The sequence below is a fragment of the Streptomyces sp. NPDC021356 genome (genome assembly GCF_040641015.1).
Taxonomy (GTDB): Bacteria; Actinomycetota; Actinomycetes; order Streptomycetales; family Streptomycetaceae; genus Streptomyces.
The window spans coordinates 1-56,450 of the sequence record NZ_JBFACU010000042.1 but is presented as its reverse complement, the minus strand read 5'-3'; the positions used below and the strand labels follow the sequence as shown (position 1 = coordinate 56,450).

General features: G+C 69.5%; 41 protein-coding genes and 5 pseudogenes. 27 read left to right on the top strand and 19 right to left on the bottom strand.

What is annotated here, in order from left to right:
- Window positions 1–92: 92 nt before the first annotated feature.
- Window positions 93–689 (bottom strand): hypothetical protein, encoded by a 597-nt coding sequence (locus AB0G56_RS36330; protein ID WP_360978647.1) that lies wholly within the window; start codon window positions 687–689, stop codon window positions 93–95.
- Window positions 690–1,002: 313 nt separating this feature from the next.
- Between AB0G56_RS36330 and AB0G56_RS36325 the strand changes: the two are divergent.
- The 14 genes and pseudogenes from AB0G56_RS36325 to AB0G56_RS36260 form a co-directional block, all read left to right on the top strand.
- A pseudogene (locus AB0G56_RS36325) lies at window positions 1,003–1,104 on the top strand (IS5/IS1182 family transposase); the annotation flags it as partial.
- A 613-nt stretch (window positions 1,105–1,717) separates the two neighbouring features.
- Window positions 1,718–2,155, top strand: coding sequence for a hypothetical protein (locus AB0G56_RS36320; protein WP_360978644.1), 438 nt, complete (start codon window positions 1,718–1,720; stop codon window positions 2,153–2,155).
- Window positions 2,156–2,604: 449 nt separating this feature from the next.
- The gene (locus AB0G56_RS36315; RefSeq protein WP_360978641.1) at window positions 2,605–3,894 is read left to right on the top strand and encodes an NUDIX domain-containing protein; all 1,290 of its coding nucleotides are present in this window, start codon (window positions 2,605–2,607) and stop codon (window positions 3,892–3,894) included.
- A complete protein-coding gene (locus tag AB0G56_RS36310) occupies window positions 3,789–4,073 on the top strand; it encodes an NUDIX domain-containing protein (RefSeq protein ID WP_360978650.1) in 285 nt (94 codons plus the stop codon). The genes AB0G56_RS36315 and AB0G56_RS36310 overlap by 106 nt, the downstream gene beginning before the upstream one ends.
- Before the next feature lie 279 nt (window positions 4,074–4,352).
- Entirely contained in the window at window positions 4,353–6,131 is a 1,779-nt protein-coding gene (locus AB0G56_RS36305) for a hypothetical protein (protein ID WP_360978638.1), read from the top strand.
- Window positions 6,128–7,507 (top strand): phosphotransferase, encoded by a 1,380-nt coding sequence (locus AB0G56_RS36300; RefSeq protein WP_360978635.1) that lies wholly within the window; start codon window positions 6,128–6,130, stop codon window positions 7,505–7,507. Before AB0G56_RS36305 ends, AB0G56_RS36300 begins: the two co-directional genes overlap by 4 nt.
- Window positions 7,508–7,537: 30 nt before the next feature.
- Window positions 7,538–9,904, top strand: coding sequence for a methyltransferase, FxLD system (gene fxlM / locus AB0G56_RS36295; protein ID WP_360978633.1), 2,367 nt, complete (start codon window positions 7,538–7,540; stop codon window positions 9,902–9,904).
- Window positions 9,901–10,767, top strand: a complete 867-nt coding sequence (locus tag AB0G56_RS36290) for a hypothetical protein (protein ID WP_360978630.1) — start codon at window positions 9,901–9,903, stop codon at window positions 10,765–10,767. The genes fxlM and AB0G56_RS36290 overlap by 4 nt, the downstream gene beginning before the upstream one ends.
- Window positions 10,768–10,793: 26 nt before the next feature.
- The gene (locus AB0G56_RS36285) at window positions 10,794–11,678 is read left to right on the top strand and encodes a glycosyltransferase family 2 protein (protein WP_360978627.1); all 885 of its coding nucleotides are present in this window, start codon (window positions 10,794–10,796) and stop codon (window positions 11,676–11,678) included.
- Window positions 11,679–11,719: 41 nt separating this feature from the next.
- Window positions 11,720–12,496, top strand: a complete 777-nt coding sequence (locus tag AB0G56_RS36280) for a PIG-L family deacetylase (protein WP_360978624.1) — start codon at window positions 11,720–11,722, stop codon at window positions 12,494–12,496.
- Window positions 12,497–12,540: 44 nt separating this feature from the next.
- Window positions 12,541–12,987: an NUDIX domain-containing protein gene (locus AB0G56_RS36275; RefSeq protein ID WP_360978621.1), complete on the top strand. Its 447-nt coding sequence runs from the start codon at window positions 12,541–12,543 to the stop codon at window positions 12,985–12,987.
- Window positions 12,987–13,508: a hypothetical protein gene (locus tag AB0G56_RS36270; RefSeq protein ID WP_360978618.1), complete on the top strand. Its 522-nt coding sequence runs from the start codon at window positions 12,987–12,989 to the stop codon at window positions 13,506–13,508. The genes AB0G56_RS36275 and AB0G56_RS36270 overlap by 1 nt, the downstream gene beginning before the upstream one ends.
- A 17-nt stretch (window positions 13,509–13,525) precedes the next feature.
- A complete protein-coding gene (locus AB0G56_RS36265; protein WP_360978616.1) occupies window positions 13,526–14,374 on the top strand; it encodes an IS5 family transposase in 849 nt (282 codons plus the stop codon).
- The gene (locus AB0G56_RS36260) at window positions 14,371–14,769 is read left to right on the top strand and encodes a hypothetical protein (protein WP_360978614.1); all 399 of its coding nucleotides are present in this window, start codon (window positions 14,371–14,373) and stop codon (window positions 14,767–14,769) included. The genes AB0G56_RS36265 and AB0G56_RS36260 overlap by 4 nt, the downstream gene beginning before the upstream one ends.
- 8 nt (window positions 14,770–14,777) lie before the next feature.
- On the opposite strand, the gene AB0G56_RS36255 is transcribed toward AB0G56_RS36260, so the two are convergent.
- Window positions 14,778–15,185, bottom strand: a complete 408-nt coding sequence (locus AB0G56_RS36255) for a hypothetical protein (RefSeq protein WP_360978611.1) — start codon at window positions 15,183–15,185, stop codon at window positions 14,778–14,780.
- A 329-nt stretch (window positions 15,186–15,514) separates the two neighbouring features.
- Between AB0G56_RS36255 and AB0G56_RS36250 the strand changes: the two are divergent.
- From AB0G56_RS36250 to AB0G56_RS36235, 4 genes and pseudogenes are all read left to right on the top strand, one after another.
- Window positions 15,515–16,355, top strand: a pseudogene (locus AB0G56_RS36250) (IS5 family transposase).
- Window positions 16,356–16,932: 577 nt separating this feature from the next.
- Entirely contained in the window at window positions 16,933–18,633 is a 1,701-nt protein-coding gene (locus AB0G56_RS36245; RefSeq protein WP_360978608.1) for an AAA family ATPase, read from the top strand.
- Window positions 18,634–18,790: 157 nt separating this feature from the next.
- Window positions 18,791–19,030: a hypothetical protein gene (locus tag AB0G56_RS36240; protein ID WP_360978606.1), complete on the top strand. Its 240-nt coding sequence runs from the start codon at window positions 18,791–18,793 to the stop codon at window positions 19,028–19,030.
- Window positions 19,031–19,055: 25 nt separating this feature from the next.
- A complete protein-coding gene (locus AB0G56_RS36235) occupies window positions 19,056–19,367 on the top strand; it encodes a hypothetical protein (RefSeq protein WP_360978603.1) in 312 nt (103 codons plus the stop codon).
- 235 nt (window positions 19,368–19,602) lie between these two features.
- Here the strand turns inward: AB0G56_RS36235 and AB0G56_RS36230 are convergent, their stop codons facing one another.
- From AB0G56_RS36230 to AB0G56_RS36170, 13 genes are all read right to left on the bottom strand, one after another.
- Window positions 19,603–20,088, bottom strand: coding sequence for a DUF6415 family natural product biosynthesis protein (locus AB0G56_RS36230; protein WP_360978600.1), 486 nt, complete (start codon window positions 20,086–20,088; stop codon window positions 19,603–19,605).
- Window positions 20,089–20,092: 4 nt separating this feature from the next.
- Window positions 20,093–20,296 (bottom strand): hypothetical protein, encoded by a 204-nt coding sequence (locus AB0G56_RS36225; RefSeq protein ID WP_360978597.1) that lies wholly within the window; start codon window positions 20,294–20,296, stop codon window positions 20,093–20,095.
- 80 nt (window positions 20,297–20,376) lie between these two features.
- Window positions 20,377–20,574: a hypothetical protein gene (locus AB0G56_RS36220; RefSeq protein WP_360978594.1), complete on the bottom strand. Its 198-nt coding sequence runs from the start codon at window positions 20,572–20,574 to the stop codon at window positions 20,377–20,379.
- Between the two features lie 98 nt (window positions 20,575–20,672).
- Window positions 20,673–21,860, bottom strand: coding sequence for a helix-turn-helix transcriptional regulator (locus AB0G56_RS36215; protein WP_360978591.1), 1,188 nt, complete (start codon window positions 21,858–21,860; stop codon window positions 20,673–20,675).
- A 103-nt stretch (window positions 21,861–21,963) separates the two neighbouring features.
- Window positions 21,964–22,605 carry an HAD family hydrolase gene (locus AB0G56_RS36210; RefSeq protein ID WP_360978588.1) on the bottom strand — a complete coding sequence of 214 codons (642 nt, stop codon included), beginning with the start codon at window positions 22,603–22,605 and terminating at the stop codon, window positions 21,964–21,966.
- Between the two features lie 504 nt (window positions 22,606–23,109).
- The gene (locus AB0G56_RS36205; RefSeq protein WP_360978585.1) at window positions 23,110–25,410 is read right to left on the bottom strand and encodes a UvrD-helicase domain-containing protein; all 2,301 of its coding nucleotides are present in this window, start codon (window positions 25,408–25,410) and stop codon (window positions 23,110–23,112) included.
- Window positions 25,411–25,414: 4 nt separating this feature from the next.
- Complete coding sequence (locus AB0G56_RS36200) at window positions 25,415–32,269, bottom strand: DEAD/DEAH box helicase (RefSeq protein WP_360978582.1); 6,855 nt, start codon at window positions 32,267–32,269, stop codon at window positions 25,415–25,417.
- Complete coding sequence (locus AB0G56_RS36195) at window positions 32,266–37,779, bottom strand: hypothetical protein (protein ID WP_360978579.1); 5,514 nt, start codon at window positions 37,777–37,779, stop codon at window positions 32,266–32,268. Before AB0G56_RS36195 ends, AB0G56_RS36200 begins: the two co-directional genes overlap by 4 nt.
- Entirely contained in the window at window positions 37,776–40,898 is a 3,123-nt protein-coding gene (locus tag AB0G56_RS36190) for a DEAD/DEAH box helicase (RefSeq protein WP_360978576.1), read from the bottom strand. Before AB0G56_RS36190 ends, AB0G56_RS36195 begins: the two co-directional genes overlap by 4 nt.
- 116 nt (window positions 40,899–41,014) lie before the next feature.
- Complete coding sequence (locus tag AB0G56_RS36185; protein WP_360978573.1) at window positions 41,015–42,199, bottom strand: serine/threonine-protein kinase; 1,185 nt, start codon at window positions 42,197–42,199, stop codon at window positions 41,015–41,017.
- A gap of 353 nt (window positions 42,200–42,552) precedes the next feature.
- On the bottom strand, window positions 42,553–45,135 hold the full coding sequence (locus tag AB0G56_RS36180; RefSeq protein ID WP_360978570.1) for a DUF262 domain-containing protein: 2,583 nt from the start codon (window positions 45,133–45,135) through the stop codon (window positions 42,553–42,555).
- 163 nt (window positions 45,136–45,298) lie between these two features.
- Window positions 45,299–45,460, bottom strand: coding sequence for a hypothetical protein (locus AB0G56_RS36175; protein ID WP_360978568.1), 162 nt, complete (start codon window positions 45,458–45,460; stop codon window positions 45,299–45,301).
- A gap of 825 nt (window positions 45,461–46,285) precedes the next feature.
- Window positions 46,286–47,476: a hypothetical protein gene (locus AB0G56_RS36170; RefSeq protein ID WP_360978565.1), complete on the bottom strand. Its 1,191-nt coding sequence runs from the start codon at window positions 47,474–47,476 to the stop codon at window positions 46,286–46,288.
- Window positions 47,477–47,617: 141 nt separating this feature from the next.
- Between AB0G56_RS36170 and AB0G56_RS36165 the strand changes: the two are divergent.
- Window positions 47,618–48,620, top strand: a pseudogene (locus tag AB0G56_RS36165) (IS630 family transposase).
- A gap of 107 nt (window positions 48,621–48,727) precedes the next feature.
- Window positions 48,728–49,252: a hypothetical protein gene (locus tag AB0G56_RS36160; protein ID WP_360978562.1), complete on the top strand. Its 525-nt coding sequence runs from the start codon at window positions 48,728–48,730 to the stop codon at window positions 49,250–49,252.
- Window positions 49,253–49,299: 47 nt separating this feature from the next.
- Here AB0G56_RS36160 and AB0G56_RS36155 read toward each other — a convergent pair.
- Window positions 49,300–49,449 (bottom strand): annotated as a pseudogene (locus tag AB0G56_RS36155) (IS110 family transposase); the annotation flags it as partial.
- 16 nt (window positions 49,450–49,465) lie between these two features.
- On the opposite strand from AB0G56_RS36155, the gene AB0G56_RS36150 reads away from it, so the two are divergent.
- Window positions 49,466–49,675, top strand: a complete 210-nt coding sequence (locus AB0G56_RS36150) for a hypothetical protein (protein ID WP_360978559.1) — start codon at window positions 49,466–49,468, stop codon at window positions 49,673–49,675.
- An 18-nt stretch (window positions 49,676–49,693) separates the two neighbouring features.
- Window positions 49,694–50,266 (top strand): hypothetical protein, encoded by a 573-nt coding sequence (locus AB0G56_RS36145; protein ID WP_360978556.1) that lies wholly within the window; start codon window positions 49,694–49,696, stop codon window positions 50,264–50,266.
- Between the two features lie 32 nt (window positions 50,267–50,298).
- Here AB0G56_RS36145 and AB0G56_RS36140 read toward each other — a convergent pair whose 3' ends face one another.
- Window positions 50,299–50,526: a hypothetical protein gene (locus AB0G56_RS36140; RefSeq protein WP_360978553.1), complete on the bottom strand. Its 228-nt coding sequence runs from the start codon at window positions 50,524–50,526 to the stop codon at window positions 50,299–50,301.
- A gap of 113 nt (window positions 50,527–50,639) precedes the next feature.
- Here AB0G56_RS36140 and AB0G56_RS36135 point away from each other — a divergent pair.
- Both AB0G56_RS36135 and AB0G56_RS36130 read left to right on the top strand, forming a co-directional pair.
- Window positions 50,640–51,122 (top strand): annotated as a pseudogene (locus AB0G56_RS36135) (transposase); the annotation flags it as partial.
- A gap of 298 nt (window positions 51,123–51,420) precedes the next feature.
- Entirely contained in the window at window positions 51,421–51,972 is a 552-nt protein-coding gene (locus tag AB0G56_RS36130) for a hypothetical protein (RefSeq protein ID WP_360978550.1), read from the top strand.
- A 124-nt stretch (window positions 51,973–52,096) separates the two neighbouring features.
- Here AB0G56_RS36130 and AB0G56_RS36125 read toward each other — a convergent pair whose 3' ends face one another.
- On the bottom strand, window positions 52,097–52,624 hold the full coding sequence (locus AB0G56_RS36125) for a GIY-YIG nuclease family protein (protein WP_360978548.1): 528 nt from the start codon (window positions 52,622–52,624) through the stop codon (window positions 52,097–52,099).
- Window positions 52,625–52,951: 327 nt separating this feature from the next.
- On the opposite strand from AB0G56_RS36125, the gene AB0G56_RS36120 reads away from it, so the two are divergent.
- Window positions 52,952–53,323 carry a hypothetical protein gene (locus AB0G56_RS36120; protein WP_360978545.1) on the top strand — a complete coding sequence of 124 codons (372 nt, stop codon included), beginning with the start codon at window positions 52,952–52,954 and terminating at the stop codon, window positions 53,321–53,323.
- 358 nt (window positions 53,324–53,681) lie between these two features.
- Here AB0G56_RS36120 and AB0G56_RS36115 read toward each other — a convergent pair whose 3' ends face one another.
- Entirely contained in the window at window positions 53,682–54,308 is a 627-nt protein-coding gene (locus AB0G56_RS36115; protein ID WP_360978542.1) for a hypothetical protein, read from the bottom strand.
- Between the two features lie 244 nt (window positions 54,309–54,552).
- Here AB0G56_RS36115 and AB0G56_RS36110 point away from each other — a divergent pair, with 244 nt between their 5' ends.
- Window positions 54,553–55,143 (top strand): helix-turn-helix domain-containing protein, encoded by a 591-nt coding sequence (locus AB0G56_RS36110; RefSeq protein WP_360978540.1) that lies wholly within the window; start codon window positions 54,553–54,555, stop codon window positions 55,141–55,143.
- A 33-nt stretch (window positions 55,144–55,176) separates the two neighbouring features.
- A complete protein-coding gene (locus AB0G56_RS36105; protein WP_360978537.1) occupies window positions 55,177–56,448 on the top strand; it encodes an MFS transporter in 1,272 nt (423 codons plus the stop codon).
- Window positions 56,449–56,450 lie beyond the last annotated feature (2 nt).

Below are 56,450 nucleotides of genomic sequence, written 5' to 3'. Positions count from 1 at the left end.
TCTGACTCCAGAACCGATCGACAATCGCTGTTCCTGGAGATGAACGAAGCCAGTGATTATCTGCGCCAGTGAGAGGTCTAGGACAGTCGACGTCAGCTCGTGGGCATGGTGGTGGCAGGAAGATGAACCTCCAGCACGACTGCGGTGCCGGACACGGTCCGGTCCTCATGCATGCTGATCTCTTGACCGGTTTCGACGTGCTTCCAGTGAGACGGCGTGAGAGGCACGAGACGAACAGTGGCCCGGCCACCGGGCTCCAGAACGGGCCCGTCCTCGACCCAAAGCCCGGCAATACTCACCGAAGCACCCCCAGCGGGTGAGAGGTTCCCGATGTCCCACATGGGCCGCAAAACACCGTGGCCAGCGATCGGTGTCCTGCGTCGGGCTTCTGCGCCTGGACGAAGTGTCAGATCCGCCCGGACCATCCCGTTTCGAATCTCAGAACACCGCCAGTGGCACCAAGCTGCGCTCCGCTCGAGACGGAGTTGCTCAGCTGCCTTAGCCATCTGTTCCCAGAACGACAGGGGCAGTGGATGCCCGTCCCCGAGCTCCTCCAGCAGGCTCAGAGCGATCTGCCATTCGTCGTGGGCGAGGTAGTCCCAGACGTCTCGCACTGTGACGTCGTTTTTGGTAGCGATCTCTTCCGGGACCAGAAGGGAAGCCGATTCGAGCAACTCGGTGACATCCATGGGGTGATTGTCGACGACGTTGTCAGGCTGCGTCGCCCAGGGCCTCACGGGCCACCGTCGCGCGTTCAAGTCGCGGGGCGCCGGGACTCCGGCAGCAGCCGAAGCGGTGGCCTCTTCCGGCGCAGCCGTCTCTCTCTCGTCGTTCCCGTCTCTGCGTCAGGTGTGACGGCGGTTGCCGCTGCGTCCCCGGCGGAGAGAGAAGACAGAGATAGAGGTCGCGCGGATAGGCGCGGTTGGGGGACACCGGCAGCAGGACGGGCACAGCTCCGGTTAATCAGGGAGTTGCGACGCTCTGTGATCACTGGGGAGACCTGTGCCCGCGCTGCCGTCGTGGCCGGGTGAACCGCTCTGGGGCCAATTCGCGGGCCTGCCGCCCGGGTGGCCGGAGTGGCACCCGGGCCATCCTTTCGGCTGCACCACCGGCGCATCGGTGACCGGCCGCCGCGCTCAGGTGTGCCGTTGACCCACGGGCCGGACAGGCAGGCGCTTTGTTCGCGAAGAGGTGCAGGTCTCGCTGGCGGCGGGTGGCCCCGGTTCGGTTGCTGTCGCCGGCTGTGGCGCGCTGTTCGAATAGGGTGGCAGTGCGGCTCAGGATGACTCAGTCCTCTGAGCAGCTGTCCCTGCTCGCCACCGACGCGCCCGCCCACCAGCCGGCCACCGACGCCGTGCGGCTGCTGCTGTTCAACGCCCAGTACGCCTCTGCTGAACGCTCGCGCCGCCAGGCCGAATGGATCGCCGGCCAGGAAGGCGCCGATATCGCCGTCCTCACAGAGGTGTCTTCCACTCAGAGCGGCGACGCCCTCGTCGCCGCGCTCACCGAGCGCGGGTACGCCACCGTGGTCGCCCCCAGCCGTCCACGCCCGACTACCGCACGGTTATCGCCTGCCGCATCAGTACCGTCCGGCCCGTCCTCAGCCCGGTCACCGTCACACCCCATCGCGCCCCGGCGGCCCGCGTCACCGTCGGCGGCCACGACATCGGAGTGCTGGGCCTGTACGTGCCCTCCCGCGGCCCGAAGGACCAGCGCAATGTCACCAAGCGTGCCTTCCCTCCAGGATTCGGTCACCGAGAGCCTGCCACGGCTGCTCGCCGCCTTCCCGGACATGCCCGTCATCGTGGCCGGATACCTCAACGTCATCGAGCGCGGCCACCAGCCCCCGCACAAGGTGTTCGGCAACTGGGAGTACGACTTCTGCGACTCGTTCCAGGCCGCCCGCCTCACCGACGCCTTCCGCCACCTCCACTCCGGCGAGGTCGGCCACTCATGGTTCGGGCGCAGCGGCAACGGCTTCCGCTTCGACCACCTCTTCGTCTCCACACCCCACGCCGAACGCGTCCTGAGCTGCGACTACCACCTGGAAGCCCGCGATGGGGGGCTGACCGACCACGCGGTCATGACGCTGCGTCTGGGCCTGCCGTCCACCCCGGGCGAACAGGGCGAAGCCTCAGTGACGGGGGCCGGCTGACAGCCGACCGCCGCAGCGACCGAACGTCGGCGTTTCGGCCAACCTCCCCCGAGCCGCAGGCCCTTGCGCGGCAAGGGTCAATGCATTGCGCGCCCTCGGAAAACCGCTGAATTGCAGGGCGCACCACGCGTCCGAAAGGAACAGTTGCTCGAAATCGTGTGGCGTCGTTGAACACGGCGACGCCACCGCCACGTCCACGAGAGGGGAACGCGTTGACGCCAGCCGAACCAGGCGGCGACAAGACCCACGAGGACCTGATCTCCCATAAGCGTGGCCTGTTCCCAGGGCACCTTCACCGCCGAGGCCCCCAGTACGGAATCGCTCCGTCGACCGGCGGCGTACCAGGTCCCCGAAGCGCCAAGCCGTCCGGCCACGGAACGGCCAGCTGAACCACCAGAGCCTCTTTGCCCCGCCTGCCCGCCCCTGACATCGAAGGCGAGACGACGCCCATGCCACCCATCTCCACCGCGATCCGCAGGACCGTCGAGGCGTACCTCGGCCGGCACCCCGGCGAGCGTGACGCCCTGGCCGAGCTTCTCGCCGCGCTCGACCGGCCCGGCGACGCGACCGCCCGAACGACGCTGCCCGGGCACATCACGTGCAGCGCCGTCATCATCGACCGGCAGGGCCGGGTCCTGCACATCCGGCACCGGGCCACCGGCGGCCTCATGCTCGCCCCCGGCGGCCACATCGAGCCCAGGGACCGCACACTGCTCGCCGCGGCGCTGCGCGAGGTGACGGAAGAAGCCGGTATCCCGCCAGGCGCCCTGTGCCTGACCCGGCAACTGCTCGGCTCTCCGATCGACATCGACGTCCACGACATCGACGCCAGCCCCTCCAAAGGGGAACCGGCCCACCGCCACTACGACGTCCGCTACGTCTTCTACCTCTCCGGCGAGGAGCCGCCCGAGGTCGCGCTGCAGGACGAGGAGGTCTCCGGCGCCCAGTGGCTCCCGCAGCCGGAGGTCACCTCGCCGACACTGCGCGCGAAGCTCCTCGCGGCGGACCTTGACGGCCTGCCGGAGCCGGTGAACGCTTCCGCGCTGATCCACGACGGGGCCGGCCGGTACCTGCTTCATCTGCGCGACCACAAGCCCGGCGTCATCTGGGAGTCGGGGGCGTTCTCACTTCTCGGCGGCGGTCGCACGCACGACGACCAGAGCCTTGAGGGCACCCTGCTGCGGGAGCTGTCCGAGGAGGTGCCCGACCTACGCCTCGAGGACGTGAAGCCCTACGCCGTGGAGGCCGCGACCAGCATCGACGGCCTCAGCGTCCCGGTCCAGGTCTTCGTCGGCCGGTGGCGCGGCAATCCCGACCGTCTCGCGCTGCACGAGGGTGTGCTGCTGCGCTGGTTCGCGCCCGATGAACTGGATCGGCTGCGCCTGAGTCCCGCTACCCGGGACCTGATTTGCCGGCATGCGGCCGAGAACCCCCCGGACAACACGTTGGCCGCGGCTCCGCCCGTGTGGGACGGGGGCAGCCGGGTGGTGCTGAACGGCGTCGGAGTCCACCTCCACCTCGAAGACTCTGCAGGCCGGGTGCTTCTCGGCCTGCGTCACCCCGACTCGAAATACGCGGGGACACCTGGCACTACCTCGCCGGGCGGTGCGAGCAGGAGTCCGCCCTCGCGTGCCTGGTCCGCGAGGCGTGGGAGGAAGCAGGGCTGGTCATCGACCCCGCCGACGTGGAGCTCGTGCACGTCGTCCACGTCGTCGACACCCCGGGCAGCCTGCCCCTGATGCAGCTCGTTTTCCGAGCTCGCCGGTGGGAGGGCACCCCCGAGGTGCGCGAGTCCGACAAGTGCCTGACCTGGCAGTGGTGGCCGCGGGACGAGCTGCCGGACCCGATCGTCTCCTACACCCGCACGGCCATCACCGCGATCGCCGAAGGCCGCCCCTACTCTCAGCTGGGCTGGTGAGCAGGGTGAGCACACCCGCCGGTAGCGGCCCCGGGCGGCGGCCCCAGGCCGAGTCCAGGTACGTGCTGCGGGGGCTCCTGGCGGGGCGCCAGCGCCGTCGTCTCCTCCGTACAGGCCGCGCTGATCGCCGGGACGGTGTCTGCCTCGTGCCGGCTGGACTGTCGTGGCCCTCTCCGGTCCGCCGCCTGACCAACATGCCCTCTGCTACTTCCACTCCCGCGAAGGCCCCCGTTCATGCCTCTTGACCTCCACGAAGCGACAAGCCGCCGGCGAGCCGGCATGGTCGACCGGCTCACGGCCGAAGGTGTCCTGACCGACTCGCTGCTGCGCGACGCGCTGCTTCGCCTGCCGCGCGAGGTTCTGCTCCCGCACGCGTACGTCCGGGTCAGCGGCCCGGGCGCGGCCCCGATCGACTGGCGCCTCCTTGATGGCTCCCACCCCGACGACCGCCAGGAATGGCTCGACCTGATCCACAGCGACGAGTCGATCCTGCTCCAGCGCGACGGCGAACCCCTCGACGCACTCCCGCGCGGGCCGGTCACAGGCGGACACATGACGTCCATGTCCACCTACACCCCCGCCACCATCGAAGTCCTCCAAGCCATGGAACTCGGCTCCGGGCAGCGGTATCTGGAGCTCGGGCCGGGCCCCGGCGTCTCCCTCGCACTCGCCGCCGCCATCACCGGCCCCGGACTCGCCACCGGCGTGGAGCGGGACGGGCACATGGCGGCCTTCGCCCAGCGGAACCTGGACCGTCTCGGTGTCGGTGCGGAGGTAATCGAGGGTGACGCGCTCGAAGGGCACGAGGCGAGGGCGCCGTACGACCGGATCCACTCCGGCATCGGCGTGCCGTGTGTCCCGGCGCCGTGGGTGGAACAGCTCGCGCCGGGCGGCCAGCTGCTCACGACGCTCGCGACCCGTACGCCGAGCTGGCCGGGACAACTCCTCGTCACCCGCACCGCGGACAGCACGGTCGAGGCGCTCCTGCGGGGCCGGCCGCGCGGGTACCGGCCCTTGCTCGGCTATCGGTGGCTCAACGCTGTGGACCACCGCGCCCCCATCAAATACGACCCGGGTACGGCACGGTCCACGCGGCTCACGCCGCCGCCGGACGAGGCGTACGGATTCTGGCTCGCCGCCGCCTACCTCGCCCCCGGTCTGGTCCGGGATTTCCAGGCCGAGACGATGACCATCGTCGCGCCCGAGGACGACTCCTGGCCGTGGCTGGCCCTGGCGACGGCACCGTCCGAGTCCATGGGCCGCGTGACGTCTGGGCTGAACTTGAGAACCTCCACGCGCGCTGGGAGCAGGCCGGACGGCCCGAGCAGTACCGGGTCGACCTACGTGACAGCGTCAAGGCCCAGCACGTCACCTCCGGCGCGGGCCCGAAGGCCCTGGCCTGGACGCTTCCTCCTCTCGCCGCCGTGCCCCGGCAGGTGCCATGACCGCGCCTCCTCGGATCGCCGTCGAACTGCATGCCCCGGACTCCATAGACCGGGCGGGGGCGGCCAACCTGCTCAGGCCCTGACCCTCCCATTGGCACAGCAGCCGCACAGCAATAAGGAGTTACGGATGCCCCAGCCACCAAACCCTCTTCACCCCCAAGCCGTCAGCCCTGCCGTGCAGATGGCCGACCGCGTCACCGCTTGCGGGGCCACCGTAGGGATCACCGGTGACGGCAGCCTGTGGACCTACCGGGCGGACTGGACGGCCGCGCTCAAGCAGCTGATCCAGTCCTACCTGGGCGAGGAGCGCCGCGCGGGCACGGGCGGCGTGTATGCCGGGCCGGGCCGCCGGTACGAGGACGACCTGGCCGACTCCGCGTTCAGCGAGGTGACCGAGCACAGCTTCCCCCTCTCCCGCCTCTGGGCGCCCGGGAACGTCATCGGCTACCTGCGCACCACCAGCTTCGCCCGCCCTGCCCAGTTCGCGGGCCGCCTCGGCGAGTTCGAGGCCGCCGCTCTGCGCCTGCTCCAGGACCATGCCGACGGCGGCGTCCTGAAGCAGGACGCGGTGTTCACCGTGCTGCTCGCGTGCCGCCCCGGCGGCGCTGCGTGAGCGGCACCCAGCGGCACACCGAGCCGCTCGACGTCCACCTGATTGCCGTGCGCGAGGGCGCGGCGGGGCTTGAGGTGTTGCTGTCCCGGCGGGCCGGTGACGTGTACGCGGCTGGCTGCTGGCATCTCGTGTCCGGGCATTTGGACGGCCCGTGGGAGGACATGGTCGCTGCCCTGGTGCGTGAGGCCCGGGAGGAGGCCGACATCGTCGTCGATCCGGCCGACGTCCGCGCGGCCGTCACCGTGCACCACCGCTCCCCGGCCGACGGCGCGCGCATCGGCGTGTTCTTCGAGGTAAGGCGCTGGCAGGGCATCCCGCAGGTCAGGGAACATCAGGTCTGCGACGCCATGGAGTGGTTCGCGTTCGACAAGCTTCCGGAGCCGATGGTCGCGTACTGCCGGGCAGGGCTGGACGCCTACCGGGCCGGTGCGCGGATGGCCGTGCACTTCCAGGAGCCCGGCGACCCGATCGCCTACACCTCGGCCGCCGACCGGCTGGTCCTGGTCCCCGAACCCGGCGGCCCCGGCACGGTCCCCCAGGAGGTGCGCGCCTTCGCCGAGCGGGCGGTGGGCCGGATCACTGGCTGGACGGACGAGTCCTGGGTGCGAGAGGAGAGCCGCGTCTGGCGGGCGAGCGGCGCTGAGGGCGGCACCTGGTACGTCAAGGTCCACCAGAACGACCGCTTCCATCAGCGCGAAGTGTCGGCGCTCCGCGGCTGGGTGCCCGGTCTCGGCCCGGCCGCGCCCCGGCTGGTAGCCGCCGACCCGCAGCTACGGGCCGTGGTACTCACCGCAGTGGGAGGCCGGTCTCTGCACGGCGCCACGTACGCGCCCGAGCAGCAGCGCCGCATCTTCCACCGCATCGGGAAGCTCGCAGCCGCCATCCACACCAGCGCCCCACCGCGCGCGGCCGCCGGCACCCTGCCCCTGGGGAAGCTGGAGCGGCACCTGGACGGCGCCCGCGCCCACCTCGCGCCTGGGGACGAAGAGTTCACCCGCGCCACTGCCGAGAAGGCCGCTGGACTGCCCGCCTTGGAGGCGGTCCCCACACATGGAGATCTTCAGCTGCGCAATTTGCGATGGGACGAAGATGCCGATGTCCTGTACGTGATCGATTTCGAGCGGTCGGAGGAAGGCCCGGCGATCAGGGACTTCGTGCGGCTGTCCGATGCGTGGCACGGCCGCCCTGACCTTCGGCAGGCCGTGATGGACGGCTACGGCCGCCATTTCACACCGGAGGAAGAGGCCCAGCTCGCGGCCCTGTGTGTCCTGGATTCCGTCTCCGGTATCTCCTACGGCGCCGCGCACGGCGACCCCGAGCTCGTCGAGCGCGGCCGGCGCACGCTGGCCCGGCTCCGCGCCGCCCAGCACCCCTGACCACCGCACCTACGTACGAGGAGCAGCACGTTGACGTACACCGCCCGCGACCAGTGGGAGCAGCACTTCAGCGACGGCAAGAACTTCCGGCAGGTCGGTGAGCGGGAGCGGGAGCTCCTCGCCGAGCACACCCCCGCCCCGGACGGCGGCGGCCGGGCACTCGATGTCGGATGTGGCACCGGGGAGCTGGCCGCTTACCTCGCCTCGCTCGGCTACACCGTGGACGCGTGCGACTTCGCCGACAGCGCGCTCGCCCGGGCCCGCGAGGAGCACGCCGACGTCGAGGGCGTGCGCTGGCTGCACCTGGACATCGAGCGCGACGACCCCGCCCCGCTGCATGAGGACGGATACGACTTGGTCGTCATGCGCTTGATGTACCCGTTCGTGCAGGACAGAGGGCGCGTCCTTCACGGGCTGGGTGAGCGGCTCCGGGACTGCGGCGCTCTCGTCGTCATCACCCCGGTGGCGGAGACCACGCCCGAGGAGCGGCGCGGCATCGCCTTGGACGAGGACGAGATCACCGTGCTCGCCGCCGGGTGGAAGACGGTGGAACGGCTGGACGCGGACGGCTTGGCCATCCTGGTGCTGCGCGGCCCCTGCCACGCCGACACGAGGGCCGTCGAGAAGCGGCCGACCACCGCCCATGCCCTGACCGGCGCCCTCGCGATCGTCACCGACGACGCCAGCCGGGTCCTGCTCGGCCGCTCCCGCAGCGGCATGCTGGAACTGCCCGGTGGCAAGACCTCCGGCCCGGAGGGCTTCGCCGCCGCGGCCGTGCGCGAGCTCGCCGAGGAAACGGGTCTGGTCGCCGACCCGGCGGATGCGTACGTGCTGACGATGCTGGTCGACGACAGCCACGGCATCCCGCGGCTCACGGCCGTCGTCCGGATCACCGCGTGGACGGGAACGCTGACCAACGCGGAGGCGGACAAGTTCGACCGCTGGGAGTTCTTCGACCTGCACGCTCTCGCCTGTGTCGGGGGCGTCTTCGTTCCGGCCGCACTCGCGATCGACAGCGTGTGGCCCGGTGTCATCCCAGACCTGCCGCGTGTGGTCTCCTACCCGCTCGCCGCCGATCGGCCCCCCGTGCCGGGCGAGCCGGGTGAGGCCGTCCGGCTGCGCCAGGCGATGGCACAGACGGTGATCGACGGCGGCTGGGCCCCGTCCGAGCCCGTCCGCGACGCGCTGCGGACGGTGCCCCGCCATCGTTTCGCCCCGGAGGCGAGCCTGGCGGCCGCGTACGACGGCGGCGACCGGGCCGTCATCACCCGGCGCGACGAGACAGGGACGGCCGTCAGCTCGGTGTCCGCGGCCTGGCTCCAGGCCGACATGCTCGAGAGCCTGCGTGTTGGGCCGGGTGCGATCGTGTTCGAGGCGGGGTCCGGTGGTTACAACGCCGAGCTGATCGCCCACGTCGCCGGGCCCGAAGTGGTGAGCGTCGACATCGACCCGTGGGTCGTACGCCGGACCCGCGCCTTCCTCACGGAGGCCGGCAGCGGACGCGTCACCGCCGTCGAGGCCGACGCGGCGTTCGGCGCGCCCGCCCACCTCGTACCCCGCGGCGGCTTCGACGCCAGCGTGATCACCTACAACTGCTGGGACGTCGCTCCGGCTTGGCGTGAGCAGCTGGCCGAAGGCGGGTGCCTGGTCCTGCCGCTGGAGATGGGCGGCTACACCAGGGCGATCGCGTTCGAGCGGCGCGGCGAGGTGCTGCACGCCCGCCGCTTCACCTACTGCGGCTTCGTCCGCGACCAGGGTCAGCAGGCCCGCCCCGCCCCGGTCGTTCCCCTGCTCGACGGAGCGCTGGCGCTGCGCTTCGACGACGGTCCCTCCGCCGAAACGGAGGGCCTGGAGGAGGCGCTGCGCGGGCGGCGGCACGAGGTCGCGACCGGCGTGACCATGGGGGCAAACTCCTACTACGGCTCCCTGCAGTTGTACGCCGCCACCACCCTGTCGGCCTTCTGCCGACTGGCCGCCCACCTGGAGCCCGCTGAGGAAGTGACCGGCATCGCGACGAACCGCGACGCCCCCACGATCATCGGCGACGCGTCGTTGGCCTACCTGATCCACGTCCAGACCAAGGACGGCGACACCCCGCAGGGCAAGCAGTGGGAGTGGGTCGCGCGCGCCTTCGGCGAGCAGGGACCCGAGCTCGCCGAGCGGCTGGTGGCCACGGTCCGGGCCTGGGACCGTCACATCCGCGCCGACGACAACGACCAGCACGCCGACCCCCTCTTGACGGTCTTTCCGGCTGGTACGCCCGACGATGCGCTGCCCGCCGGCGACGTCCTCGACAAGCTGCACTGCCGCTTGGTGTTCCGGTGGCCGGGGCGTGACGTGGTGCTGCCCGGCCCCGTTGAGCGTCATGAGGCCGACGTCGTGGCGGAGGGGGTGTGACGGTGGAACGGGCCGAGCAACAGGCGGTGTTTGTCGCCCCGGCGGAGCGCGACGAGCTTGACCGGATGTGTCGCGCGCACGCGGCCGCCGCGCAGCAGTTCCGGGTGTCCGCGTCGGGGCCGGAGGTGTGGGGGTGGCAGGGCCGCACATTGGGGCGGCGGGCCGGGGACTGCTGGCTGCGCATCGCCTCCGCCGAGGTCAGCAAGGCGGGTGGACGGTTGTGGGAGGGGACGGCGACCGCTGACACGCGTGTGCCGCGGTCGGTCCCGCGGCCGCGGCTTCGCGGCGTGCTCGACTGGACCTCACCGGACCTCGCCTACCGGGCGGAGCTCACCGGGTATGCGTCCGTCCAGCCGGATACCAGCGGCACTCCCGCGCTCGACCAGGACATCGCTCTGCCCGACTCGTGGTGGGCGGAGCTGAAGTCCGCGCTCGGGACGCTCGCGACGGTGCCCACCGACCGAGAATCGGTACGGCAGAACTGGGTCGACCGGAACTTCCGCCGCTTCCTCGGCATCGACTCCATCAGGATCCGTGAAACGACGACCGGGCACGCCGATCTGCACTGGGCGAACCTGACACATGCGCCCCTGGTCCTGTTGGACTGGGAGAACTGGGGCCAGCTGCCCGTGGGCTACGACCTGGGGCTGCTTCACGCGTACTCGCTGGCCGCGCCGGCGACCGCCGCCCGGATCCGGCGCGAGTTCAGCCACGTCCTGGACACGGACGCCGGCCGGACCGGAGAGCTCACCGCCCTCGGACAACTCCTCCAGGCGTGCTCCCGGGGCGTCCACCCTCACCTCGCCCCACTCATCGCCCGACAAGCCGAGCGCCTCACCAACATCCCCGTCCCCACGCCCTGACCGGCCCCGACGGCCCGGAGGAACCCATGTCCCGCCCACGTGTCGACGTCGTCGTCCTGACGATGAACGATCGTCATGCCGAGGAAGCAGCTGCGCAGGCGACGCTCTTTGCCCAGAGCGGCGTCGAGGCGCGGGTGGTGGTCGTCGGCAACGGCTGCAAGCCCGAGGTCATACCGGCCGGTGCGCTCACCGTGTGCCTGCCCGAGAACATCGGCATCCCCGGCGGTCGCAATGCCGGCGCCGACGCGCTGAACAAGGCGGGCGATCCGGCCGAGTGGCTGTACTTCCTCGACAACGACGCCAGCTTCCCCCGCCCCGACGTCCTTGCCCGGCTCCTCGCCGAGGCCGAGCGGCATCCAGAAGCCGCCTGGGTGCAGCCCCGGCTGACCGGCCCGGACGATTCGACCACGCCACGCCGCTGGGTCCCCCGGCTGCGCGCCTCGAACCCGGGACGGCCCGGGAAAGTCGCCTCGATGACCGAAGGCGTCGTCCTGATCCGGCGCGACGCCTTCGATGCGGTAGGCGGGTGGGAAGATCGACTTTTCCTGTATCACGAGGGGTTCGACCTGGCCTGGCGGCTGTATGAGGCGGGCTGGTGCGGCTGGTACGCGGCGTCGATCCGCATGCACCACCCACTTACCGAACCCGCCCGCCATGCGCTGTACCACCGGCTCGCCGCCCGCAACAGGATCTGGATCGCCCACCGCAACCTCCCCGCCCCGCTCATCCCCCTCTACCTGAGCGCTTGGACCATGATCACCCTGGCCCGGGCCGTGCGCGGCGGCGGACTGGGCCAGACGCTGCGCGGCATGCGCGAAGGGTGGACGAGCCGCCGTACGCAGCGGCGGCGTCCGATGAGCTGGCGCACCGTCTACCGGCTCACCGCCGCCGGGCGGCCGCCCATCATCTGACCCCTTTGCCCCGTCCGTCACTTCGAGGAGTCCTCTTCGCCATGAACCAGCCGCCTTTGCCCTCGCTGCTGGGGGTGTTCGCCCATCCCGATGATGAGAGTCTACTGGTCGGCGGTGTGCTCGCACAGCACCACGCCGCCGGCGCCCGCACCTCCGTCGTCACCGCCACCTGGGCGCCGACGAGCCACCGGGCCACCGAACTCGCCGACGCCCTGGACGTCTTGGGCGCCGGGGCCCCGCGGCTGCTCGGCTACGCCGATGCCCGCAACCCGGCCTCGGCCCCCGACGGCGCCGTGCGCCTCGTCGACGCGCCCCTCGACGAAGCCGTCGGCCGCCTGGTCGCACACATCCGTGAGGTCCGGCCCGACATCGTGATCGGCCACGATGCCCTGGGCCAGCTCACGGGGCATCCGGATCACCGGCGTGCCCACCAGATCACCCTCCTCGCCGTCGAGGCCGCCGGCCTGCCGCACCTGTATCCCGACGCCGGGGAGCCCTGGCAGCCGGCAGCCCTGCACGCGGCCACGCACTCGCAATCCGGTGTGGGCCTGCTGGGCCCACTCCTTCAGAGCGTCGAGAAGACGCTCCTCACGGTGCCGGAGGCGTATGTGACCACGACCGTCGATGTCTCACCCTGGGCCGCGGTGAAGATGGAGGCGATCCTCGCGCACCGCAGCGAAGCCGCCCGCGAGCGGCCCCTGCCCGGCCTGCTCGCCCGCCTGCCCGAGCCGGAACGCGACGAGATCATCAGCACCGAGAACTTCACCCGGCTCACCCCCGGCCCCGCGCCGGGTGACCCTCACCGGCTCGTCGCCTGACCGACCGCCGCCCACATAGCCCCTCCCGCACGATCGGAGACGAGATGACCGTCACGCCCGCCCCTGACACGCCGTCCAGCACGATGACCGACGAGGAGTACGGAGCCTTACGCGCCTCGGCCGCCCTGTGGGTCGGAACGTCCGTGCTGATCACAGACGAACGCGGCCGCATACTGGTCCAGCACGTCGACTACCGCACGACCTATCTCCTGCCCGGCGGCGCCGTCGATGAGAACGAGCCCCCGGCGCAGGGCGCCGCGCGGGAACTGCGCGAGGAACTCGGCGTCACCATGACCGTCGACCGCGGGCTCACCGTGGACTGGGTCAGCGCCGACGGCCTCAACGCGCCCGCCAGCATGCATTTCCCCCGCGAGATTCTGCACGTCTACGACGGCGGTACGTGGGACAACGAGCAGATCGCCGCCATCCGGCTGCCCGACCGCGAGATCAGTCCGTCGAGTTCGTCGAACCTGCCCGGCTACCGGACTTGATGGCCCCCGGCGACGCCCGCCGGGCCCTGTCCGCCCTGCGCGCCCGCATCAACGCCGCCGGGCCCGCCCTGCTGGAGAACGGCCTTCCGATCGCCCCCACTGTCCTGGAACGGGTCGGCGCCCTTCGCACCGCCCGCGCCAGGCACCACCTGCCCTTCCACGTCGGCCCCGCCCCAGAGCAGCTCTCGGTGGTCCAGGTCTGGGGCTGGCTCCTCGCGCCCGACGGCCGCGCCTTGGTGCTGCTGGAACCGGACACCGGCGCGGCCCTCCTGCCGGGCGGCACCCCCAAGCCCCCGGACCGCAGCGACCCGCTTGTCACACTGCGCAGGGAGGCACGCGAGGAAGCTGCGGCCGACTTCAGCGAACCGCTGTTCCTCGGCCACCTCTGCGACCCCAACGAGCCGTACGCCCGCCTCCGCTACGCCGCGCCCCTCAGTGGGCGGTTCGTGAGTCTTTGGATGGATCTGCTGTCGCCTGATGGTGTGGCGGCGGGGCGGAATCTGCCGGTCCGCGGTTGGTGATCTGGTGATGTGATCGGGTGAGTGAACGCAAGCCGTATCCGAGTGACTTATCGGACGAGCAGTGGTCGTTGATCGAGCCGGTGATCATCGCGTGGAAGGACCGGCACCGCTCGGTCAGCGGTCATCAGGGCGCCTACGACATGCGGGAGATCGTGAACTCGATCCTCTACCAGGGGCGGACGGGTTGCCAGTGGGCCTATCTCCCGCACGACCTGCCGCAGAAGAGCGCGACTTACTACTACTTCGCGGCCTGGCGGGACGACGGAACCGACCAGGTCATCCATGAACTCCTGCGCTGCCAGGTCCGTGAACGCGCCCGCCGATTAGAGGACCCGACCCTGGTGGTCCTGGACACCCAGAGTGTCCATGCGGCCGCCGGGGTCCCCGCCTCCACGACCGGCCATGATCCGGCCAAGCGGGTGCCCGGCCGCAAACGCGGCCGGGCCGTGGACGTCCTCGGCCTGGTCATCGTGGTCGTCGTCCTCGCCGCGAACACCCACGACAACGCCGCGGGCATCGTCCTGCTGGACCAGGTCGCCGAGCATGCCGGCGCAACTGTCCGCGAAGCCCTGGTCGACCAGGGCTTCAAGAACCAGGTCGTCGTGCACGGCGCCGGCCTGGGCATCGATGTCGAGATCGTCGCACGCAACCCGCAGATCAAGGGGTTCGTGCCGCAGCCGAAGCGGTGGAGGGTCGAGCAGACCTACGGGATCCTGATACTGCACCGGCGCCTGGTCCGCGACTACGAGCACCGCCCCTCCTCCTCCGCCTCCCGCGTCTACTGGGCGATGACCCACGTCATGACCCGCCGCCTCACCGGTGCGAACGCCCCCACCTGGCGCGCGGCGCAGGCGGCGGCAGCGTGAACATCCAGCCCCTGCTCGACGCCCTGGACCTCCAGGAAGACGCAGCCCGGGCCCTGGCCGACGACCTCCGCGCACAGATCGACGGCCTGCGCACCCGGCCGCAGGAGGCCGAGACGCACCTGGAGCACCTCGCGATCACCCGCAAGACCGTCACCGCCCTCGCCGACCGACTACCGGCCGCCGCGCCGGATCTGCCCGAGCACCCGGACTACGCCCGCATCCTTACCGCCTTCAACCACGCGACCGGCCCGCTACGGGCCAAGGACGTCTGCGAAGCCCTCGGCCACGAACTGCTGCCGAAGAACGTCGAAGGCACCCGCGCCAAGCTGAAACGCCTGGTCAAACTCGGGATCCTTGCCGAGGCCGATACCGGCAACTTCACGAGAAGGCCATAGCCGGACACCTACGGCCAGCAATCTCTGGCCACAATCTGGTGTGCGTACTGGTCGTCCGGGCCGATGTCTTGGACTACCTTCTGGGATTCTTGCACCCGACCCGTCTCGCACATCAGTCGAGCAAGGACGTACAAGGCGTCACGGTCACCGTCTTCGGCGCGGTCACGCAGCGCCGCCTCCATGCCCCGCTCTCGAAGCGATCTGTCAAGTCTTCGACGTGCGTGGCTATCCGTGAGGGCGCGCTCCGTAAGCTCTGGAATCCGTTCCGCCCGGGCCAGCAGATCCATGTGCCACAGATGCTTGTCGTGCATGTCTGGATCGTCGGAGAAGCACTCGGCGTGAGCGCTTACCAGCGCGATCGCCACGTCCCATTCTTGAAGCTGTTCCGCCGCCCGAGCTCGCTCCAACCAGTCCACAGGACGAGTATCGCCTGTCGCCCCACCGGACAGCTCCTTCGAAGTAAACGCTGATGAGCGCCCTTCAAGGCAAGTCACGGTCAAACGCTCTCAAACCGGCCTCTGAGTGGGCGTTCAGGTATGCCTCATGTCGGTATGTGAATTCTGTCGCTGTGCCATTTTGAGGCTTTTCATCGGATCAATGTGCTTCATCACGTCCAGGCTTCCGGACTTGCCCACCCGTTTCGTCGGCTTTGATCCTCGAAGTACGTCTGACGTAGAGATCGCACTGAACCGCCCAGTGATCAGCGGAACCGGATCTTCCATCGTGCCCATGATCCCTCTGGGGCGTGATCCAGCGGAAGCCGTACCCCCAGCGACCTGTCCGACGCCCGATGGGCCCTGATCGAGCCGACATTGACGGCCTGGAGAAAGGCGCGGCTCGACCGCAGACCCACCGGAGAGCCGGCGAAGGTCGACCTGCGCGACGTATTCAACGCACTCCTCTACATCAACCGCACCGGAATCCCCTGGAAATACCTCCCACACGACTTCCCCAACCACGGCACCGTCTACGCCTACTACGCCGCCTGGCGCGACGAGGGAATCCTCGCCCAGCTCAACTACGACCTCACCGGGCTAGCCCGCGTGAAAGAGGGACGCAAGCCCGAGCCGTCCGCGTCGGTGATCGACACCCAGAGCGTGAAGACCTCCACCAACGTGCCCCTGACCAGCCAAGGAACAGACGCCGCCAAGAAGATCTTCGGGCGGAAGCGAGGCATCCTCACCGACACAATCGGCCTCATCCTCGCCGTGACCGTCACCGCCGCCAGCCTGTCCGAGAACGCCGTCGGAATCCGACTCCTCGACCAGGCCAAAAAGACCTACCCCACCATTACCAAGAGCTGGGTCGACACCGGCTTCAAGAACGCCGTCATCGAGCACGGCGCACGTCTCGGAATCGACGTCGAAGTGGTCAACAGGAAACCCGGAGTTCGTGGCTTTCACGTTGTCAAAAGGCGCTGGGTAGTCGAGCGAAGTCTGGGCTGGCTCATGTTGCACCGGCGCCTTTCTCGCGATTACGAGACCCTTCCCGCCAGCTCCGAGGCAATGATCCACGTCGCCTCGATCGACAACCTCGCCAAGCGCATAACGGACGAGACAACACCAACCTGGCGAGGAACCTACTAGGAAAGAAAGGTCAATTCGCCTAGATCAAATACCCTCTGAAAGCGACCTGATCTCAGTCAATGCGAGAGAAGAGAGCTTTGCGTTTCCCCTCGTCGCAGTGGCTCCCGTGGGGACCGGTGACTGGTGGGGCTTCCGGGTGAGTGACGAGCAGTGTCACGATCAGGTGAGTTTCTACTCGTTCGAGGATCGCACAGCACGGGAAAAACATCCGAATTTTCTGCAATTCACCGCCAGGGAAGGCCTTCCGCTCGAGGATTCGTGAGGCTTCACACGTCATGGATGCTTCAAATGGCTGGCCGAACCCGCTCAGCGCGAGTTGACGGTCGCTTCGCCTTTTCACACCGCGTTCATTCCATGGGAGGGGTCCGATGCAGGTTCGGCTTTCGACGTCCGCTCGCTCGGCCGGGTCAACACAGGCTGCCGGGGCGGGATGAAACCGCGGATCCCGCATGGGAAACTGGACCGCCGGCCTGAACGCCGGGTCTCACCGTCGCCGAGGGGAGTGGCAGTGCCGGGGGTTTCCACGTCATGGTTTTCCGCGAAGAAGTGCGAGCGCGCCTGGGCCGAGGCGGTGGGGTTGCTCCGTGCAGGGAGGGCCGAGGCCGCCGCACGGCGGTTCGAAGAGGCGCTGCGGAACGACCCGACCGCGGCCGACGCATGGCTGGGGCTGCATGCTGCGGGATACCAGCAGGACGAGGCCGTCGCTCGGATGATGCAGAACATCGGGACCTTCGGAGCGTTGCGAACGAAGCTCGACACCCCGCTTCAGTCCCGTTTCGATCTCGGGGTCTACGTCTCGTTCCGGCTGGAGTTCCAGCGTGACCTCTGGCTGGCAGGCATGTCCCGCCTCCTGACGCGGAGACAGCTCGACGAAGCCTGGCAGCACCTGGAGACCGCACAGCTGGACTGCGATGAGACGCGGTTCGTCTGTGCGAGATACGCGTTCCTCAAGCAGGAGTGGCCGCTCGTGCTGACTTTCGCGCGGGAGATAACCGACCCGTTCCTGCAAGATGAGTCACAACTCTACGCAGGGCGCGCGCTCGTGGAGCAGGGAGTCCACCAAGAGGCTCTGAACGTACTGGAACCACTGCCCGGGCGTATCGGCAAGGGCACGAAGTTCGACGCCGAGGTCGCCTACGTCAGGGGCCTCGCCAGGGAAGCACTCGGACAGGACGAGGAGGCGCTGCGGCAGTTCCAGTACGCGTTCCGGTACTTCCCAGGGCTGGCCGATGTCGCCGTACGGGCGGGAGCATCGGTACCCCGGGCCGGGGTCGCCGTGACCGGGGGAGCCCCGGAGGAATCCACGGGCCCGCACGTGCCGCCCGCTGTACGGGCCGAGCCGGCCCGGTCGGTCGATGCGGGCGACGCCGCGGACCTGGACGGCCAGGAGGAGGCGGCCCGAGCGAGGGAAGACGTTCTCGCGGAAGCGGTCGCGCTGCTGGACGGCATGGTCGGCCTCGCACCCGTCAAACGCCAACTGCGCTCGCTGACGGCTCAGTTGCGCATGTCCGTGATCCGCAGGGAGCAGGGACTGCCGTCGACCGCCTCTCCCCAGCACTTCGTGTTCGCCGGTCCGCCCGGAACCGGCAAGACCACAGTCGCCCGCATCGTCGGAAAGGTCTTCGCCGGGCTCGGCCTGCTGCAGAAGGGGCAGATCGTCGAGGCGCAGCGAGCGGACCTCGTGGGCCAGCACCTGGGAGAGACCGCCATCAAGACGAGCAAGGTGATCGACTCGGCCCTCGACGGCGTCCTGTTCATCGACGAGGCCTACGCACTGTGCAACAGCGGCTACTCCGGCGGTGACGCCTTCGGCAACGAGGCGCTGCAGGTGCTGCTGAAGCGGGCCGAGGACGACCGCGACAGGCTCGTGGTGGTCCTGGCCGGCTACCCGCACGAGATCAACGAGTTGCTGACCACCAACCCCGGGCTCGCCTCCCGCTTCACGACACGCGTGGACTTCCCTTCCTACTCGGCCTCCGAACTCACGGACATCGGCCGCGGCATCGTGCAGGCCCAGGGAGACGTGCTGGACGAGGACGCCGCTCTGGCACTGGAGTTCTCCTGTCAGGAGGCGGTCGGCGACGGACTGATCGACCGGCTCGGCAACGGCCGCTTCGTGCGCGAACTCTGCCGAAAGGCCTCCACGCTGCGGGATCTGCGCCTGTACGAGGCCCACGGCGGCGCCGGTACCCCGCCGCTGGAAGACATCACCACTCTTCGGCTGGAGGACGTCACGATCGCCTACCGGGAACTGCGCGAGGGCGTCGCGGAGAACTGATCGCATGGCGAGATTTCGTCCCAGATGTAGTCGATGGTGCGCCGTTCCAAGGCATGCGCGACCTCGCTGGAGCCACTGACCGCGCCCTCGAAGTGCTGCGTGACCGCGGACCGAAGACCTGCGCGGTGATTCGGCGCGCGCTTACGTCAACTCTCCGGTGCCACCGATTTTGCGGCTGCCCGATCTCGACACCCTGGACGCCGCGCTCGGGCTGCTGCGTGCCGCTGGTTGGCCGGCCCCGGAAGACCCGGACGGCAGCGACGACGAGGAGCTGTCCGGCCGTGCCGGCATCGCCGAGCGCCTGCAGGACGAGGCCGAGTGGGTCCGGCAGTGTGCGGAGCGGATCGACCCACCTGGACAGCAAGACGTACCCGCCGGCCGCCAACCTCCGCCCTGAGGGCGACTTCCCCGACACCTGCGTCGTGCCGATCCGTCTGCCCAAAGTCGCGGCGATCCTGCGGCGCATCGCCTTCGACGTCGAGGTGCTGGCCCGCGCCCGGTGTATGCAGGAGCTGCAGATGGCCAAGGTCGCCGACAACCCGCGCGCCGAACGGCGCCGCAGGCTGGCCGAGCCGGATCTGAGCTCCGAGTACCGCGGCCGCACCAGAACACCCTGGCGCTCCACACAACAGGGAGACCTCGCCTGGGCGGCGTACCAGGTCGAACGGCGTTGGCGCGGAGAGACCGACAAAGACCCCCTCGAGGCGTACAACCCATTCCGCCAGGGCCGCTGACCGGGACACCAAGCGTTCAGGAAACTGAACGCCGTAGCGGTGATCCCTGCTCGGATACTCCCCGAACCCCAAGCCCCGTCCCGCCGGAGGCTTGCGCACCTCCCGCGGGACGGGTCCCGCCTCACCGGGTCTTGCGGGACACCGGCGAGACGGGGGTCTTTGATGCGGCCCTGTCCCGAAGCGGCCGCCATGGGGCCCCATGACGCCGGGGCGGGCGGGGTGCCGCGCGTCAGGGTCAGCGCGCGGTGTGGGCGCAGACTGCGTGCACACGGCCGGGCTGCGCTGGGCCTCCGGTGAGGCCGGCCTGCTGGTAGGGCTCCCAGACGTCGGTGTCTTCGATCGGTTTGTCGCACAGCAGGCACATCCGGACGCCAGAGAGGGCGTCGAAATGGCCGCACAGCGAGATCACGGATCGGGCGAGCCGCTTCACTCTCTCCACCTCGCCCTGCAACCCTGCCTCTCCTGGCTCGACGAGCCGCCGGCGCGCCTCCCCGACACCGGCCAGGGCCACTTTCCGGCGCACGTCGTCGGCCGGGAGGTCCGCGGCCAGCTGCTCGATGTGGGGCATCAACTGTTCCAGCGTCTGCCGGAAGTCCGCCTCGAAGGCCTTCACGGTGCCGTGGCGGGGCAGCGTCGGCTGGTCGAGGAACCAGCTCGCCGCGGCGCGCACCGCGACCGGGGCGACGGGCACCTTCTCGGTCTGGGTCTGGGTTCCGTTCACCGGGTCACCCCTGCCTGGCGGTGGATCGGGCAGGCGCAGGGGGCGGCAGCGCCGAGCTCATCGAGGTGGGCACGGGCTTGTGGCTGTGGGGCATGGTCACGGTGGCGCGCGGCGCGGTCTTCACGCCGTCGCTGGTCACCGTGTACACCCGGATGGTCATCTTGGCGCCCGCTGGGCGCTGTAGACCCGGGACGGTAGCGTTCTTCATGTCGACGCTCCTTCGAAGCGTTGGCCACGCCCCCGGGCCGTTCGCCGCGGTCGCGGGGGTCTGTCGTCTCCCTGCGGTGCTCATGCGGCGGCCGCTCGGGGTCGGCAGCCGCATGTGACGATGCGCCACACGCGCGAGCTGCCTTGGACCATGACCTGGCCGGCCTCGCGCAGGGTCTTGTTCACGGCCCCGCAGTCGAAGCAGGCCTCACCGTCCAGGCAGACGATGCTCACCCGCCCTTCGATGACCGTGGGCGCGAGCGTGAGTGCGTCGGGCATGCCCAACCCCCATCTGCTCGGTTTCTGCGCGTGAGACAGATGGTGGGGGCTGCCGGAGGCAACAAGTACCCCGGCAAGGGGTACTTGGGGTGGTTCGCTCAGGTGGCGGAGCACCACTCCGCGAAGTTCGTCAGCGTCTCCGACTCGGCGCGCTTGAGTCGACGCAGCGTGGAAGCGTCTTCCCGGATCCAGGGGTGTTCCCGGGTGTGCTGAGGGGCAATGCGGCGGGCTACCTTCAGCGACTCGAATGCGTCATCCGAAAGCCCAGACCACAGTTGGGCTCGTGCGAGTTCGATGTAGAAGCCGGAGCGCCGCTCGGCCGGCAACTCCTTGGGCGGCCTCCACTCGCTTGCGACGTCGAGGGCCCGGCCGACGTGGTCGCCACCGAGTCTGACGGCTACGGAGACTTCGTGGGTGCGCACGGAGTCGGGGCCGAAGGCGGTGCCGCAGTAGACGTCTTCGTGCACTCTTTCAGCCAGGGCCCGTGCCTCGCCAAGGTGGGTGTCTGCGGCCGAGCTGTCGCGGGCCCGTCCGGCCACGACCGCGGCCCGCATGTGCAGTGCGCCCCGTGCTGCGATGTCCTGCGGAGTGATCGGGACCGGTCCCGCATCGAGTGCCTGTTGCAGGGCCCGCAGGCCAGCGCTGTGGGCGCGCGCGGCAAAGAAGGTTTCGGTACGTACGTACGCAACCGCCGCGGTGAGCAGCGGATCACCCGCCTCGCAGACCGCCCACCGCATCAGGTCGACGAGCCGAGCGGACAGGTCACGGGCGCCGAACTTGTATGCAACGGCATCGGCAGATCGGTAGGCATGCACAAGGAGACCGGCCAGTTCGGCTCGGTCCCCGTTCGGGGCCGCGTGATAGGCGCGCGCGAGTTCAGGCAGCAGGTCAGGAAGGTTGCGGACGATACGCGTGTACTGGGCTGCCAGACGCCACTGGGCAGCCTCTGCGACGTCGGCGCGCAGTTCGCGAAGGGGCCGCACGGGGCCGTCCTCGGGGAGGTCGTACGTGGCGATCGCTGCGGAGAGCGCGGGGAGAGCCTCATGAACTCGGGTCTGGGCGGCCGCACGGTCTGTACGCAGCCGCGCGGAGTCGACACCCAGGGCATCGGCGATGGCTTCCAACGTGGCATTGGTGACGCCACGCTCACCACGCTCGATCTTGCGGATGGTGCCGAGCGCCACGCACGCCGCATCCGCGAGCTGCTGCTGCGTCATCTTCGGGCGGACGACGCTGCGGTAGTAGGCAATCCGCCTGCCCACGCCGTCACTGATCTGTACGGGCATACCGGCCCCCGTTCGATGCGTCCACTCCGAACCGTACCCGGCTGGAAGCGCAGCGTGTACGCGAACGGCCCCAACAACACCCCCCGCTGATGAGGCTCTACGGTCACCTCTCGATGATCCCGGCGAGCTGGGCAAGGCTGTCGATGCTCCAGTCCGCTGCCTGTACGACCTCCGGGACATCCGCCCACAGGCGCCCCCAGGGACCACGGCGGAGATGCGCCGCGCGCAGTCCTGCCGCCTTGGCAGGGAAAACGTCGTTGGCCGGATGATCACCGACGTACAGCGTCCGGCCAGGTGCCGCCTGCGCCACCTCGATCACGCGCGCGAAGAACTCAGACTGTGGCTTCGCTACACCCCACTCCCCGGACGTGACGATCAGCTCCGCCGGCAAGTCGAGATCACGCAACAGCCCACCAGCTCGCGGTGTCTGGTTGCCCGCGATGATGACCCGCACTCCGCGCTCACGCAGCGCCGACAGAGTTGGTCGCACATCGTCGTAAAGGTCGCTCTCGTCAAGCTGCTCGCCCCGGCCGGCGAGTTCACGGGCGTGATACTCGGCAGCCACGTCGATTCCTGGGCGCGCAAGCCGCAGCGCTTCGGCGTTGTCCTGTCCCTGCGCTACGACGGCCCCCACCAGTGCGGAGAGCGTGTGTCTCGGGACCTTCAGCCAGTCGGCCCAGGACGCCCAGTAGCGGTCATCACGGGTGATCGTCTCGCCGACGTCGAACACGATGGTCTCAATCACCCCGCGAGCCTACGGGGCCGCCACGCTCACCGAGCGAGGCGGATGCCACGCCACTGGCGAGGCTCCTGCTGGATCGCGCCTTTCTCCTCCAGATGCTGGAGCTGGTAGTGGACGGACGACAGGCTGCTCATGCCCACTCAGGCTCCGGTGAACAGCGCAGACGTCGATGAGACGGGTCAGTTCGGGAGCTCTGGGCCCCACCGTGTGAGATCCGGTTCCGCGAGAGCACCTCCGGCGACAGTGAGGTCCCTGTTGACCTGCTGCTTCCACGCTCAGAAGGTTCCCCGAGCCGGTGGTTTCAGCGCGTCCACTCGTACAACTCGGCGTCTTTCCAGCGGGTGTTGCGGTCATTGTTGCTGCACAGGTCGTTCACCTCGGCCTCGGTGTTCGCTCGCTTCGTCGGACGACAGTAAAGGCCGAAAACTCGCAGCTTTCCGTCTCGGGAGTGGGCCGCGTTCGAACGCTGCTGTCGAAGGCGGCCCACTCACGAGGCCGTAACCCGGCTCAGACCGGCAGGTACGGGCTCGGTTTGTGGTGCCAGCTGATGTGGAGGGCGTCGCGGGCGCGGGTTGCGGCCACGAAGAGCAGCGAGCGTGCCCGGAGTTCCTCGCGGGCGCAGCGCTGGGGGTCGGTGGTGCGGTAGCGCTCGATCACCGCGGTGCGGGGGATGACGCCGTCGCGGGCTCCGACGATGGCCAGCTTCTGGTATTCGAGGCCCTTGAAACGGTGCATCGTGCCGACGTGCACCTCGCCGTCGCCCTTAGGGCCGTCCTTGGTGAGTTCGGCGACGGTGATCCCCGCCTTGGTGGCCAGGTGGAACATCACCTGGCTGACCATGTCCCGTTCCGCGACGCACACGGCGATGCTGCCGCGCGGGTCGCGGCGCGGGCCGGTGCCGCCGTTGCCCGTCGTGATCTCCTCGCGCCAGGCGGTCAGCGTGGCGGCGAGCCGGTCGAGTTCGTCGTCCCAGGAGACGCAGGGCACCAGGTCGGGCACGGGGCCGCGCAGGACGGAGCGGTACCCGTCGAGGTTGTCGGTGCTGTCGTCGAGGTCGTCGTAGGCGAGTTTCTTGCCGTTGAGGTTCACCACCTGCATGGCCCGGGAGAGGATCTCCTTGGTGGTGCGGTAGCTGAGGGTGAGCCTGGAGGAGCGGCCGCGGATGTGGATGCCGACGGTGCCCAGGGTGACCTGCTGGTCGTAGATGCGCTGGTGCGTGTCGCCGGCGATGAACAGGTCGTCGGTGCCGGGGGCGACCATGGCGCGCAGCATCTTCCAGTGGGCGGCGCGCAGGTCCTGGGCCTCGTCGACCACGATGTGGCGGTAGCGGTGGTGGAGGAAGCGCATACCGGAGCCGTCGTCGCGGTGGATGAGGTCCTTGCCGCCGACGGCTTCCTTGTGCTCGGCCCGGGCCCTGATCTTGGCGTCGCGTTCCATCTCGAGGCGCGCGGCGCGCTCGGCGGCCTGCCCCCAGGTCTCCAGCCCCTCCGTGTCCAGGCGGGCGGTGAACTGCTCCAGGATCTTCCAGATCTGGGCCCGCTCGGGCCGGGTGACGGAACGGCCGCGTCCGGCGCGGCGGGCATCGAAGTACGCCTTCCGGTTGCCGATGGACTGTCCGAGGAGGACCTGGTCCCATTCCTCGTAGAGGAACTCGGCGTCCCAGCGGCGCTCGTCGAGTTCGAGCAGCAACTGGCGCAGCACGTTGAGTGCGGCGCTGTCGTAGACGCGCTGCCTGGCGGCGCCCTTGACGGCGTTCTCGCTGAGGACACGCGCGGCGAGCTGGTCGATGTGGGCGATCTCGACGCGGGCGAGCAGCTCGGGCTCCATCAGCGAGGCGAGCCGGGCGCGCAGGTCGGTGGTGAGGTTCTTCGTGAACGTCGTCAGGAGGATGGGCTTGTTGTGCCCGGGCGGCAGCTGCCGCGCGAGGTGCTCGACCCTGTGCAGGGCGACAATCGTCTTGCCGGTGCCCGGGCCGCCGGAGACGCGGGCCGGGCCGTTGTAGGTGCGGTGGACGAGTTTGGCCTGGGTGGGGTGCAGGAAGACCTTCCAGGCGCGGAAGTCGCCCTCTTCCAGGGCTGCCTGGATGTCGGCGTCGATGGTGGTGACGGTGGTGCGGGCGAGCGCGGCGCCGAGGTCCTGCTCGTAGTCCTGGCCGAGGTGGACCTTGACCGGGGCGGTGATCTCCTTGCGGACCTCATCGAGGGACATGCCGGCGGCGAGCCCGTACAGGATGTCCTTGGACAGCAGCGGCGCGCCGGCGACCAGCTGGTCGAGCTCGTCGCTGCCGGTGACGGCGAGGGCGAGGTCGATGAGCTGGTCGGCGACGCCCAGGTCTCGTAGGTCGCCGGCGGTGACACCTGTGAGCAGGGGTTCGGCGACGGCCGGCGCGGGCTCGGGCGCGGGTTGCGGAGCGGGCTCGGGTTCGGTGGGGGTGAGGGTGATGCCGGCGCGCTGCAGCACGCTCCCGCCCACGACGGAGAGGTCCACGAACTCGATCTCGCCGGTGATCCGGTTGATCGCGACCGAGAGTTCCTCGTAGACGTGCTTGCGGTGGCGTACCGCGATGACGAGCCAGTTCTCCTGGCCCTTGTCGTCGACGCCGGCCCTGGCCAGCAGGGCGCGGTAGGACGGGTCGATCCTTGCGCGGAAGACCCGGCCGTCGCCCTTGAGGGGCTTGAGGTCCAGGCCGGGGTGGTCCGGGTCCTCGCGGAAGCGGTGGCAGAAGTCGTAGAACTTGCCCTTGACCGAGCGGTCGAGCTTGTACAGCTCCTGTTCGGCCTTCTGGTACAGGCTGAGCCGGGCGGTCATGGAATCAAGTCTGCCTTCCGTCGCGGGGAGAGTCGAAGGAGTCGGGCGCGTCGTTGGCGCCGCGCGTTTGCGGAATGTCGGGAAGCGCGCCGACGAGCGAGTCGAGGCGGTCGAGCCAGTCGGCCGCCGTACGGACCGCCCACCCGGCGTCGGCGTAGGCCTGGTCGCGCCGGAGGGCTTCCTCGTCGTCCTCGCCGTGCGGTGCGGCGACGACGGCGACCCGGACACCGGGCTCCTGCCAGGCGAAGTCGGCCTGCCAGCCGCGCTCACCGAGCTCGAAGCCGAAGACGGGGGCCTGCTTGCCGTGGCCGGCGAGCTCGCGGGCGAGCTGTGTGAGCGCCGAATCCGGCTCGTCCTCTTCGAGCAGAGGAAGAATGTCCTCGTCCCAGGCGGCGTCGCGCAACAGCCGGGCGACGGCCTGCTCGGCCACGGAGTCAGCGGCTTCCGCCCCGGAGGCGGTGGCGGCGGGCGCGTCCTGCGCCACCGCAGTCGGCAGTTCCCGCGGCCGGTGGACGGCGATGAGCGAGTCGAGCTCGCCGACGCCGCCGGTGACGGCCAGTACGTCGACGGGGAAGGCGAGTGCACGGCTTCCGGCCAGCTGGACGCCGTCCCCGTCGGCGAACGCGAGGAACTGCAGCAGGTTGGACCAGTACAGCCAGGAACGCCATCGCAGCTTGTGCTCGTCGGTGCCCAGGACCTCGTCACGGTCGTCCAGCACGGCGAGCGCGCTCCACCGCACGGTTTTCGCGTCCTCGCCGTTGCTCGCGTCGACGGTGAAGAGGAGGGGCAGGCCGTACCTGTCGGCCGCCCGGAGCACCAGAACGGCCCCGTCACCCGTGACGGGCTCCGCGGACGACGGCTCCCGGCCCGCGCCGTACGCGTCGAGCGCGGACCTCAGCACCTGGCGGGCCTGGGAGCGGTCCGCCTGCGTCGCCAGGGCGGCGGGCTCGGCCATGAGACCGCCCACCAGAGCCCTGGCACGGCGTCCCCAGCGCTCCTTGCCCGGCTTGCGCAGGTAGGCGAGGAGTGTGTCGACGGGGTTGGCGAACACGGCCTCGGGGAGCTCGGAACGCTCTCCGCCCATCTCCTCGTACCAGTCCTTGGCCGCGTCCTGAGCGCTGCGCGGGTACGGCGACCAGACCGGCTCGGCCTTCGCGGCGTCGCCCTTCTCGAACAGCTCCAGGTCGTCCCAGGTGAGCTGGAAGACGATGTGGTTCCTGCTCCGCAGCTGGTTCCGTTTGTCGCAGTCCGCGGCTATCCGGTTGTGGGCGCGGGTGGCGTGGTAGCGGTGGCCGTCGAGGTAGACGGTGACGTACTCCTTGGGGCCGTCCGTGGACTCGAAGGTGAAGTCGGTACGGGTGAACTCCATGTTCCGCTGCGCGGTGAGCCGCCAGTTGGCGCCCTGGCTGAAGCGCAGGTAGCCGCTGGCTGTCCTGCTCTCCTCCAGTACGGCGTCCTGTTCCCCGCCGGTCCACGTCCGCAGGGCGGCAAGGAACCGGGCCTCCAGATCGGACTCGACCTGCTTGTCCAGGCCGATCAGGTCAGTGCTGGGCAGCTGCGCGACCTTCCACAGGTCGACGGGGTGTCCGTCCTCGTCGAGCACCGGCTCGCCGTCCTGGTCGACGGGGCCCAGCAGGTCGTTGATGATCTGCAGGGCCTCGAGGCGCGAGACGGTGTCCTGGTGCCGTTCCTCGGTGTAGCGGTGCAGGCAGCGGTGGCAGGCGAGCCGGCCCTCGTCGCGGCAGGGGCACTTCAGCAGCGCCCGCCGTGCGTCGGCGAGGGCGGCCCGGAAGTGCGCCGGGTCGGTGAGCCGGTGCAGGTAACCGGTGCCACCGGGCAGGCGGTCGAAGAGCACCAGGAAGTGCCGTGTCTCGCCGGTGGCTTTGTCGGGCATGCGCGCCAGGGTCGAGTCCAGATGCTGGGGGTCACCGCCGAAGTGGTGGTCGACGCCGAGGCGCAGGGCTGCCCTGAAGGAGTGGATCTTCTCGTCGACCAGGACGGTGGCGGCCGGCAGCAGCACTCGCAGCGCCTCGGTGCGCAGCTGGTGGGCGAGCAGCACCGGTTCCTGGGGCACGCCCTGCGGCTTCTTACCCCGACGCAGCGGACACCACGGCTGGTGGTGCTTGAGCTTGGGATTGCGCGCCGCCGCGGAGTCCAGGGCGTCGGTGTCGTGGTCGAAGACGGGCCGCCCGTCGGCGGTCGCCGCGCCGCAGCCCGTGCACACGTGAAAGGGTGCCATCCGCACGCTGTGCCCGGCGAAGTCGTCCTCGGCCTTGGCGTCGAACCGCATCGGGCCGACGTTGATCCGCCGGATGAGTGCCGTGCGGCAGAAGTCGATGCCGAACGTCTGGGCCTGGTGTCGCCAGGAGGTCTTCGGCTCGATGTCCTCCAAGGCGATGTCGACCGCGTCGATCACCGTGTAGTGGCGCTGCTCGCGGTCGTCCTTGTCGTCGCTGATCCGGGCGTCCTCCCGCTTGTCCCGTGAGGTGACGACGACAGGCTCGACGACCTTGTGCAGGCAGGAGCCGTCGTCCGCGATCCGGGCGCTGCGGCATCGTGGGCACGGCGAGCGGTCGTCCTGGGCGTTCTGGGTGCGCACGTACCCGCACTCCTGGCAGAACCGCCACAGCCGCCAGTCGGGATCGGTGGCGGTCCCGATCTCCAGGCCGGTGACCTGGTGCTTGTAGCCGTTGACGTAGAACGTGTTGCCGGGCGCGAACTCGGACAGGGCGTAGCGGCGTGGCCGTTCGTAGGCGCGCGGCTTGGACCTGTACGTCTCCCTGCCGGTCGTCTCGTCGGCGCCGTCGGGCCAGTACAGCGTGGCGTTGAGCGTGGTCGCCGCGTCGATGAGCGCGTAGTTCGGCAGCAGTCCAAGGTCGCACAGGGCCTGCTGGGCGGTGGTGAGTCCGAGCGACAGCAGCCGTTTGCCGACCGACCGGTGTTCGGCGTCCAGCTCGGCCTTCTGCCGGGCCTGGTCGTCGTCGCTGTCGTGCAGTTCGTCGCGTGCCTCGCCGATCATCTTCAACCTGCGGCGCAGTACCTCCTCGCCGCGCCGCCACTGCCGTTCGGCCTCCTCCGCCGCGCTGCGCAGCTTGCGGGTGGCGTAGTCGCGCAGTTCGGCCCGGGCCTGGTCGCTCACTCCGCTGGGGAACAACCCAAGGAACCCGTCGACGAGCTGGTCACCACGGGCGAGGGCGGCCTCGACCAGGTCGGCGAGGTAGCCCGAGGGGCCGAACAGCTCCGGGGCCCGGGGCGGGATCGCGGCCAGGGGCTTGCCGTCGGGACGCGGCAGACGCCCGCGCGCGGCCAGGTCCAGCAGGTGGGCCAGGTACTGGCGGCGCAGGATCTCGATCGCCGACAGATGACTGCCCGGCGGCACGATCCGGCCGGCGATCATCTCACGCGGCTGGTCGAGGAAGTACAGGTCGCGGCGGCTGCGGTCGGGAATAGTCAGCAGGAACGCGTTGCCCGTACGCCGTCCGGCCCGGCCCACCTGCTGGGCGTAGTTGGCGGGCCGGCGCGGCAGCGCGGCCAGCACGACGGCGGACAGGTCGCCGATGTCGATGCCCATCTCCAGGGTGGGCGTGCACGACAGCACGTTGGGATCCTTGAACCCGGTGCCGTGCTTGAACGCCGCCTCGACCCGCTCCCTCTCCGGCCGGGTGAGCATGCCGGTGTGCTCTGCGGTGATCACCTGGTAGGTGCCCGCCTTGCGGTACAGCTGCCGGTAGTAGTCGTCCCGGTGGTTCCGGTCCCGGTGGTGCCTGCCCAGCTCCTCGGGGCGGTTCCCGGCGACCAGGCGGCCCCTGCGGCAGCGGTACGACGGGCAGGGCTGGCCGTGCCACTGGTCCAGCACGTCCGGGTGGACCGTCTGCTCCCAGAAGCAGACCGGGCAGCGCACGAAGGCGTCGTTGACGATGTCGTCGGAGAGGAGCCGCACGTCGATGGCGCCCGGCTGCAGCCCGTAGATCCTCAGACTGCTGTCGGCCGGGGTGCGCACCGACAGCAGTCCGGCCGCCACCAGTTCCGGCAGCAGTCGGTTCCAGAACCCGGCCGTCTGCTCGCGGGGCAGATCCAGGCAGCGCTGCGCCCAGCGCTCGTACCAGGACAGCCGTCCCGTGGCGAAGTCGAACTCGCTCTTGGCCTTGGGCTGGTCGAGGAGGAACACCGGCGCCGCGACGCCCCTGGGGAAGGCGCGCATGCCGACCGGCCGCCTGCCCCAGATGAAGTAGCGGCTGGTCCCGGCCTCCTTCAGGTAGCCGTCCAGCCACTTGTGGCCGATCGCGCCCCTGGTGCGCAGCCGCTCCAGGAAGATCCGCAGGAACGCCAGGTAGCGGGCGTCGTCCTGTTCGACGGGCGGCAGCCCGCCGCGTCGGCCCTCCTCGGCCAGATGCGCGGCCTTGACGAGCGCGACCGCCGCCGCCACGCCAGCGATGCGCACCTGGGCCGCCGCCGTACGGGTCAGCTCCAGGGTCCGGCCGTTGCGGGAGCGGAAGCCGAACTCCATCAGGGCCTCGAACGCGAAGCGCTCACCGATCAGGTTCCACGTCCTGCGGTCGCCGCCTCGTCCCTGGCCGGACAGCAGCCGTTGGACGCCCGCGATGTCGTGCAGGTCGGTCGGGACGACGGCGGCGAGCGTCGTACGGTCGGTGGTGGCCGCGACGACGTCCGCGATCAGGTCGTTGAGCGCGGTCGGCCGGTCCTCGGACAGGTGCTTCTTGAACAGGGCCCGCAGCGAGAAGGTGTACGAGCGGGAAGCCACGAACCCGGCCCGGTGCGCGGCGTCCTGCACCGAGTCGTTGAACATCAGCGTCTTCCCCTCGCCCTGCTCCTCGTCCATCTCACCCCCCGTGAACAGCTGGGTGACCGAGGCCGCCGCGAGCGCCGCCGCACCGGTGCCGAGGAAGCGGATCGCGTTGCGCGACCCGCACGCCGGGCACCAGTCCTCCTCGGCTGCCGTGTTCGCCGTCTCGCCCAGGTTCACCAGGACGAAGGCGGAGTCGCCGGCGGCCGGGCGCGGCTGTCCGGTCGAGGGCTCGTAGTCCCTGACGGGATCGGGCAGCCGCAGTTTCCGGTTCGGTCCGTCCAGCACGCGTAACTGCCCGCCCCGGCCCGAGGAGAGTACGGACGTGCCGCGTCCGCCGTCCGTGCCGCGTCCGGCCGAGGCCATCGGCGCGGCGCCGGAGCCCTCGCGCGCCTCGGCGTCCGTCGCCGCGATCAGGTTGCGCACCCGCATCTTGTCCTGGCTGACCGAGGCCCGCCGGATCTTGTGCGAGTCGACCTGGACGTGGGTGTCGTCCGTCTCCGGGGAGAACACCGCCCAGCCCGAACGCCCGCAGTCACGGCAGTACACGGCGGGCAGGAACAGGTTCGAGGCCTGGCCCGCCGTCGCCGTGGTGACCGGCGCCGTCCGGGCGTGCTGGTCACCCTGCCGGTCCGACGCACCGGCCGCGTCCCACTGGAACTCAGCCTTCGGCCACGGCAGCACGCCCCGTACGAGGCGGGAGACCGAGCGGGCCCACTGGTGCACCTCGATCTGAACCAGGGGCCGCGGACGCTCCGGCGTCGACTCGGGATCGCGGGCGACGGCCAGCAGCGCGACGAAGCGGGCGAGGGCGGAGGCGGCGACCTCCGGCCGCTCGGTGATCGTCTTGCCCCACGAACGCGCGCCCTTGCGCCACATCAGGTCGAGCACTTCGCCGGTGGTGCGGACCTCGCCGTCGAGCGCCTGCATGACGGCGGAGGTGAGTGTCTGCCGCTTCAGGTTCCGGCCCAGCAGGAACGGGTCCAAATCGCGGGTGCCGGTCAGTGTCTCGACGAGCTGGGCCAACTCATCGTCGCCGAGGGACGGATCGGGTAGCAGCGCCAGCTCGTCGGGGGAGGGATCCGGCAGCGCCGGATCGAAGTCGCCCGGCGGGAGAAACTCGTCGACGCTCTGCCGGTCCTCACCGATGATCGCGTCCGCCGTGAACTCGGTCCCGAACACCTGGGTGGCGACGTCGAGGAGCTGGCGCACCCCGTCCCCGTCCGTGCCGGAGGCGAGCGTCGCAGACGTGGCGACCGGACAGATCCGCCCCAGCGGGTTCCCCGGCTCCGACGCCCCGACGGCTGCGGCCAGACGCCGCAGCAGCATCGCCACGTCGGTGCCCTGGGCGCCGTCGTAGGTGTGGAACTCGTCCACGACGACGTACCTGATGTCCGCGCCGCTCCACAGCGCGGCATCTGGGGAGCGCTGGAGGAGCAGGTCCAGCATCTTGTAGTTCGTGATCAGGATGTCCGGCGGCGACACCCACATGTCGGAACGGCGGGTGTAGACCCGGTCGTACTTCGTCTCCGCCCGGTCGCCGATGTACAGACCGGCGCGGAGCTTGCCGAGATCGGCGTCATGCTCACACAGCAGGTCGTTGATGCGCTGCGCCTGGTCGGTGGCGAGCGCGTTCATCGGGTACAGGAAGACGGCCTTGATCCCGTTGTTCCCCGCGTCGCGCTCGCGCGCGCAGTGGTCCAGGACCGGGTAGAGGAACGACTCGGTCTTGCCGGAGCCGGTACCGGTCGTGACGAGGGTCGGCCGCGGGGTCCGTCCACGTGCGGACGACAGCCGCTGGAACGCCTTGGCCTGGTGGGCGTACGGGGTCCAGCCGTCCGTTCGCCGCCAGTCCAGCAGCTCCTTCCAGGAGTCGTCGGCCCGCGTGAACGGCGTCCGTATCCGCAGGAACGGCCCCCGGAACATCCCGGAGGTCTCGTCCCCGAGGAACCGGTGCAGCGACTCCCGGGCGCCCTCGTCGGTCAGCGCGTAGGTCGTCGACAGATACTGGAGCAGGCTCTCCTTGAGCCCCTGTGCCTCGAGTGTCGGCCTCACGGGGTGGGCACCTCCTGCTTCACCGGGTCCCACTCGCCCCGGGCGACGGCGTCGTCCAGCCGCTGCTGGAAGTAGGCGTGCGCTTCGCGCATCTCCTTCTCCCGCTCGGCCTTGTAGAAGGGGGCGGTGTAGCCGTCGGGGACGGGATTGGTGTCGGGGTCGGCGAGGTACGTCTCGAACTGGCCCCAAGTCTCTTTGGTCTGCCGCTGTCCGATGGTGCGGGCGTTGCCGGCGAGCTTCCAGCCCTCGGCGTCGAACCAGGTCACGGCCTCGTATTTTTGCAGCACGGGAAAGCGGCCCCGGTAGGCGGCGATGAGCGCGTCGGCGTCCATGCCGAGCCAGACAGCGACCAGGGCGTCGATCTCGACGAGGGCGGAGCGGCGGGCGCGTTCGGTACGGAGAGGGGTGTCCGTGCGCCAGTCGGGGGTCACGTCGTGGAGCGGGCGCAGGCCGGGCCAGGGGAGGGCCCAGGGTTCGTGGGCGGCCCAGGTGGGGTCGTACAGCTCCCGCCAGAGGTCGGCGTAAGCGGTGGTGAGGCAGTTGAGACGGAGGGTGCGCAGGAGCAGAGCGGAGGCCAGTGGGTGGTGTCGGTGAGGCGCGGGCATCGCCTTTGCGGCGCTGACGAGCAGGTTGGTGCGTCCGGTGGCACGCAAGAAATAGTCAAGCGGAAGTGCGGCCCAAAAGCCCGCGACTAGCGCTGTGTGTCTGATCGTCTCCATGCGCAAGCTGTGCACTGCGTGCACGTGACTGGTGCCAGGCGGGACAAGTGCTGCGTACAAGGCGCGTTCGGTATCCGGAGCGATCATGCACCGCCAGACCATGCGGTAAAAAGTGGCATACCGTCGCCGTGATCGCTCGACGAGCAGAGCGTCAATCTTGAGGGGATCCGCTTCATCGCGCGGTACGCGGTCAGCATGTGCGACCTGTTGGCGTGCGCGGTCAAGTGCTCTTTCGTCTGATCTGAGTCTCGTGAGTGCCACTTGGTCGATCCAGCGATCCTGAGCTCTCAAATATGCCTGGCTGCGTCCCTTTGCCCGCACATACTGCGTGTCGGGCACGAAGTCCGCAGGGAGGGCTACCAAATCAGCCCCATAGGGATCGTTAGTGCTGGCGTCGTGGCGCTTGAAGATGGGAGTGGCGACGCTGATCTGCGTGCCCTTGAGGATCACATGCCGCCAGCCGTCCGGCTGATACTCCAGACCAGTGGAGGCATCCGGACGGTTGTAGTCGATCAGGTTGTCCTTCTTCGCTCCACTCTCGTCGTAACCACGTGTCATCTGCGGCCCGAGTGCGCGCAACCGCAGAGGATAATCCGCCAACGCTCCAATCGCGCTGGCTTCCGCTGTGCTCACAGGGAACAGCAACCGAGCTCGCTCGACCGGTTCGTCTTCTTCGTCCAGCAGGTGCTGCCAGACGGCCAGCAAATCCGTATCAACGCGGACGACCCGTGACAGATGAGGCCGCTCGTCGAACTCACCATTCCGGTAACGGATGCCGGGTACCTCGCCACTGCCGTCATGCTCGTCAGAGAATCGCAGGGCGTCAGCCGACACCAGCCAGGACAGGTGGTCAAACCGGATTTTCTGCTGGCGGCCGTATACGTGCACACCGAAGTGCGTGGTATGCCCAACAGGCTTGGGGAAGAACCTCCAGACCGCGTTGACGAAGTCACCGTGAATGCGAAGTCGCTGGTAAGCGGCTTCTCGCAGCGCACCTTCCTTGTCGCCGGTGAAGTGTGTGTCGGGGTGAACAAGCCCCGTCGTCCCCCATGCCGACGCGTGAGCCCACACCTGGCACATGAAAGCGCGGTACAGGTCCGGCTGCGTGCCGGTCAGTAGGGGATAGACCTGCGAGGCCCCGAAGACCGCGACCTGCCCGCTGACGTTGGTCAACTCGTCCAGCACGTACTGACGCGCCTTCGGCAGCCGCAGAAGTTCCGCCCGCCGCTCCTCCTTCTCTGCTGTCGACGCCCGTTCCGTGAGTTCGAACCACGGCTCGTGCTCCGCCAGTACCGAACCCTCGTTCCACCGGGGCCGCACCCATGGCGGGTTACCCACCTGCAGGTCAAACCCACCGCCCTGCGCGAAGACGAGGGCGAAGTCCAGCTCCCAGTGTAGGAAACCCTGCTCCTCCGCGACGTTGGTGACCGTGTGCATCCAGGGAAAACGGGTCTCCGGGTCCGCGAGGTCCATCCCCATCAGGTGGGGGAGGTTCTTCTCGAAGTCCTTGAGCGCGTCCAGGTTGTCGAACTCGGTGACCAGGTTCTGCTCGTCCGGATCGACGGTGCCCAGGAGGGCCTCAAGGAACTCCAGCCAGTCGTCCAGCTCGGCCAGAGGGATAGTGTTCCGCCACGTCCGCTGCTTGGACTGCTTCGGCGTACCGTGCTTGGACCGACCGGTCGCCTCCACCGTCTGCAGGGCGATGAGGGGCTCGTCCTCCCCCACGGCGGACACCAGCGTCTCCTGCGTCGGCCCCGACGCGAACAGCATAGTCTGCTCGGTGAAGCGCGGCCCCGGCACCGTCGCCGCCGCACCCTCGCCGCCCCTGTCCGCGTCCCCGCCGACCAGCGGCACACCTAGCAGGTCACCCAGCGCGTCGAGGGAAGCCACCGCCGGCACCGTGTCGTCGTACACGCCGTCCGTGCCGTCCAGCAGGGACGCCTGGTCGGCCGGCCAGAACCACAGGGCGCACCACGCGTCCATGACCTTCTTCAGGCGCCAGTACGGCGTCTCGGTCGCGAGGAACAGGTCCGTCATGACCTGCTCCTTCGGCACCGCACCTGCCGCCGTGCGCAGGAAGCCGTACTCGGGGTCGTCCGGCCCGGCGCCCCACACGTCGATCTTCCGCGCGATCGCCGCCTCGGAGAGCCGCATGCGCTTGGTGACGAGCGACCACAGGAACTCCGCCCGCTTGGCCGCGTCCCGCAGCCGGGTGAACTGGGAGGGCGCTTCCTTCCTCGGCCTGCCCGCCTTGTCGAGCTTGGGCGTACCGTCCTTGTTCAGGTGCGCGGTGCTGCGCTTCGGTCGCTGGAGGACGCCCTTCTTCCAGGCGGCGAGCTGCGCCACCTGGTCCTTGGCGAGTTCCTTGGCCTCCTTGGAGCCGGTCACCGCCGCCCACCCGGGACTCGGCAGCAGGAACTGGTGCACCGCGTCCTCGGGCAGCGGCTGCGGCTTGCCGTCCTGGAGGAACGGCAGCGGCGTCGGCGCCAGGGTGTTCTTCGCCGCGAGCCAGGCCTTCGCCGGGGAGACGACGTCGTCGCCCGCGTACACCGCCCGCCGTCCGCCGATCAGGGAGTTGCCGCGCCGCAGGTGGAGCCCGAACCACGGTGCCCGCATGCCCGGGTGCATGGTGTTGAGCCACAGGGAGACCTCGGCCAGTTCCACGCCCGTGGCGTTGAGGTCGACGCCGTAGGCGTTGTGCAGGGCGACGTACGCCTTGACCTTCTGCTTCTCGGTCAGCGCGGCCGCGGCCGGGATGGAGACGCCCAGCTCGTCCTGGCGGCGGCGCAGGTACTCCTCGGCGACCTGGTTGATCGCCTCGTTGAGGAACGCGCCGGAGCCCAGCGCGGGCTCGCAGATCTTGTACTTCAGCAGCTCCGAGGCCCGCGTCCGGACGACCTCGCCGTTGTCGTCGCGCTCCTGGTCGAGGAGGTGCTTGAGTGCCAGCTCGACGGTGACCTTGGTCAGGGACTCGGGGGTGTAGTACGAGGCGGACGTCTCGCGGTCGCGGCCGGCCAGCCGGTAGACGAACTCGCCCACCTTGTACTTCTTCGGGCCGCGCAGGCCCTTGACCGCGTCGTGCTCGTCGTACTCGACCCAGGTCTTCTCCGGGTACTCCTTCAGACGGTGCGCAGGCACCAGCCAGGAGCCCTTCTCCGGGTCGCCGCCCTTGGCGACCTCGGACAGTTCCTCCTCGGCGATGATGCCGGTGTACGACATCAGGCCCTCGTACACGGCGCCGAGCTGGTTGATGCCGAGATTGCGGTAGGAGATGAAGCCGCCGCGTTCCCCGCGCCGCTTGGCCTTCTTCATGGTCAGCAGCCTCAGCACCTCGTGCAGGGCGCTGTTGCGCAGTCGGAGGTCCAGCCACTTCGGCTCGGTGTCCTCGTCGCTGCGGGGGTCGAGGACGCCCCGGCCGATCAGCCGGATGGACTTCGGCTCGAAGAGTTCGCTGCGCAGCGGCTCGAAGCGCAGGCCGCGGTCCTCGCTGCGCCGCTTGGCCTTGAGCTTGCGGGTCTCCTCGTCGTCGTCCGGCAGCTCGTCGTCGGGCTCGGTGCCGTAGGGGCGGTGGCCGCGGTTGACCTTGTTGAACAGGACGTCGAGGGAGGCGAAGAGGTGGAATCCCTTCCGGGCCTCCTCCTCGACGAGCTGCTCGTCGCGCTCGACGAGTTCCCGCAGCCGCGCCACCGAGTAGCCGGCCTCGTAGGTGCCGTCGTCGGCGGGCAGGATGCCCAGCTCCGGGCGGGCCTCGGCGTACAGCAGGAACAGGATGCGGTAGAGGTAGCGGAGCGATTCGCGGGTCAGTTCCTTGGCGAACGGCAGCTTCGGGTCCTCGATCTGACGAGGCTCGACGTCGGCCTGGTCGAGCCGGGCCAGGACCTCGTTGGCGATGATCTCGACCGAGCGCTGCAGTCCGTCGCGCAGTTCCCCGGAGACGCCGACCGCGTTGTCGCGGGAGGCCTTGATCAGGGCGTCGATGCCCGGTCCCTTGCCGTCCTCGGCGGGGGCGAGCATCTCGTGGCTGAGCAGGGCGGCGATGGTGGCCAGTTCGCCGCCCTGCTTGCGGTCGTTGCGCTCCAGTGCGGCGTCGAGGTTGGCGGCCAGGAAGCGGCCCTCGCCCCACACTTGACGGTCAGCCAGGACGAGGACGCCGCCGCACAGCAGCAGCACGAAGCGGGGCGGCTTCCCACCGGGCTCGCCCAGCTCGCTCTGGAAAAGCCAGGTGGCGAGGGACTGGCCGGTCTCGTAGACCTCGCTGCCGCTCACCCGCAGCGGGTGCAGCAACCGGCCGGGGCCGTCCGCGTCCAGGGCGGTGTCGTTCCCGGCGACCCATCCGCACTCGACGGCCACGATGCCGTCACCGTGCCAGGCCGCGGCCACGGTGTGCTCGCGTCCGGCGCGGTGGACGGTCAGCTGCCGCCGCGCGGCGCCGCCGGGGAATCCGAGGGCCCCGAGCACCTTGTCGTGCCAGGCGCCGAGCCGCTCGCACCAGTCGCCGTCGTTGTAGGTGTTGAGGCGGGCCCCGGCGGCGGCGCTGTTCTCGTCGGCGTCGTCCTCGGCGTCGAGTTTGGCGCGCTCGGCGAAGAAGTTGCGGAACTCCTCCGACAGGTAGGTGCCGCGCAGGGCGCGCAGCATCTCCCTCGGCGTGGAACGGGGGTCCTTCTCGTCGGTCTCGCGGCCCGTCCAGGTGGCGAGGAGCCCCTTCTTGAGGTCCTGGCCCAACTGCTCGGCGAAGTAGTGCGCCGACAGGTACTCGCCGCGGTTGGAGAAGGAGTCGAAGTCGGTGCTCATCGGGTGGTGTCTCCAGCGGCGGCGGACAGGGGCTCCAGGACGCACAGCAGGCGCAGCATGGGTGCCCCGGAGGTCTTCAGTGACTTGATCAGCGTCTTGCGGCGGCTCGCCGTGAGGTTCACGTCGTTGCGGCCCTTCGCCGAGCGGGCGGAGGCGAAGAGGGCGTCCTGCTGCCATCGCGTCACGCGCTTCTCGTACGGGGTGAGCATCTCCTCGATCCGGCGCGCGTACTCCGTCTCCTGCTCGTGCAGGTACTGCGCGGCCTCGTCGACCGCCTGTGGAACGAGTCGTTGCAGCGCCTCGCGCTCCTCCCGGGGGACGGCGCGGCCGGGCATCTTCGGACCGACGCCGCACGCGTCGAGGAAGGCCGCGTCCATGCGTACGACGCGGGGCGCGTCGGGCAGGCCGACGACGGCCATCCACTCCACCACGGTGGGACGGCCCAGGGCGTTGGAGTGGATGCCCTGCACCAGGTAGACCGGGCCGGTCAGCTCGGCCGGCAGGCGGGGGTCCAGCTTGGCCGCCGCGATGGCGCCGGGACGGTACGCGAGGACGAAAGCCTCGTCGTGACGCAGAGACGCCAGTGCCTTGTCGGTCACCCAGTCCAGCACGGGATGCACGTCCGAGACGTAACCGACGTTGGGCCACTGGGTCTTGGAGGACTCGCGGGCCACCTTCAGCCGCTGCTCGCCGAGCCGCTTGTCGAAGGTGATCCGGAGCCGGCCGGGGGCCTTGCTCGTGGGCAGGATGTTCTGCTCGGTCAGGTACGACTTGGGCAGCGCCTTGAAGCGGTACTGGAGGTCGGCCGGCGGCTCGAACGCGATGGTGCCGTCGTCCTCGTGGCGCAGCTTGAGCTCGTTGTCCGCCCCGGTCGGGCAGATCTGGCGCAGAGCCTCCTCGAAGTACGCGGAGGTGGAGCGGAACACGCTCGGGACCGTCGCGTACGCGATGTCGTCCTGGGCCGACTTGGCGCCGATGTTGCCCATCATCCTGCTGAGCATCGACGGGGCACTGCCGCTGGACCGCTTGATGGACTCCTCCACGGTGCGGCCGGCCAGCAGGTCGCGGGTGAGGCGGTTCTCCTCCTCCTGCGCCCGGTACAGGCCGGTGACCGCCTCGGCCGAGCCGTCGATCCGGTGCGCCTCCTCCTCGCGCTCGAGGAGCTTGGCCCCGACCAGCCGGTCGTCGAGCGGCAGGGGCTCGCCGGTCTCCGGGGCGCGGCGCCACTCCACGTCGCTGGTGAGGACCAGGGCGCGGAACTGCGGCTTCTCCTTCTGTCCGTAGCGGTCCACACGGCCGTTGCGCTGCTCGATACGGATCAGCGACCAGGGCAGGTCGTAGTGGATGAGCTGGTGGCATTCCTGGTGGAGGTTGACGCCCTCGGAGGCGACGTCGCCCGTGAACAGGATGCGCACCGGGTCGTCGCGCAGCCCGAACTTCTCGACGATCCGCTTCTGCTCGTCCTCGTTGGTGGCCTCGCCGTGCATCACCTGCACCGCTCCGCCGTACGCCAGCCAGGGCCGGTTCTTCTTGTCGCCCGACTCGACAGAGCCGCTCTTCTGGAACCCGAGCCGGGCGGGGACGGCCTCGGCGAGCCATGTCAGCGTGGGTATTCGCTCGGAGAAGACGACGACGCGGGCGTCCGAGTCCGGGCCGACACCGATCTTCTTGAGCTGTTCGACCAGTGCGTCCAGCTTCGCCGAGTCCTCGTCACCGATCTCGCCGACCAGCCGCTCCAGTTCCACGATCGCCTCGCGCTCGACTCGCAGGGCGGCCTCGCGGGCGGCCAGGTCCTCGCCCTTCCTCACCTTCGTGGGCCCGGCCAGGTAGCGGCGCCGCGCCTCCAGCGACTTCTGGAGCGCCTTGTGCGAGGAGAGGAAGGCCTTGAAGAAGTTGTAGGCGGCGAGCGGGTCCGCGCAGACCGAGGAAGCGGCCGGGTCGCGCGGGATCCAGTGGGCAGCGAGCTCCTCGAAGACCGCGCGCTCCTTCTCGGTGGCCTGCGCGGGGACGGGCTCGGACGGGCCGCGGTCGGCCCACACCCCCTTGAGGGAGTCCCGCACCTCCTTGTCCGTCTTGGTGCGCCGGATGTAGAGGTGGTCCAGGTCCTTCACCTCGTACTCCGAGGTGTTCGCGATCGCGGCCTCGTCCAGCATCTTGATCAACTCGGCGAACGACTCGGTCTCGCCGTTGTGCGGAGTTGCCGAGGCGAGGATCAGCGCGTCGGTGCGGCGGGCCAGCAGGCGGGCGAGGTCGTTGTTCTTCGTACCGCGGTTGACCAGGTTGTGGGACTCATCGATCACGACGGCGTCCCACTCGGTGGAGTCCAGGTGGTGGGCGTACACGTCGCTCTTGAGCGTGTCCACGGAAATGATCGCCCGCTTGAAGTACGCGAACGGATTCCGCCCCGCAGGGATGTCCTGCTGGATGCGCTGGATGCCAGTGGAGTCGAGCCGGACGAGTGGGATGGAGAACCGGGTCCACAGCTCGCGCTGGAACTGTTCCAGGACGTGGGCCGGCGTGACCACGAGGATGCGCTCGCCCCGCCCGCGCCGGATCAGTTCGGCCAGCAGGATCCCGATCTCCAGCGTCTTGCCAAGGCCCACCACGTCCGCGATGAGCACGCGCGGCTGCGGGTTCTTCATCGAGAGGGCGAGTTCGGCGGGCCGCAGCTGGTGGGCCTGCCTGTCCATCAGGAAGCTGTCGGCCAGCGCGAGTCCGTGCTCGGTCTGGGGCAGCGCCGTCTTGCGGATCACGGCCTCCAGGTAGAGGCGCGCCTTGCGGTGGTTGGGGGAGTCGTCGCAGACCAGCTCGGTCTTGCGCGGATCGAGCACCTGGATGTCGTCGAGCAGGCTGTAGAAGACGGCGTCGGTGCCCCGTACGAACGAGGAGACGCCGGTGACCTCCACCATCCATCCGTCCCGCGCGGTGGGCGCGACCTTTCGGACGAGCCACTGCTCGTCACGGACCCGGACCTGGGCGCCCGGGGCATAGGCGACCGCTCCGCCCCCCGGCCGTGCCACGTCCCCCGACGCGTCGAGCGCGAGTCCGTCCTCGCTCACGACGTCGAGCGCGCCCTGGCCGTCACCGGCCTCCGTAACGGTGGCCACGTGCTGCTGCATTACCCGCCCCTTGATGTTCCTGAACGGCCGTCATATACGGACCGTCCGCATCCCTGCTGCCTGCACTTATCGCACGCCACTCACACCGTCCCCCACGGCGCCGCTGAAGGCCAGACTCAGAGGCCAGGCTGTGCGGCGTACCGGACCCGCAACTCCTCTGCCACGCGCAGTGATGCGAGTGGCCGCCCCGGCTTCCGGAGCGCGGGCGCGGGGACTTCGGTCGCTGGGCCGGGGGATACGGTGCTACTCACCGGAGGGTCGGACACGTCCGTGGCCTCGGTGACCGCAGCGGCTTCTTCCTCGTTCGGCTCCAGCGCGGCTGGTGGAGGGCTGTCCAAGGGGCTGTCAGGCTCCTCCTCGTCGAGCCCGACAGCCTGTTTGGTAAGCCGCTCCCATACGGCCGGCGGGGCGTGCCCGGGTGTCGATGCCCCCTCGTTCGTTGCGGTGGCGTCGATCAGGGCGTGCCGGGCCGCCATGGGAGACAGGCCCACCGCGGACAGCACGCTCGTGCATCCGGCCATTACCGTGTCGAGGGAGGGCCGGTCGGCCGGGTCGTGGGCCAGCATGGAGCCGATCAGCGGTACCAGGGCCTGCGGGAGTCCGCTCAGGTCCGGGGCGTGGTCGGGGTTGGCCACCTGCCCGACGATCGCCTCCCAGCGCGCCCCGTCGTAAGGGTAGTGCCCGGTGGCCGCGTACAAGAGCACCGTGCCGAGCCCGTACACGTCGGCGGACTCCTTGACCTTCGTCCGCCCCAGAGCCTGCTCGGGCGGCATGCAGCGTACGGTGCCGATGATCATCCCGCTGTGGGACAACGTGTCCTTGGCGGTGTCGAGGAACGCCCCGAGACCGAAGTCGATCAGGATGGGGCCGTACGCACCCAGCATGACGTTCTGCGGCTTCAGGTCGCGGTGGAGCAGCCCGACCGCATGGACGGCCTGAAGCCCTTCGGCCAGCAGGGCGCCGAGACTCGCCACCAAGGGAGCGGACAGCGGACCGTGCCCGTCCGCGTACGTCAGGAGCGTCTGTCCCGGCACGTACTCCATGGCCAGCCAAGGCCGTTCTGCGTAGGGATCGGCGTCCAGGAACCGGGCGACCCGGTTGGTTCCCACGACCGTTCTGGCGATGAGCGCTTCCTTCTCGAAACGCGCGCGGGTGACCGGGTCCAGCCGGTCCGGGCGGATCAGTTTCACCGCGACCGGGTCACCGGCGGGCGAGAAGGCGAGATAGACCTTACCCATTCCCCCCGAGCCCAGCTCCCGCTCGACCGCATACCGGCCGATCTGCCCGGGCACCCCGTTCATGAACCGCACATATCCTCTCGATGCACCGCATGTCCCCCCAGCGGTCTTCACCAGACCTACACCTTAGCCCCGGAGACGAATCGGAGGGACCCCCGTCCCGCTTTTCAACGTGATCACGGCCTCGGACGGGCAAGCGGGTCAGCTCAGGACCGCCCCGCCCTATGCCCACGACGAACCCGGACCTTGCGATCTGCGTGAACGCGAGATGGAGACCGCCGCGTTCCTCGCTCCACACGACCGCACGAGGCGCTATCGCGTACACCGTTGCCATGCCGCGGGACGCCGGTGCGGACGGCGGGTCCGTGCGGTCTCCTGCCGCCCGGAAGCACCCAGCCTCGCTCACCGCAGCTTTCTCAGGACGTGCCCCGTTCTTCCCACCGGTCTCGGAACCACGTCAGCGTCTCAGCGAGGACTTCGCGGTTGCGCTCCTTCTCCAGCAGGGAGAGCCGGATGTTGGGGCGCAGTTCCAGCTTGCCCTCCGGGATGTCGACGCCGTCCAGAGCGTTGAGGCGCGTGAGGAGTTCGGCGCGCAGTGGGCGGTTGGTGAACGGCTCCCTCGCGGCGAGGTACTGGAAGACGACCTCCGCCGTGCCGCCGCGCCCGGTACCGGGGTAGACCGTCATCGGCCAGATGCCGCAGCCGGGGCTGCCCGCTTCGCCGAGCATGAGGAACGCGCTGGTGGTGTGGCGTCCCGCGCCGTGACCGATCCAGCCGCCGAGTCCCTCCCAGTGGGCGAAGAGCGCGCGGACCGCGTCGACTGTTTCGGGGGAGTCGTCCGCGGTGAGCTGGCGGAAGAACCGCTCGGCACGGGTCTCCTCGCCCGGTGCCTCCAGGGTGCCGCCCTGAGCGGTGTCGTCACCGTCCATCTGGTCGTCGTCCGTGCCGGCGAGCAGTGCGGCGAGGTCGTCGGCGGTGAGCCGCTGGGCCGGGTCGGCGGCTCCGGTGGCCGTGAAGCGGACGCCGTCGGCGGTCAGTCGGGCGCGGACGTCGTCGTTCCCCGTCTCCTGGGGCGCCGCCCACCGGAAGCCGTCGGAGACCTTGCCCTCGGAGGTGAGGACCCGGTACGCGTACGCCACTCCGGGAGTGTTGGCCAGGTGGTTGCCCACGGCCTGGGCGCCGGAGCCGAGGAACGCGGCGAGTTCGCCGTACGAGGTCCAGGTGCCGTGGGGAAGTGCGGCGAGGACCTGGTGGGCGAGCTGCCAGTCGCGGCTACGTTCCGCGCGGCCCACTCCGCGCAGCGGGGCCGGCCACAGCGCGATCGCACGGTCGGCGAGTTCGTCGGCGCGGGCGCGGATCTCTTTTGCACCCCAGCGCTCGGTGTCGGCGATGCGGCGGTTCATCTCCAGGTGGCTGCTCTGCAGCAAGTCCTGCTTGCGCTCGAAGGGGTGGTTCGACAGCTCCGAGTTGACCGCGGTGAGTGTCAGGTTCCCGAGCGTGTGCTGCAACCGGGCGTGCAGGTCCTCCGCGCTCTCCCCGTCGGCCACGTCTTCGCTCAGCATCCGGATCCACTCACTGCCGGGAGACTGCGGCATGACGTGCTCGATGGTGAACTGGGCGGCGGCGAAGTCCACCGGCTCGGGATGTTCGTAGCTCTCCTCCAGCCGCTGCAGCACCAACTTGCGCTGGTGCCAGCGTCCGTACTGGTAGAAGGGCGCGGTCCGGATCTTCTCGCGCAGCTCTTCGTCGTCGGGCCAGAAGCGGTTGTTGGCGGAGAGGAGCTGGCGCAGGCCGTCGGCGACCGGCACGTCGAGCGGGAGCTGTCCGGGCACGGCCTGGAAGATCCTGTTGAGGTTGTTCGTCGGTACCCGGCAGATCATCCGGCGTACCAGGAAGCTCTCGATGTATGCCATCGCCCGGGCTGTGTCTGCGGAGTCGAGCTCCCCGCGCTCGCGCCGGTCGAGCAGCAGCATGAGCGCGGGGTAGGTGACCTGGGCCTGCCAGGTGTCCAGACGGTGCAGATGGGCGCGGACCGCCGCGTCCGGCTCCTCTTCGGGTTGGAGCAGCCGGCGGAAGAGAGCGCCGCGACGGTGCAGCTCCCTGATGTACGCCTCGATCTCCTCTTCGCTCACCTCTCCACGCTCGAAGCGCTGCTGCTGAGCCGCATACAGGTCCTGGCGGCGTACCCGGTCGTCCCCGTCGAGCACCATCTGCAGCCACATGAGCTGTTCGAGCTCGTCGTTGCTCAGACTCTTCTGCAGGGGCAGCCAGCAGGTCTCGTAGACGTGTTCACCGCGGACGGGAAGACGCATGAAAAGGTAGTTGCGCAGCAGGTCGGCCTGGCTGAGCTTGAGACCGGTGTTGTTGAGGGACTCGAAGATGCGGTGCACGTTGTCCCTACGCTCGGCGGTCACCGCCACCAGTGTGAGCCGGGAGGTGATGGCCTGTTCGAGACGGAACACGTCCTGCTGGGCAGCCGGGTCGGCCGCCTCGACGAGCTTGCGGCGGAAGAAGGCATAGGCCGTGGCGACGCTTCCACCGACGTTCTGCTCCACGCGCGGACCTCGGACGTGCGCGGCGAACTGCGGCCGGTCGGCCTGTGTCGGCAGCAGCCGGAAGTGGTCGTTGCCGGTTTTGCGCTTGTTGATCAGGTATTCCTCGTCGATGCGCTCGGCCTCCTCCGGCTCGGTGTCCGCGATGTGATCGCGGATCGCGGCCAGGGCGAGGGAGAGCGTGGTCAGCCGCTGCTGACCGTCGACCACAAGCCAGCGGGGGAACGTCGCCTCGTTCTGCGGGGACGGCGCAAGCACGACGGAACCAAGGAAGTGCGGACTCGCCTTCTCCCTGGACCCCAGCAGCTGCGCCTGGTCCAGGATGTCGCTCCACAGCTGTCCCAGCTGCTTCTCCGTCCAGGAATACGTCCGCTGATAGAGAGGCACCTGGAACTGCTGGGCCCTCCCCTGCACGAGATCAGCGAACAGAGTCTCCTTCGCCTGCATCGTTTCCCCCCTCGGTGACTGATTCGATTGCGGCGCGGGAACGACCATAGGGCTTCCCACCGACAGCCACGGTCCCCTCAGCCCCCGTTCAGGCACCCACGCTACCGACCTGGCCGCCGACGCTACCTGTACTCACCGTCGGCCGGAGTGCGATGCCATCCGGCTACGCCGTTTCAGCGTCCTCACGGCGCCAGCGGGCCTCGTCCCGCAGAGTCAGCCCGTACCAGACGCTGACCGCGCCCGCGGTGCCCACCGCCGCGATCCAGGCCGCCACGCATCCGTCGAACAGCCAGCCCCACAGGACCGCCAGCCCAGAAACCTCCATCAGCAGTACGAACCTGCCGTGCGTGAGGCTCCTGCCGGCCACTGCTGCTGCGGCGGCAGTGGCCCCGGCAGCGGGCTGAGCCCACGGCTGGGCGTGAGCGCGGGGTGCCTGGGAGACGTCGCCTCCCACGTAGTTGTACCTGTACCGTGCCGCCGGGCCGAGCTGGTGGTTCCGGGGCCGCGCTTGTCCTGCGTGTAGAGGTCTTCCGCGTTGAGGCACGGCACCTCGTCGGCCTGTGCGGCGGACTCGTAGAGCATCTTCCACTGTGTCTTCTCCCGCAGCGCGACGTCGTGGTGCCACAGGGCGGCGATCTGGTTCTCCGTGAAAGCAATTGGTGCTGTCCGGCAGTGCCGGCCGCCGCTCGATGCCGATCGTGGGATCGCCTTCGATCCAGCCTTGGTGCTGCCACCAGCCAGACTCCTTGCGGGCGACGGACAGTTCACGGTTGACAGTGTCGGCGTCCATCTCGTCACCCCGCGCCGCCGCCAGCTCGACCAAGACCTCCGGCAGTGCCGGGTCATCGATCGCGGCGACGGGGAAGACGGGCGGGTTCGCGCCTCGGCGGGCGGGTCCGGTCGGCGCCGGTTCTCCGGTGAGCATCCATCCCCACGTCGTGAGGGGGATCCGCTAGATTCGCGCGGAAGACTCGCGATGCCCGCGCCGGTGAGGTAGCGCTCGACCGCCGCGGTGTACGACGAGGGCGGGGCGGACAGAGGCTCATGGCAACGGCCGGCCACTGATCGTGTGACCGTGCCCCGCAGATGGCTTGGGTGGACAACATCAACGCCCCACCTCCAGTGAGTCGTGATGCGGTGGCGGGTGCTGTCACAGCAACGCCGCGATGCCGTCCCGGTCCTCGGGCAGCCCGGCCGCGCGGAACCACAAGCTGGTTCCGGTGATGCCGCCCGTCGACTCGTCGGTGTCCACGAAGGCCCGTAGCAGGTCGCGTTGCGCGGAGGCGAGCGGGCGGGTCGGGTCGTAGCCACCGGGGAAGGCTCTGAGCAGGATCGGCCCACGTTCGAAGTCGGTGATCGACATGCCGGCGGTGGCCACGATGGCGACAGCCACCGGTGCCACCTCCTCGAACGATTCGGCCAGTGCGAGCGCGGAACGCAGCACGGTGAAGCGGAACCACCCGTCCAGCCCGGGCAACGGCTCGGGGAACCAGCCGTCTGTCGTACGCGGGTCTCCCAACGCGTCGAGAAGGACGGCGAGAGCGCGTGGCCGATCGGCCTGGGCAGGACCGAGCGCGGCGCAGACCCGTACCGCCGGGTCGGAGTCGGCGAGCAGGTCGGAGGTGTCCGTCCCCCACACGCTGAGCGCCCGCGCCACACCCGCTCGCTCCCGTCGATCCTTCACGGCGCCCAGCCGGGCTCGCAGCAGTGCGGCGGCCCGCGGCACCCGGTCGGTGAGCCCTGGAGCTGAGAGAAGCGGCACTGCTGCGCCGAGCGCGGCCTCACGAACGTGGGGATCGGGAGAGGAGAGGAACGGCTCGACCGCCTCGTACAGGGTGGGGCGTATGGCGCGGCACGCGCGCAGTGCAGCGAGCGTGTCCGGGTCGTGCTCGCGTCGCGTCGCGTCCTGCCAGGGCTCCCAGTCCCATCTGGTTCGGTCCGCCACCGGAACCTCCCCGTAGGCGGCCGACTCGGCCACCTGCCCCAGCCAGACGAGCAGGGCGGCCCGCAGGGTGCGCGGCGGCCCGCCCTCCCACGGGAAGTAGCCCTCGTGCGCGGCGAGGCCCATAGGGTGGTCGAGGATCGCGGCGACGAACAGCGCCACCGGCGCAGTGACGGTGTACAGCGAGCCTTGGTGCAGCACAGCCATGTCCAGCGCAGCCAGCGCCTCGGACCGTACCTCGGGATCCTTGTCCACGAGGGAACACAGAGAGGGGGGTATGTCCTCGGCAGGGCCGTAGGCGTGTTGCAGGGAATCCCAGTCCGTCTCCAACAGCAGTTCTCGGGCCGCCGTCGGCAACCCGCTCAGGACCCGCATCATGTCGCTCTGTCCATACGTCATACCCGCACCCTGCCAGCCCCCACCACAACGGCCCTCTTCTATTGATCCGAAACGGTTCGGGTTCTGGGTCGTTGGTGGGGTGTGAGCGATCTGGTGGGGGACGCGCGGCATTTGTCGCCGTCGGCGCAGGAGGCCCTGCGGTTGCGGGCGGTGGCTGCGTTGGTGGCGGGGCGGGACCGTGGGGACGTAGCGGCGGTGTTCGGTGTGTCGCTGAAGGCGGTCGATGTCTGGTGGGCGAAGTGGCAGGCCGGCGGCCGGGAGGCGCTGGTCAGGCAGCCGCGGGGCAAGCCGGTCGGGGTGCACCAGGTGCTCGGAGAGGCCGAGCAGAGCGCCGTGCGGCAGGCGGTCCTCGATCACCGGCCCTGCGACGTGGGTCTGAGCGGGCAGCTGTGGACGCGGCGGTTGGTGGGCGAACTGATCGTGAAGCTCTACCGGGTGCGGCTGACCGAACCGGGGGTGGGCAAGTACCTCCGGCGCTGGGGGCTGTCCTTCCAGCGATTGGACAAACGAGCCGTCGAGCAGGACCCCGAGGCCGTGGCGCGTTGGCACCGGGAGACCTGGCCGGAGATCCGGGCGAAGGCGGAAAAAGGACGGTGGCGAGGTCCTCTTCGCCGATCAGGTGGGCATCCGATCCGACCAGGTCACCGGCCGGACCTGGGGCGAGAAGGGGAAGACGCCGGTGGTGCGGCGGAGCGGGAACCGGTTCTCGGTGAACGCGATGTCGGCGATCAGCACCAGGGGCCGGATGCACTTCATGGTCTTCACCGAAAGCTTCACCGCCGAGGTGATGTGCCGCTTCCTGGACCGGCTCGCCGGCCACTTCGACCATAAGGTCCACCTCGTGGTCGACGGGCACTCCGCCCACCGCTCCAAGAGGGTCCGCGACTGGCTCGCCGCCCACCTTGACGACGTCGAACTGCACTTCCTGCCGCCGTACTCGCCCGAGCTGAACCCCGACGAGCTGGTCAACGCCGACCTCAAGTACAGCCTGCCCAAGCAGCACCGAGCCCGCGATCAAGCCGAACTCGCCGCTGAGACCCGCCGCTTCTTTCGCAGACGCCAGCGTCAGCCGCACATCGTCCGTGGCTACTTCGGTGGCCCACACGTCCGCTACATCCTGGACGAGAACCCCATGAGTTCCTGATCAATAGTAGTCCTCGATGCTCGCACTTCGGACAATCGTTTCGTACCACCGCATTGTGACTGACTCCCAATGATGCTTGTCAACCAGCGGGCCCTAGGCTGCGGCTCATGGAATCGTTGATCAGTGCCGTCCGCGAGCAGGACGAAGCTGCCCGTTTTCTTGCTTGGCCGGGTGACTTCGACCTGGACCGAGGCGACCATGTCGAGGAAGTTCACCTCGCCTCGGGTGCCGCGCTTGAAGGGTTCGCCGGCGACGGTCCCGGGGGAACGTTCTTCTTCTGCGGTGAAGGCGGCGAGGAACGTCCTATCCTCTATGCCGACTCCGAAGGGGGCGCTGCTCTGGTTGCGTTCGGCCTGCCCGAGCTCCTGCGACTGCTGCTGGTCGCTCCGTGGTGGCGCGACTGCCAAGCGTTCACGGACGAGGAAAGTCGCGAGCTCGCAGCCGAGTACCTGGAGGACATGCCGGACCTCGTCGCCCGGAGAGATCGTGCCGCCGCAGCCCTTGGCCTCGACCTTCCGGAACCGGCCGATGCCTTGGCCCGCTTGCGGGAGGTGGCCGTTCGGGTGGGAGAGGACTTCGTGCTCATCTTCACGCCGGAGGGTCACCCCTATAAGCCTCTCATCAGGAACTGAGGTGCATCACAGCAGCAGGCAGCAGGCATCGTCAGAACGCAACAGGCTCAACCCATGGCGAGACTGCGCGGAGGGGGCAGGGTCTGGAAGGTTCGCTGATCGCGTATGAGGGCCCACAGGACGTCGAGGCGTCGGCGGGCGAGAGCGAGAATCGCCTGCTTGTGACTCTTTCCCTCAGCTCGCTTGCGGTCGTAGAACCCCATCTGGCACCAATTGAGGCGCCTGCGGGCAAAGGCCGAGAAGGCACCCCTGGGACGCTCCCAGATCAACCACACCAAGCAGGAAGTCACCCAGGTCGGCGCCTTCCTCGCATGGCTCGCCGACCGAGGGCGCACAATCGGGCAGTGTCAACAGGCCGACATCGACGCCTGGCACACCGAGAGCCTGGCCACCCGCCGTCCGTCCCAGTCGTTCCTGCGGTGATGCATGAGGACCGGCCGGATGCCCCGCCTCACGCTGCCGCCGACGGTCATCACCCAGGACCCGGAACCGCTGCACCAGCACCGCCGGTTCGCGATCCTCCGTCGGGTCCTCAACGACGACTCCCTGCCCCTGCGGGCCAGGGTCGCCGCCGCCCTCGTTCTCCTCTACGCGCAACCCGTCAGCCGCATCGTTCGCCTCACCATCGACGACCTCATGGACGACGAGACCGTCGTCACCGTCCGGCTGGGAGACCCGCCGTCCCCGCTGGCGGAGCCCGTCGCCGACCTGATGCGGGCCTACATGCGGTCCCGCCAGCATCTGCCCTACGCCAGCAGCAGGAGCTCACAGTGGCTCTTCCCCGGCCGCCAGCCCGGACAGCCGATGAACCCGGTCAGCCTGCAAGTCCATCTGCGTGAGATCGGCGTCCCTCCGCAGCACGGCAGAACCTCCGCGATTCGTCACCTTGTCCTCCAAGCTCCGGCCCCCGTCATCGCGAAGGCATTCGGCTACCACGACAAGACCGCCACCCGCCTGGTCACCGAGGCCGGCGGAACCTGGAGCCGATACGCCCCCGGTGACCACACACGGTGAGTTGTCGCTCCACTCCCGCTCGGCGTGCCTCGTCACTCGGGAAAAGTGAAGCCCAGTTCGCGCAGGCGAGGCAGGCAGGCTTCGAGGCACTGCTCCACCGACGCAGCATCGGTACGCACGAGGATGTCGTCACGCAACGGGGCGCCACTGGCCACGAACGTCCAGGGTTTCCGCCTCTCTGCCATCCGCTCAGCATCAGCCTTGAACAGCACGGTTATGCCCTGTTCGGCGAGCGCCTCCGTGATCGCGACAATGTCCACCGGTGACCCCTCCAGAAGCGGCTCGAACACACCACGGTGAACCTATCCGTCCGAGGACGCACCACGAACACGGTCCTCGCCACCCAGAGTGACCGAGGGCTGTCCAAGCTGGAATACGCGACACCTCAACATGCGGGCCTACCAGTCCCGAGGCCGGTGTCCAGGACGAGGGCCGCCAGGTCGTCTCCCAGGCCGGGTCGGTCCTGCTCGCCGAAACGGTCCGCGAGATCGGTCTTGACCCGGCCATATCGCAGGCGCTGGCGCCGTGGCGCAAACCGCGGACCGTCCACGATCCCGGCAAGACCCTCCCGGACGTCGCGCTGGCGGTCGCACTGGGCGGCGACTGCCTCGCGGACGTCGCGATGCTGCGGTGCGAGCGGGCCGTCTTCGGCCCGGTCGCCTCCGACCCGGCAATCTCCCGCCTTATCACCACCCTCGCCGCCTCCGGCGAGAAGGCCCTGCAGGCGATCCAGTCCGCACGCTCCGAAGTCCGTGATCGGGTCGAGTCGTTGGCCGGCAGACACGCCCCGGACGTCGACGGCCAGGTCACCGTCGACCTCGCCGGCGTCCTGGTGATCGCGCACTTCGACAGAGAGGCCTGCGTCCGGTGCTCGGTGCTCAGGCCCGACCCGGCACAGCGCGAACGACTCGTCGAGATCCGCGACAACCTCATCGCCTGGATCGCCGAGGCCGAGCGCGAAGGCTGCCTCGGCGAGGTCGAGGGCCTGCAGGACCCTTGCCGGCGTCCAGGACAAGCCGGCTCAGCTTGATTCCGAAGGGGCCCGTCGATCGACGGCCGTCAGTTTCAGCATGCCGACGTTCGGCCAGATCGCCGCCCGCACCGAAAACCCAACCCCGATCCCTGGCCCAGGAGGCTGACCTTAGGCTTTGGCCGTGCTTCTGATCTACGACGGCGAGACCACGGCCGACCAGCCCACGCCGCGCACCGGCGGAGTCCCGCTGGTCCCGGGTGAATTCGTCTGGCCGAGGTGCCGCGAGTGTGGCGGGGCCATGCAGTTCCTCGCCCATCTGCCCCTCGACATCGGCGTGGTTGCGGTGTTCTTCTGCCAGAACGATCCTGGGATGTGCGACGACTGGGACGCCAATGCCGGCGCCAACCGCGCCTACCTGTTCTCCGGTGAGCTCACCCCGGCCGCTGTCCCGGCCGACGGCGAGACCCTCTTGGGCGCGGTCACTGCTCTGCGCCTCCATCCCGCCGACGAACCCACGGAGGATCCGGTCCTCGGACGGGTGGGCGGGGAGCCTGACTGGATTCAGTGTGACGAGACTCCCGACTGTCCCTCGTGTGCCGCCCGCATGACGTTCACGGCCGAGCTGGAGGAGGGCCACGACTTCGCCACCTCCGCGAACTTCTGCGGCGGGGGCCGCGGATACCTCTTCAACTGTCAACCCTGCCATCAGGCCGCGTTCCTCTGGCAGCGCTGAGAGCCGTCCCAAGAGCCATGCCGCGTGCGTAGTTCAGAGAACGTGAAGCCTGTTCGCGCCCGGCAACATACGGCGCTGAGCCAGCAGCCCTGTTACTGGTGGGCCTGTGCTTGCGATACCAGGGTCACTCGGTGTCCTCGTGCAACCGGTTCAGTTGGACCATGACAGCGACGTCAGCCCACAGCGTGGCGTACAAGAAGTCGGCGTCCCGAAACAGCTCCTGGTTGATCCGCTCGTAGCGCTTGCCCATCCCGGTGTGGGCCTCGTTCTCGGCCTGAGTGATGGAGAACAGGTCGTCCACCGGGTCGGTGACGTGGGCGTCGATGAGGCCGTACTGGTAGCTGTTCATCTCGTGGACGTGAGCGCGGATGCGTGCCCGGGGATCGTTGCTGCGGCCGATCTTGATGCGAGGAATGGGCCCGGCGATCTCCAGAACGCACAGCCGGTGGCCGGTGCCCGTGCTGGCCAGGACGTCGCGGACATGGGTCAGAACCCTTTGCTGATGACGTCGGACTGCCGGCGGCAGTGGAGCCCCTGCCCCGGACAGCAGGATCGCTTCGGCTTCCTCCTTGGTCTGTTGGAATGGCGGCGGGGCGGGGAAGATGGGCAGAGGTATGAACGGCTGTAGGGGCATGGGCGGCGGTGTCGTCACCCGCCCATCCTGCCCGGTCCGGTGGGGCGGGGCAGCCGTATGGGGTGATCAGCTCCCTCGGACCTGGCGTGGTCTGGGTGGCGGGTCGACGCGTTCACGGTCAGGGCCTCGGCTGCCGCGCGGGCGCCGGCGCACCCGGTCCTCGGCGACCGCGGGCACACGCGGGAAGACCAACGGGTAGCGGAGAAACGGGTCCGACAGATCCTGCGCGACCTGTGCGCGGACGGTCTCTTCGCCAAAATCGACCCTCGGCCCCCGTCCGCTGACCAAAGTGGAGAACATGGCATTCCGGACCGCGGCGTGCCTGGCCGCCTCTACAGTTGCGTCATGGAGTTCAACTGGGGTGACTCGATCAGGGAACTGATGCTGGTAGAGCGTCCCTCCGACACACACCTCTCGCAGTCGAGCACTCCGGGCGGAAAGAGCCCGCTGGCGCGGGATGACGACAACACGCTCGTCACGCACGCCGTGCTGTTCGACGGGACCAAGACGGCCCTGGTGATCCTCGGCACGGGCGTCGCGCTGGGGGCCGCCGCGATGAAGGCCGCGCCGCACGTCAAGAGCGGGCTGATCAGCCTCAAGTCGAAGCTGCGCCGCCGGGCGGAGGACACTGCCGACGCCGAGACCCCCGTTCCCCTCACGGTCGTTGCGGAGGCCGAGCCGGAGCAGCCTGACCCCCCTCGACTGCGCGCTGTTTGACCGTCAGGCCAGGCGCGGACGCGGGTTCGGGTAGATCCGCATCACGGACTGTCCAGCACCCTTGTGGTACCCGCATCACTGCGACTGGCGCGGTGCGGGCGGTGGGTCTCCGCACTCCCGCACCGAGGCATCGGCCCTGGCCCGTACGTCTTCGGCGCGGTCATCGGTGTCCTGGGGGCGATAGCGGGAGGACTCGTCACCGAGGGCGTCGACGAGCCGGTGCAGCAGGGCGGCCCGGCGGTCGAGGTAGGCCAGACGGCTGTCGGGGGTGGAGCCGGGGCCGTCGTAGTGCTCGGCTTCGTTGAGCAGTCCACCAGGTCCGCGACCAGCAGTCTGTCCGCCCCCAGCTTGACGGTGCTCACGACGGCTTTCCCGGGAGCGCGGGCAGGCGCTCCATCTCGTCTATGCCGTCGTTGCAGCACTGCCCGCACACCAGCCGCCGAGCCTTGGGCCGCTCGGGCAGGCGGACGTCGAACGGCATCCGGGTCTCGTCTTTGAACTCGCGCAGGTCGTAGTCGCACTCGGCGCAGGCCAGCCGGGCGGCGCGGGCCTGCTTCTTCGACCATGCGGGCCACTCCGCCGACAGTGCCAGCTTGGCGATGACCATGCCGTCGGCCCGAGGCTGGAACACCGTGAAGTCCCAGTGCGGGGCGTCCTCGGGGATGTCGGCGACGGTCTGCTCCATCAAGGGCATCCACGGCACCAGGTGAGCCAGGTCCTTGCGCAGGATGCGGACCTCCTCGCCTTCGCGCATGGCCTTGCTGTAGGAGGTGGCGAGCGGGAAGCGGAAGGCCGTCACGATGGTGTGCGGGACCTGGAGCAGGTCCAGGTCCCGACTGATGTCGGCCGCGGTGGCCTTCCACTCGCCGCAGTTGACCTGCCGCCACAGGGCCAGCCCGTCGGCATTCAGCCTCCCGGACGCGTTGATCGTGCTGACGATCCGCCGCTGTGCGGCCCGGGCCTCCGGGGCGACCGCTACCGTCATCTTCCTCTCCCTGCTCTCACCGACACCCTGTTCACCGTGTCGTCTGTGCTGGTCAACGAGCCAGGACCGAGGAAGGCCCGGTGGGACCTTTCCCCCGGCCGGGCGCGCTCCCTCGTCGTCAGCGGCAGCCAAGCCGAGCCGGGTTGAGCTGTCTCAAGTCCCCTGTGCTTGGAGCCGGGTTGCTCGGCCGCCCAATTCTGAAGCGGTTATTGCGAAGTTTTCGCTTCATACCTACTGTGAGCGCATGCGACCGAAGCACGAGCCTGAGCAGATCACCGAGCTGTCACGGTTGAGGGCGTTCATGAATCCGCTGCGGATGCAGCTGTACCGGCTGCTGTACGCCGCGGGCACCGCGACCGCTTCTCAGCTCGCTGAGCATGTCGACGAAACGCCGTCCCTGGTCAGCTACCACTTGCGCAAGCTGGCCGAGCACGGCTTCGTGACGCAGGCGAGCGGTCAGGGCGCCGACGGTCGTGAGCGGTGGTGGCAGGTGGCATCCGAAGAGGGCTGGGGCTTCCGCGACTCGGACTTCGCGGACACGCCCGAGGGCGCCGCCGTCGGCGCGGTGACCCGAGGGATCTTCGACACCCGCGTCGCCCAGTACCGGACGTATCTCGACCAGAAGTCAGCCTGGGGGAAGGCGTGGACCGATGCGTCCTTCAGCTCCGAGTGGCTGCTCGACCTCACCCCGGCCGAACTCGCCGAGATGAGCGATGAGCTTGAGGCGCTGGCCCGGCGCTGGCGGGAGCGGGGCAAGGCCGCCAAGGCGGCCGGCGACACCGAGGACCGCGAGCACGTGTCCGTGCACCTCTACGGCTTTCCCTTCCGGCCCTGACGCAGCCGGATTCCCGACGTACTGGAGCCCACGATGGCCACCTCAGAGACAGTCCTGCCCGAACACGCCTCCACACCGGCCCACCGCGACGGCAACGTGCTGCGCTGGCTCACCGCATACACCGTCTCCCTCGTCGGCGACAGCGTGTACTTCGTCGCCCTGGGCTGGTCCGCCCAGAAGGCCGCCGGTCCGACCGAAGTAGGCCTCGTCATGGCCTCCGGAGCGTTACCACGGGCGTTGCTCATGCTCGGTGGGGGCGTGGTGGCCGACCGGTTCAACCCCCGCCGGGTGATTCTGGGCAGTGACACGCTGCGCTGCCTCCTCATCCTGGCGGTGGCCGCCGGTATCGCACTGACGGCGCCGGCCTTGTGGATCCTGGTCACGGTGGCGCTTGCCTTCGGCGCCGTCGACGCGCTGTTCGTACCCGCTGTCGGTGCCCTCCCGCCCCGGATCACCGCCCCTGACCAGCTGGCCCGGATCACCGGCATGCGCACGCTGTCGACGCGCCTCAGCCAGATCGCGGGCCCGCCGATCGGCGGCCTGGCCATGGGACTCGGCGGACCCGCGGCCGCCTTCACCGTCGCCGGACTGCTCATCGCTCTGTCCCTGCCGCTCCTGCTGACGATACGGATACGGCCCCTCGTGGCGAGCGGCGCCGAGCGGACGGAGCCCGGCACCGCGCGGCAGGAGCTGCTCGACGGCCTGCGCTACATCCGCCGCCACCGCCTCATAGGCCCGCTCGTCGCCGCCGGCGCCGTCTGCGAACTCGGCCTCACCGGCACCCTCAACGTCGGCATGGTGCTCCTCAACGCCGAACGCGGCTGGGGCCCTTCCGGCTACGGCTGGATCGTCAGCAGCTTCAGCGCAGGTGCCGCAGCCAGCGCCGCGCTGCTCGCGATCGCCGGTTGGCTGCCGCGTGCAGGCCTGATGATGGCCGGGACGCTGCTCGTGGGCTGCGCGGGCGCGGCCACGATCGCGCTGGTGCCAGCCATGTGGCTCGCCGTGGTGCTGGCTGCGGTCATCGGACTGAACGCGGGTGTCTTCGGCAGTCTGGACAACGCCCTCATCCAGACTGCGGCGGATCCGGCCTATCTGGGCCGGGTCACCTCCGTCGTCATGCTCACCATGGTCGGTCTCGCCCCCCTCAGCTACCCGCTGGTCGGCGCCGCTATCGGAGCCTGGGGAGCCGCCCCGGTGTTCGTCGGCTGCGGCATCTTCGCCAGCCTGGGCGTGAGCATCGCCCTCGCCTCCGAGGTGGTGCGGCACGCCGAACTGCCCCGACGGCAGCCAGGCGTGACCATCTAAAG

Excerpts from the sequence above, each read along its gene's own strand:
- AB0G56_RS36170 (WP_360978565.1), bottom strand. The coding sequence starts at position 47,476 with ATGACGTATGGACAGAGCGACATGATGCGGGTCCTGAGCGGGTTGCCG.
- AB0G56_RS36270 (WP_360978618.1), top strand. The coding sequence starts at position 12,987 with ATGGCCCCCGGCGACGCCCGCCGGGCCCTGTCCGCCCTGCGCGCCCGC.
- AB0G56_RS36110 (WP_360978540.1), top strand. The coding sequence starts at position 54,553 with ATGCGACCGAAGCACGAGCCTGAGCAGATCACCGAGCTGTCACGGTTG.
- AB0G56_RS36315 (WP_360978641.1), top strand. The coding sequence starts at position 2,605 with ATGCCACCCATCTCCACCGCGATCCGCAGGACCGTCGAGGCGTACCTC.
- AB0G56_RS36195 (WP_360978579.1), bottom strand. The coding sequence starts at position 37,779 with ATGAGCACCGACTTCGACTCCTTCTCCAACCGCGGCGAGTACCTGTCG.
- AB0G56_RS36180 (WP_360978570.1), bottom strand. The coding sequence starts at position 45,135 with ATGCAGGCGAAGGAGACTCTGTTCGCTGATCTCGTGCAGGGGAGGGCC.
- AB0G56_RS36190 (WP_360978576.1), bottom strand. The coding sequence starts at position 40,898 with ATGCAGCAGCACGTGGCCACCGTTACGGAGGCCGGTGACGGCCAGGGC.
- AB0G56_RS36175 (WP_360978568.1), bottom strand. The coding sequence starts at position 45,460 with ATGGAGGTTTCTGGGCTGGCGGTCCTGTGGGGCTGGCTGTTCGACGGA.
- AB0G56_RS36160 (WP_360978562.1), top strand. The coding sequence starts at position 48,728 with ATGGAATCGTTGATCAGTGCCGTCCGCGAGCAGGACGAAGCTGCCCGT.
- AB0G56_RS36215 (WP_360978591.1), bottom strand. The coding sequence starts at position 21,860 with ATGCCCGTACAGATCAGTGACGGCGTGGGCAGGCGGATTGCCTACTAC.
- AB0G56_RS36105 (WP_360978537.1), top strand. The coding sequence starts at position 55,177 with ATGGCCACCTCAGAGACAGTCCTGCCCGAACACGCCTCCACACCGGCC.
- AB0G56_RS36205 (WP_360978585.1), bottom strand. The coding sequence starts at position 25,410 with ATGACCGCCCGGCTCAGCCTGTACCAGAAGGCCGAACAGGAGCTGTAC.
- AB0G56_RS36225 (WP_360978597.1), bottom strand. The coding sequence starts at position 20,296 with ATGAAGAACGCTACCGTCCCGGGTCTACAGCGCCCAGCGGGCGCCAAG.
- AB0G56_RS36275 (WP_360978621.1), top strand. The coding sequence starts at position 12,541 with ATGACCGTCACGCCCGCCCCTGACACGCCGTCCAGCACGATGACCGAC.
- AB0G56_RS36185 (WP_360978573.1), bottom strand. The coding sequence starts at position 42,199 with ATGAACGGGGTGCCCGGGCAGATCGGCCGGTATGCGGTCGAGCGGGAG.
- AB0G56_RS36285 (WP_360978627.1), top strand. The coding sequence starts at position 10,794 with ATGTCCCGCCCACGTGTCGACGTCGTCGTCCTGACGATGAACGATCGT.
- AB0G56_RS36305 (WP_360978638.1), top strand. The coding sequence starts at position 4,353 with ATGGTCGACCGGCTCACGGCCGAAGGTGTCCTGACCGACTCGCTGCTG.
- AB0G56_RS36115 (WP_360978542.1), bottom strand. The coding sequence starts at position 54,308 with ATGACGGTAGCGGTCGCCCCGGAGGCCCGGGCCGCACAGCGGCGGATC.
- AB0G56_RS36320 (WP_360978644.1), top strand. The coding sequence starts at position 1,718 with ATGTCACCAAGCGTGCCTTCCCTCCAGGATTCGGTCACCGAGAGCCTG.
- AB0G56_RS36330 (WP_360978647.1), bottom strand. The coding sequence starts at position 689 with ATGGATGTCACCGAGTTGCTCGAATCGGCTTCCCTTCTGGTCCCGGAA.
- AB0G56_RS36280 (WP_360978624.1), top strand. The coding sequence starts at position 11,720 with ATGAACCAGCCGCCTTTGCCCTCGCTGCTGGGGGTGTTCGCCCATCCC.
- AB0G56_RS36220 (WP_360978594.1), bottom strand. The coding sequence starts at position 20,574 with ATGCCCGACGCACTCACGCTCGCGCCCACGGTCATCGAAGGGCGGGTG.
- AB0G56_RS36145 (WP_360978556.1), top strand. The coding sequence starts at position 49,694 with ATGCCCCGCCTCACGCTGCCGCCGACGGTCATCACCCAGGACCCGGAA.
- AB0G56_RS36120 (WP_360978545.1), top strand. The coding sequence starts at position 52,952 with ATGGAGTTCAACTGGGGTGACTCGATCAGGGAACTGATGCTGGTAGAG.